The 57,671-nt window shown below is 61.3% G+C and carries 53 protein-coding genes and 3 pseudogenes (2 of these 56 running past the window's edge); 23 read left to right on the top strand and 33 right to left on the bottom strand.

The window, feature by feature from the left end; translation table 11 throughout:
* The 6 genes in view from R3X27_RS10275 to cobM are tightly spaced (each overlapping or abutting the next) and all read left to right on the top strand, a layout consistent with a single transcriptional unit that may run on beyond the window.
* A protein-coding gene (locus R3X27_RS10275) for a sirohydrochlorin chelatase (RefSeq protein ID WP_317708761.1) crosses the window boundary here: on the top strand, positions 1-580 show its 3' portion. Its footprint begins 548 nt before the window's first position; the window shows 580 of its 1,128 coding nt (coding positions 549-1,128); the start codon falls outside the window, past its left edge; the stop codon is at positions 578-580.
* Positions 577-1,218 carry a precorrin-8X methylmutase gene (locus tag R3X27_RS10270; protein ID WP_317708760.1) on the top strand — a complete coding sequence of 214 codons (642 nt, stop codon included), beginning with the start codon at positions 577-579 and terminating at the stop codon, positions 1,216-1,218. The genes R3X27_RS10275 and R3X27_RS10270 overlap by 4 nt, the downstream gene beginning before the upstream one ends.
* Positions 1,215-2,411, top strand: coding sequence for a precorrin-6y C5,15-methyltransferase (decarboxylating) subunit CbiE (gene cbiE, locus R3X27_RS10265; RefSeq protein WP_317708759.1), 1,197 nt, complete (start codon positions 1,215-1,217; stop codon positions 2,409-2,411). Before R3X27_RS10270 ends, cbiE begins: the two co-directional genes overlap by 4 nt.
* Entirely contained in the window at positions 2,408-3,106 is a 699-nt protein-coding gene (gene cobI / locus R3X27_RS10260; protein ID WP_317708758.1) for a precorrin-2 C(20)-methyltransferase, read from the top strand. The genes cbiE and cobI overlap by 4 nt, the downstream gene beginning before the upstream one ends.
* Positions 3,099-4,913, top strand: a complete 1,815-nt coding sequence (cobJ, locus tag R3X27_RS10255; RefSeq protein ID WP_317708757.1) for a precorrin-3B C(17)-methyltransferase — start codon at positions 3,099-3,101, stop codon at positions 4,911-4,913. Before cobI ends, cobJ begins: the two co-directional genes overlap by 8 nt.
* Positions 4,910-5,674, top strand: a complete 765-nt coding sequence (gene cobM, locus R3X27_RS10250) for a precorrin-4 C(11)-methyltransferase (RefSeq protein WP_317708756.1) — start codon at positions 4,910-4,912, stop codon at positions 5,672-5,674. The genes cobJ and cobM overlap by 4 nt, the downstream gene beginning before the upstream one ends.
* A 203-nt stretch (positions 5,675-5,877) precedes the next feature.
* Here the strand turns inward: cobM and R3X27_RS10245 are convergent, their stop codons facing one another.
* From R3X27_RS10245 to R3X27_RS10220, 6 genes are all read right to left on the bottom strand, one after another.
* Positions 5,878-6,705, bottom strand: a complete 828-nt coding sequence (locus R3X27_RS10245) for an inositol monophosphatase (RefSeq protein WP_317708755.1) — start codon at positions 6,703-6,705, stop codon at positions 5,878-5,880.
* Between the two features lie 258 nt (positions 6,706-6,963).
* Positions 6,964-8,301 carry an FAD-binding oxidoreductase gene (locus tag R3X27_RS10240; protein ID WP_317708754.1) on the bottom strand — a complete coding sequence of 446 codons (1,338 nt, stop codon included), beginning with the start codon at positions 8,299-8,301 and terminating at the stop codon, positions 6,964-6,966.
* Positions 8,298-9,113 (bottom strand): ABC transporter permease, encoded by an 816-nt coding sequence (locus R3X27_RS10235; protein WP_317708753.1) that lies wholly within the window; start codon positions 9,111-9,113, stop codon positions 8,298-8,300. The genes R3X27_RS10240 and R3X27_RS10235 overlap by 4 nt, the downstream gene beginning before the upstream one ends.
* Positions 9,110-10,006 carry an ABC transporter permease subunit gene (locus R3X27_RS10230; RefSeq protein ID WP_317708752.1) on the bottom strand — a complete coding sequence of 299 codons (897 nt, stop codon included), beginning with the start codon at positions 10,004-10,006 and terminating at the stop codon, positions 9,110-9,112. The genes R3X27_RS10235 and R3X27_RS10230 overlap by 4 nt, the downstream gene beginning before the upstream one ends.
* Before the next feature lie 10 nt (positions 10,007-10,016).
* A complete protein-coding gene (locus R3X27_RS10225; RefSeq protein ID WP_317708751.1) occupies positions 10,017-11,165 on the bottom strand; it encodes an ABC transporter ATP-binding protein in 1,149 nt (382 codons plus the stop codon).
* A 56-nt stretch (positions 11,166-11,221) separates the two neighbouring features.
* On the bottom strand, positions 11,222-12,307 hold the full coding sequence (locus tag R3X27_RS10220) for a polyamine ABC transporter substrate-binding protein (RefSeq protein ID WP_317708750.1): 1,086 nt from the start codon (positions 12,305-12,307) through the stop codon (positions 11,222-11,224).
* A 153-nt stretch (positions 12,308-12,460) separates the two neighbouring features.
* Between R3X27_RS10220 and R3X27_RS10215 the strand changes: the two genes are divergently transcribed.
* The 3 genes from R3X27_RS10215 to R3X27_RS10205 all read left to right on the top strand — a co-directional run bounded on the left by R3X27_RS10215 (position 12,461) and on the right by R3X27_RS10205 (position 16,020).
* Positions 12,461-13,150: a GntR family transcriptional regulator gene (locus tag R3X27_RS10215; RefSeq protein ID WP_317708749.1), complete on the top strand. Its 690-nt coding sequence runs from the start codon at positions 12,461-12,463 to the stop codon at positions 13,148-13,150.
* Positions 13,151-13,241: 91 nt separating this feature from the next.
* Entirely contained in the window at positions 13,242-14,612 is a 1,371-nt protein-coding gene (locus tag R3X27_RS10210) for a glutamine synthetase family protein (protein ID WP_317708748.1), read from the top strand.
* Positions 14,613-14,628: 16 nt separating this feature from the next.
* On the top strand, positions 14,629-16,020 hold the full coding sequence (locus R3X27_RS10205) for an aspartate aminotransferase family protein (RefSeq protein ID WP_317708747.1): 1,392 nt from the start codon (positions 14,629-14,631) through the stop codon (positions 16,018-16,020).
* Between the two features lie 171 nt (positions 16,021-16,191).
* Here R3X27_RS10205 and R3X27_RS10200 read toward each other — a convergent pair whose 3' ends face one another.
* A complete protein-coding gene (locus R3X27_RS10200) occupies positions 16,192-17,361 on the bottom strand; it encodes an exo-alpha-sialidase (protein ID WP_317708746.1) in 1,170 nt (389 codons plus the stop codon).
* A 90-nt stretch (positions 17,362-17,451) separates the two neighbouring features.
* Here R3X27_RS10200 and R3X27_RS10195 point away from each other — a divergent pair, with 90 nt between their 5' ends.
* The 3 genes and pseudogenes from R3X27_RS10195 (at position 17,452) to R3X27_RS10180 (ending at position 20,667) form a co-directional block, all read left to right on the top strand.
* Positions 17,452-18,765 carry an FAD-binding oxidoreductase gene (locus R3X27_RS10195; RefSeq protein ID WP_317708745.1) on the top strand — a complete coding sequence of 438 codons (1,314 nt, stop codon included), beginning with the start codon at positions 17,452-17,454 and terminating at the stop codon, positions 18,763-18,765.
* An 85-nt stretch (positions 18,766-18,850) separates the two neighbouring features.
* Positions 18,851-19,321: pseudogene (locus R3X27_RS10190) on the top strand (DNA polymerase IV); the annotation flags it as partial.
* Positions 19,322-20,343: 1,022 nt separating this feature from the next.
* Positions 20,344-20,667: a hypothetical protein gene (locus R3X27_RS10180; protein ID WP_317708744.1), complete on the top strand. Its 324-nt coding sequence runs from the start codon at positions 20,344-20,346 to the stop codon at positions 20,665-20,667.
* A gap of 45 nt (positions 20,668-20,712) precedes the next feature.
* Here R3X27_RS10180 and R3X27_RS10175 read toward each other — a convergent pair whose 3' ends face one another.
* The 3 genes from R3X27_RS10175 to R3X27_RS10165 form a co-directional block, all read right to left on the bottom strand.
* The gene (locus R3X27_RS10175) at positions 20,713-21,486 is read right to left on the bottom strand and encodes a transglutaminase-like domain-containing protein (protein ID WP_317708743.1); all 774 of its coding nucleotides are present in this window, start codon (positions 21,484-21,486) and stop codon (positions 20,713-20,715) included.
* Between the two features lie 223 nt (positions 21,487-21,709).
* Positions 21,710-22,096, bottom strand: coding sequence for a DUF302 domain-containing protein (locus R3X27_RS10170; RefSeq protein WP_317708742.1), 387 nt, complete (start codon positions 22,094-22,096; stop codon positions 21,710-21,712).
* Between the two features lie 333 nt (positions 22,097-22,429).
* A complete protein-coding gene (locus R3X27_RS10165) occupies positions 22,430-22,858 on the bottom strand; it encodes a helix-turn-helix domain-containing protein (RefSeq protein ID WP_317708741.1) in 429 nt (142 codons plus the stop codon).
* 172 nt (positions 22,859-23,030) lie between these two features.
* On the opposite strand from R3X27_RS10165, the gene R3X27_RS10160 reads away from it, so the two are divergent.
* From R3X27_RS10160 to R3X27_RS10130, 7 genes are all read left to right on the top strand, one after another.
* Positions 23,031-23,639 carry an SCO family protein gene (locus R3X27_RS10160; RefSeq protein WP_411572482.1) on the top strand — a complete coding sequence of 203 codons (609 nt, stop codon included), beginning with the start codon at positions 23,031-23,033 and terminating at the stop codon, positions 23,637-23,639.
* A complete protein-coding gene (locus R3X27_RS10155; protein WP_317708740.1) occupies positions 23,636-24,055 on the top strand; it encodes a disulfide bond formation protein B in 420 nt (139 codons plus the stop codon). Before R3X27_RS10160 ends, R3X27_RS10155 begins: the two co-directional genes overlap by 4 nt.
* A 1-nt stretch (position 24,056) precedes the next feature.
* Positions 24,057-24,716 carry a DsbA family protein gene (locus R3X27_RS10150; protein WP_317708739.1) on the top strand — a complete coding sequence of 220 codons (660 nt, stop codon included), beginning with the start codon at positions 24,057-24,059 and terminating at the stop codon, positions 24,714-24,716.
* 33 nt (positions 24,717-24,749) lie between these two features.
* Positions 24,750-25,229: a copper chaperone PCu(A)C gene (locus tag R3X27_RS10145; protein ID WP_317708738.1), complete on the top strand. Its 480-nt coding sequence runs from the start codon at positions 24,750-24,752 to the stop codon at positions 25,227-25,229.
* Positions 25,216-25,824 carry an SCO family protein gene (locus tag R3X27_RS10140; protein WP_317708737.1) on the top strand — a complete coding sequence of 203 codons (609 nt, stop codon included), beginning with the start codon at positions 25,216-25,218 and terminating at the stop codon, positions 25,822-25,824. The genes R3X27_RS10145 and R3X27_RS10140 overlap by 14 nt, the downstream gene beginning before the upstream one ends.
* A gap of 84 nt (positions 25,825-25,908) precedes the next feature.
* Positions 25,909-26,364, top strand: coding sequence for a DUF411 domain-containing protein (locus R3X27_RS10135; RefSeq protein WP_317708736.1), 456 nt, complete (start codon positions 25,909-25,911; stop codon positions 26,362-26,364).
* Positions 26,365-26,465: 101 nt separating this feature from the next.
* Positions 26,466-27,248, top strand: a complete 783-nt coding sequence (locus tag R3X27_RS10130; protein ID WP_317708735.1) for a ZIP family metal transporter — start codon at positions 26,466-26,468, stop codon at positions 27,246-27,248.
* A 122-nt stretch (positions 27,249-27,370) separates the two neighbouring features.
* Here R3X27_RS10130 and R3X27_RS10125 read toward each other — a convergent pair whose 3' ends face one another.
* The 9 genes and pseudogenes from R3X27_RS10125 to R3X27_RS10085 form a co-directional block, all read right to left on the bottom strand.
* Entirely contained in the window at positions 27,371-27,880 is a 510-nt protein-coding gene (locus R3X27_RS10125) for a murein L,D-transpeptidase family protein (RefSeq protein ID WP_317708734.1), read from the bottom strand.
* A 71-nt stretch (positions 27,881-27,951) separates the two neighbouring features.
* Positions 27,952-30,306, bottom strand: coding sequence for a heavy metal translocating P-type ATPase (locus tag R3X27_RS10120; RefSeq protein WP_411572480.1), 2,355 nt, complete (start codon positions 30,304-30,306; stop codon positions 27,952-27,954).
* A 413-nt stretch (positions 30,307-30,719) separates the two neighbouring features.
* Positions 30,720-31,460: pseudogene (locus R3X27_RS10115) on the bottom strand (transposase); the annotation flags it as partial.
* A gap of 118 nt (positions 31,461-31,578) precedes the next feature.
* A complete protein-coding gene (locus R3X27_RS10110; protein ID WP_317708733.1) occupies positions 31,579-31,968 on the bottom strand; it encodes a hypothetical protein in 390 nt (129 codons plus the stop codon).
* Positions 31,965-34,064 carry a hypothetical protein gene (locus tag R3X27_RS10105; protein ID WP_317708732.1) on the bottom strand — a complete coding sequence of 700 codons (2,100 nt, stop codon included), beginning with the start codon at positions 34,062-34,064 and terminating at the stop codon, positions 31,965-31,967. Before R3X27_RS10105 ends, R3X27_RS10110 begins: the two co-directional genes overlap by 4 nt.
* Positions 34,048-35,643, bottom strand: a complete 1,596-nt coding sequence (locus R3X27_RS10100) for a hypothetical protein (RefSeq protein ID WP_317708731.1) — start codon at positions 35,641-35,643, stop codon at positions 34,048-34,050. The genes R3X27_RS10105 and R3X27_RS10100 overlap by 17 nt, the downstream gene beginning before the upstream one ends.
* The gene (locus R3X27_RS10095; protein ID WP_317708730.1) at positions 35,640-37,112 is read right to left on the bottom strand and encodes a site-specific integrase; all 1,473 of its coding nucleotides are present in this window, start codon (positions 37,110-37,112) and stop codon (positions 35,640-35,642) included. The genes R3X27_RS10100 and R3X27_RS10095 overlap by 4 nt, the downstream gene beginning before the upstream one ends.
* Positions 37,113-37,177: 65 nt before the next feature.
* Entirely contained in the window at positions 37,178-38,506 is a 1,329-nt protein-coding gene (locus tag R3X27_RS10090) for a transposase (RefSeq protein WP_317708729.1), read from the bottom strand.
* Between the two features lie 670 nt (positions 38,507-39,176).
* Complete coding sequence (locus R3X27_RS10085; RefSeq protein WP_317708728.1) at positions 39,177-39,782, bottom strand: recombinase family protein; 606 nt, start codon at positions 39,780-39,782, stop codon at positions 39,177-39,179.
* A gap of 94 nt (positions 39,783-39,876) precedes the next feature.
* Between R3X27_RS10085 and R3X27_RS10080 the strand changes: the two are divergent.
* Positions 39,877-40,158 (top strand): annotated as a pseudogene (locus R3X27_RS10080) (DUF4158 domain-containing protein); the annotation flags it as partial.
* A gap of 155 nt (positions 40,159-40,313) precedes the next feature.
* Here the strand turns inward: R3X27_RS10080 and R3X27_RS10075 are convergent.
* Positions 40,314-41,804: a hypothetical protein gene (locus R3X27_RS10075; RefSeq protein WP_317708727.1), complete on the bottom strand. Its 1,491-nt coding sequence runs from the start codon at positions 41,802-41,804 to the stop codon at positions 40,314-40,316.
* Between the two features lie 614 nt (positions 41,805-42,418).
* Between R3X27_RS10075 and R3X27_RS10070 the strand changes: the two genes are divergently transcribed.
* Positions 42,419-42,619, top strand: coding sequence for an ATP-binding protein (locus R3X27_RS10070; RefSeq protein ID WP_411572479.1), 201 nt, complete (start codon positions 42,419-42,421; stop codon positions 42,617-42,619).
* An 82-nt stretch (positions 42,620-42,701) separates the two neighbouring features.
* Positions 42,702-43,880: an IS5-like element ISPha2 family transposase gene (locus R3X27_RS10065; RefSeq protein ID WP_317708726.1), complete on the top strand. Its 1,179-nt coding sequence runs from the start codon at positions 42,702-42,704 to the stop codon at positions 43,878-43,880.
* A 162-nt stretch (positions 43,881-44,042) separates the two neighbouring features.
* On the opposite strand, the gene R3X27_RS10060 is transcribed toward R3X27_RS10065, so the two are convergent.
* From R3X27_RS10060 to R3X27_RS10000, 13 genes are all read right to left on the bottom strand, one after another.
* Complete coding sequence (locus tag R3X27_RS10060; protein ID WP_317708725.1) at positions 44,043-44,921, bottom strand: NAD(P)-dependent oxidoreductase; 879 nt, start codon at positions 44,919-44,921, stop codon at positions 44,043-44,045.
* 67 nt (positions 44,922-44,988) lie between these two features.
* Complete coding sequence (locus R3X27_RS10055) at positions 44,989-45,969, bottom strand: aldo/keto reductase (protein WP_317708724.1); 981 nt, start codon at positions 45,967-45,969, stop codon at positions 44,989-44,991.
* Positions 45,970-46,074: 105 nt separating this feature from the next.
* On the bottom strand, positions 46,075-46,893 hold the full coding sequence (locus R3X27_RS10050) for an aldo/keto reductase (protein WP_317708723.1): 819 nt from the start codon (positions 46,891-46,893) through the stop codon (positions 46,075-46,077).
* Positions 46,890-47,798, bottom strand: a complete 909-nt coding sequence (locus R3X27_RS10045) for an NAD(P)-dependent oxidoreductase (RefSeq protein WP_317708722.1) — start codon at positions 47,796-47,798, stop codon at positions 46,890-46,892. The genes R3X27_RS10050 and R3X27_RS10045 overlap by 4 nt, the downstream gene beginning before the upstream one ends.
* Before the next feature lie 2 nt (positions 47,799-47,800).
* Entirely contained in the window at positions 47,801-48,691 is an 891-nt protein-coding gene (locus tag R3X27_RS10040; RefSeq protein ID WP_317708721.1) for an NAD(P)-dependent oxidoreductase, read from the bottom strand.
* A gap of 57 nt (positions 48,692-48,748) precedes the next feature.
* Positions 48,749-51,952, bottom strand: a complete 3,204-nt coding sequence (locus tag R3X27_RS10035) for an efflux RND transporter permease subunit (protein WP_317708720.1) — start codon at positions 51,950-51,952, stop codon at positions 48,749-48,751.
* Positions 51,945-52,925 carry an efflux RND transporter periplasmic adaptor subunit gene (locus tag R3X27_RS10030; protein ID WP_317708719.1) on the bottom strand — a complete coding sequence of 327 codons (981 nt, stop codon included), beginning with the start codon at positions 52,923-52,925 and terminating at the stop codon, positions 51,945-51,947. The genes R3X27_RS10035 and R3X27_RS10030 overlap by 8 nt, the downstream gene beginning before the upstream one ends.
* 322 nt (positions 52,926-53,247) lie before the next feature.
* A complete protein-coding gene (locus R3X27_RS10025; protein WP_317708718.1) occupies positions 53,248-53,637 on the bottom strand; it encodes a hypothetical protein in 390 nt (129 codons plus the stop codon).
* 89 nt (positions 53,638-53,726) lie between these two features.
* Positions 53,727-54,458 (bottom strand): VIT1/CCC1 transporter family protein, encoded by a 732-nt coding sequence (locus R3X27_RS10020; protein WP_317708717.1) that lies wholly within the window; start codon positions 54,456-54,458, stop codon positions 53,727-53,729.
* 122 nt (positions 54,459-54,580) lie between these two features.
* Positions 54,581-55,018, bottom strand: coding sequence for a diheme cytochrome c (locus R3X27_RS10015; RefSeq protein WP_317708716.1), 438 nt, complete (start codon positions 55,016-55,018; stop codon positions 54,581-54,583).
* A 16-nt stretch (positions 55,019-55,034) separates the two neighbouring features.
* Positions 55,035-55,427 (bottom strand): DUF1924 domain-containing protein, encoded by a 393-nt coding sequence (locus tag R3X27_RS10010; protein ID WP_317708715.1) that lies wholly within the window; start codon positions 55,425-55,427, stop codon positions 55,035-55,037.
* Positions 55,424-56,554, bottom strand: a complete 1,131-nt coding sequence (locus R3X27_RS10005; protein ID WP_317708714.1) for a cytochrome b/b6 domain-containing protein — start codon at positions 56,552-56,554, stop codon at positions 55,424-55,426. The genes R3X27_RS10010 and R3X27_RS10005 overlap by 4 nt, the downstream gene beginning before the upstream one ends.
* 197 nt (positions 56,555-56,751) lie before the next feature.
* Positions 56,752-56,970 (bottom strand): GDCCVxC domain-containing (seleno)protein, encoded by a 219-nt coding sequence (locus R3X27_RS10000; protein ID WP_317708713.1) that lies wholly within the window; start codon positions 56,968-56,970, stop codon positions 56,752-56,754.
* Between the two features lie 439 nt (positions 56,971-57,409).
* Between R3X27_RS10000 and R3X27_RS09995 the strand changes: the two genes are divergently transcribed.
* Positions 57,410-57,671 carry the 5' portion of a MerR family transcriptional regulator gene (locus tag R3X27_RS09995; RefSeq protein WP_317708712.1) on the top strand. 125 nt of this gene lie beyond the right edge of the window, so the window shows 262 of its 387 coding nt (coding positions 1-262); the start codon lies at positions 57,410-57,412; its stop codon lies beyond the right edge, outside the window.

Genomic DNA, 57,671 nt, shown 5'->3' with positions numbered 1-57,671 from the left:
CGAGCCGGCGCTGGAACAGGCCGCCAAGCTCGGCTTCAAGCGCTATATCGTCTTTCCCTATTTCCTCTTCACCGGTGTCCTGATCGACCGGATCTACGGCTTCACGGACATGGTCGCCGAGGCCCATCCCGAAGCCCAGTGGATCAAGGCTGACTACCTCAACGACCACCCGTTGGTGCTGGAGACCTTCGCCGAACGGATCACCGAGATCCTCGAGGGCAAGAACGACATGAATTGCGGGCTGTGCAAATACCGCACGCAGGTGCTCGGCTTTGAAGCCGAGGTTGGCGCCCCGCAGGAGAGCCATCACCACCATGTCGAGGGGCAAGGGGCGAGCGCTCCGGGCTCCAATGTCGAGGATTGCCAGCTTTGCGACACGTTCTGCACCGGCGCCTGCCGGCTCGATGCCGGTCATCACCACGATCACGGGCACAGCCATGATCATGACCATGGCCACGGACATCACCACCACCATGATCACGGACATTCGCATGACCACGGCCACAGCCACCCGGCCTATCCCCATGCCGATCACCCGATGGGCCCGGAAAGCGTGCGCAAGCACCTGAAGGACGAATGACCCTGGAGTACGAGCGCGATCCGAAGGCGATCTACGCCCAGAGCTTCGCGACCATCGAGGCCGAGGCCGATCTCTCCGCGTTGCCTCTGACGGCGCGGAAAATGGCCATCCGGCTGATCCATGCCTGCGGCATGGTCGATGTGGTCGAAGACCTGCGCGTCACCCGGGGCGCGGTCGAGGCCGGGCGCGCGGCCCTCGCGGGGGGCGCGCCGATCTTCTGCGACAGCGAGATGGTCGCGCGCGGCATCATCGCGCGCGCCTTGCCGGACGGCACGGCCCCGGTTGTGACACTGAACGACCCCACCGTGCCCGACCTTGCAAAACTGCTGGGCACGACCCGCTCGGCGGCGGCGGTCGAGCTTTGGGGCGAACGCATCGAAGGCAGCATCGTTGCCATCGGCAACGCGCCCACGGCGCTTTTCCACCTGCTGGAGCGTCTCGAAGAGGGCTGGCCGAAACCGGCCGTGATCCTCGGCTTCCCCGTCGGCTTCGTCGGCGCGGCGGAGAGCAAGCAGGCGCTGGCCGAGATCGATCACGGCGTGCCCTTCGCCACGGTCCTGGGCCGGCGCGGCGGCTCCGCCATGGCGGCGGCGGCGGTAAATGCGCTGACCCTCGGTCTGACGGGAGACGGAACATGACTGCGCCCTGGCTCGACGTGATCGGCATAGGCGAGGATGGCTGGGAGGGGCTCGCCCCCTCGGCCCGGGCCCGGCTGGAGGCGGCGGAGATCGTCGTCGGCGGCGCGCGGCACCAGTCGCTGGTCCCGCATCTGGCGGCAGAGCGGCTCGAATGGCCCTCGCCCTTCCGCGAACTGGCCGAAGAACTGGAGCGGCTGTGCGGCCGCAAGGTCGCCGTGCTGGTAACCGGGGACCCGCTCTGGTATTCCGCCGGCGCGCTCTTCCTGCGCCGCTTTGGCCCGGACGCAGTGCTCTTCCACCCGCAGCTTTCCGCTTTTCAGCTCGCCGCCGTGCGGATGAAATGGTCGCTGGCCGATGTCGAGACGCTGACCGTCCACGGACGCCCCGCCGAACAGGCCATCCCGTTCTTCGCCCATGGCCAACGCCTGCTGGTTCTGACCGCCGATGGCGGCACGCCCGCCAGGATCGCCGAACTGCTGACCGAAGCGGGGCTTGGTTCCAGCCGCCTGACCGTGCTCGGCGCGATGGGCGGGCCGCAGGAGAGCCGTTCCGAGGGCATCGCCGCAGAGTGGAGCGGCAGCGCGCCGGACTTCCACGTCCTCGCGATCGAGTGTTTCGGCGCGGACGGCGCGCGCATCGCCCCGCGCACCGGCCTGCCCGATGACGCCTTCGTCAATGACGGCAAGATGACCAAGCGGGAGATCCGCGCCCTGACCCTCTCGGCTCTGGCGCCAAGGCGGGGCCAGATGCTCTGGGATATCGGCACGGGCTGCGGCTCCGTTGCCGTCGAATGGATGCGCGCCGCCCGGGACATGCGCGCCATCGGCATCGATATCTCGCACAAGCATCTCGGCATGGCGGCGGCCAACTCCGTCCGCCTCGGCGCGCCGCGCCTGGATTTGCGCCCCGGTCGCGCGCCTGACGCGCTGGACGGCCTCCCCGAGCCGGATGCGATCTTCATTGGCGGCGGGCTCTCCGAGAAGACGGCCGAGGCCGCGCTCGCCGCGCTGCCCGCGCATGGGCGTCTGGTCGCCAATGCCGTCACGCTCGAATCCGAATCCCTCCTCACCGCCCTGCACATGAAGCATGGCGGCTCCCTCATTCGCATCGCCATCTCCCGCGCCGCCCCTGTCGGCCGCCTGCATGGCTGGAGACCGGCGATGCCCGTAACGCAATGGAGTCTCACCAAATGAGCGGAACCCTCTACGGCCTGGGCGTCGGCCCCGGCGACCCGGAACTGCTGACGCTGAAGGCGCATCGCCTGCTCACATCCGCCAGGGTCATCGCCTACCCGGCCCCCGACAGTGGCGAGAGCTTCGCCCGCGCCATCGTCGCGCGCTACATCCCCGACGGCGCGCGCGAGATCCCCATCGTCATCCCGATGCGCACCGAGCGTTTCCCCGCGCAGGATGTCTATGACGAAGCCGCCGAGACCATCGCCGCCGCACTGGACGCGGGCGAGGATGTCGTCGTGCTCTGCGAGGGCGACCCGTTCTTCTACGGCTCCTTCATGTATCTCTTCTCGCGCCTCTCCGAGCGCTTCCAGGCCGAGATCGTTCCCGGCGTCTCCTCGCTGGGCGCAGTGACGGCGGTCGCCCGCCAGCCGCTCATCGCCCGCGAAGAGGTGCTGACCGTGGTCCCGGCGACACTGGACGAGCCGGAACTGGAGCAGCACCTGAAAGCCGCCAACGCCGCCGCGATCATGAAACTCGGCCGCCACTTTGGCCGCACCCGCGCCGTGCTCGAACGTCTCGGCATGGCCGAGCGCGCTGTCTTCGTGTCCCACGCCTCCCTGCCGCAGCAACATGTTTGCCCGCTCTCGGAAGCCCCCGACACGGCACCCTATTTCTCAATGATCGTCGTGCCGGGAAAGGACGCCCATGTCTGACCTGACCCCGGTCGTCCTCTGCCTGCTGCCCTCCGCCGCGCCGCTCGGAGAGAAGGTCGCCGCCGCGCTCGGCGCCCGTCTCGACATCCGCGGGACGGATTTCAACGAGGTTGCGCCGCATCTGACATCGCTCTTCCTCGCCGGCCACCCGGTGATCGGCATCGCCTCTGCCGGCATCCTCATCCGCATCCTCGCCCCGCATCTGGGCGACAAGCGGTCTGAGCCGCCGGTTCTGGCGCTGGCCGAAGACGGCTCGGCGGTCGTTCCGTTGCTTGGCGGCCATCGCGGCGCCAACGCGCTGGCCCGCCGCATCGCAGAGGTGCTCGGGACCAAGGCTGCCGTCACCACGGCAGGCGATGTCTCGCTCGGCGTGGCGCTGGATGAGCCGCCCGAAGGCTGGCGGCTGGAGAACGCGGAGGAGGCGAAGCCGGTCATGGCCGCCCTCCTCTCCGGCACGAAAGGCCAGCTTTCCGGCCCGGACGCCGCGTGGCTCGCCCCGCTCGAAGCGGCTGGCGCCGTCGACCGTCTTCCCACCGACCCGGAAGCCCCGCTCGTCCTCTCGGTCCCTGGTACAGCACCGCTGATCTACCGCCGCACCGCGCTGGCGCTTGGCGTCGGCTGCGCGCGCGGCTGCGATCCGGATCAGCTCATCGGGCTTGTCGGCAAAACCCTCGCCGAAGCCGGGATCTCCGCCGGCGAGATCGCGGCCATCCATTCCATCGACCTCAAGTCGGACGAAGCCGCCATCCACGCGCTGGCCCGCCATCTCGGCGTGCCTGCCCGCTTCCACCCGGCCGCACGGCTCGAAGAAGAAGCGGCGCGGCTTGCCAACCCGTCCGACGTCGTCTTCGCTGAAGTCGGCTGTCACGGCGTTGCCGAAGGTGCAGCCCTCGCCGCCGCCGGACCGGAGGGCGAACTACTCGTCGAGAAGGTCAAATCAGCAGATGCGACCTGCGCCGTCGCCCGCATCGCCGGAACTGGCGCGGAAGGCACCCCACGCGGCCAACTCTCCGTGATCGGCATCGGCCCCGGCCAGCCGGACTGGCGCACGCCCGAAGCCACCCGCCTGATCTCGGAGGCCGACGAGCTTGTCGGTTACGGCTTCTATATCGACCTGCTCGGCCCGCAAGCACGCGGCCGCATGCGCCGCGACTTCGCGCTTGGCGAGGAGGAGGCCCGTTGCCGCTACGCGCTGGAAGCCGCCGGGGAGGGGCGCAAGGTCGCCCTGATCTGCTCCGGCGATGGCGGCATCTTCGCCATGGGCGCGCTGGTCATGGAATTGCTGGACCGCGAGGCCGAGGCCGGCGGTGTCTCCGATGCCGCCAAGCGGGTCGCCCTGATCCACGCGCCGGGCATCTCCGCGTTGCAGGCCGCCTCGGCCCGCGCCGGCGCGCTGCTCGGACATGATTTCTGCGCCATCTCGCTTTCGGACCTGCTGACCCCGCGCGACACCATCGTCCAGCGGCTCCACGCCGCCGCCCAGGGCGATTTCGTCATCGCCTTCTACAACCCGGTCTCGCGCCGCCGCCGCACGCTGCTGGCCGAGGCCCGCGAGATCCTGCTCCAGCACCGCCCGGCCGACACGCCGGTCCTGCTGGCCACCTCGCTGGGACGCCCCGAGGAGCGGCTCACCCTGCGCCGTCTCGACGCGCTGGAGGTGGATGAGGTCGACATGATGACCATCGTGCTGATCGGCTCCTCCGCGTCCCGCCGCATCACCAGCGGCGATATCTCGGCCGGTGCGGAAGGCGAATGGATCTACACCCCGCGCGGCTATGCGAAACGTATCGACGGAGAAACCCAATGACCGTTCATTTCATCGGCGCCGGTCCGGGCGATCCGGAGCTTCTCACCCTCAAGGCCCAGCGCCTGATCGGCGCCTGCCCGGTCTGCCTCTATGCCGGCTCGCTGGTTCCGGCGGAGGTCGTGGCCGGTGCGCCGGAAGACGCTCGCGTCATCGACACCGCCCCGCTCGACCTCGACGACATCATCGCCGAGATTGCGGCGGCGCATGAACGCGGCGAGGACGTGGCCCGGGTCCATTCCGGCGACCCCTCGCTCTACGGCGCCATCGCCGAACAGGTCCGCCGCCTGCGCGCGCTTGGCATCCCCTATGACATCACCCCCGGCGTGCCGGCCTATTGCGCCGCCGCCGCTGGGATGGGGCAGGAACTGACCGTGCCGGAAGTGGCGCAATCGGTCATCCTGACCCGCACCTCGATGAAGTCGACTGGCATGCCCGAGGGCGAAGACCTCGCCACTCTCGGTGCCTCCGGCGCGACGCTCGCCATCCACCTCTCGGTGCGCAACCTGCTGGAGATCGAACGGCAACTCTCGCCGATTTACGGCCCCGATTGCCCCGTCATCGTCGCCTATCGTGTCGGCTGGCCGGACGAGATGTACGTGCGTGGCACGCTGTCGGATATCCGCGACAAGGTGCGTGCCGAGAAGCTGACCCGCACGGCATTGGTCTTTGTCGGGCGTGTCTTCGAGGATCACGACTTCCCGGATTCTGCGCTGTACGATCCCGAAATCCCGCACGTCCTGCGCCCCAAACCCAAGGCCTGAGCCGGGCCTGCCCGCCGCGCGCCGCAGGCGCGCGGCCACCCCCAACGGGAGGAGCGCATCTTTGATGCGTCGACGACGGGCGGGAGCGCCCCGGGGTTAGGTGACCGCGCTGTGCGACGAACCGGTTGTGGACGTTGCGCCTCAGGCTAGGCATCCCGGCCGCAGACCGCCGCAACCGCCGTCCGTTTCGCCGCGCCACGCCTTCACCCGGCCATCCAGCCAAATCTCTCACGCATCTGGGCAAGCGTCGCCGCATCTCGCGCCGAGACCATGTAGCCGCTGGTCAGCGTCGGAGCGTAATCTCGTCCGTCGAGCAGCCCGACATGACCACCTGCCTCCTGAACCGCAAGCACACCCGCAGCGTGGTCCCAGGGCATCAGCTTGATGGCAAAGGCAAACCGACCGTGGCCGAGGCACATCATGCGATAATCATGGCAGGCACAGCCGAGATCGCGGACCCGCCCAAACGGGATCAGATCCTGAAGAAAACGCGGGCGGATCTCCTCCGGAACGAGCCAGGGACAGCCGAACGCAGTGTTGGGTTCCGGCGTGGCCGAGATGTCGAGCTTCTCGCGGCGCCCGTTCGCATCGCAGAACCAGGTGCCACCACCGCGCCGCGCCAGGATCCAGTCATCGCCCATCGGGTCATAGAGCAGGCTGAAAACGGTCTGGCCCTCATGAGTGACCGCAAGCAGGACGCCAAAGGTGGCCAGGCCCTTGGCGAAATTCCAGGTACCGTCCACGGGATCGATGATGACACAGGTCTCGGCCTCGCCAATGCGGGAAAGCACCGAAGGATCCGCCGCAACCGCCTCCTCGCCAACCACGGCCGCGCCGGGCAGGATATCGGCAACGGCGGCGGTGATCGCCAGTTCCGAGCGGCGATCGGCCTCGGTGACGAGGTCGTCGGCATGGGTCTTGGCATCGGCGCCCTCGGCGCCAAGATTGCGGAAACGCGGCAGGATTTCGGCCTTCGCAGCGGCGCGCACAGCGTCGATCAGGGCCTGTTCCTGGGCTTGGGTGGGAATCATGCGATGTCCTCTCGATCTTTCAGTATCTCGCGGCGCCAGAGCGCCCGGGCCTCGGGCGCGTCGGCCTGAATAGACCCCGCCCCCGGCCGTCTACCACGCTGCCGAGACCGCATAAGGGTCTTCGAGCGCCACCGCGTCCCTATAACCGTCGGGCGCGACCGGGGTAAGTGTGTTGATCCGGCGCACCTCCCCGGACACAGCAGGCGCCCCGCATTCACGCCGTGTCAGCCGGCTTCGACACCGGGGTGATGACGCCCCTCAGCCTTCGTCGCGGCGCGCACGGGCAGCGAGGACGGGGCGCAGCAAAAAGCGCCGGAACCGGCCGAAGGGGAAGCGCTTTAGCGCGCGCGCCATCAACTCGGGCCAGGGGCGGCTCGGCGTCTGGCCGAGGGCAAGTTCGGCGAGGATCGCGCCGGCATGGCTCCCCATGGCGACACCATTTCCGTGAAAGCAGAGCCCGGCGAACACGCCGTCCATTCCGGGGATCGGGCCGACAAACGGGGTCCGGTCGCGGGAGAGGGCGACGAAGCCGGACCAGAAATGCGTGGTCTCGACCCGTTTCCAGGCGGGAAAGAAGCGCTCGAAATCAGTGCGGGTCCGGCCTCGGATCTCGGCCATCGCGTCCGGCGTGGAACGGATTGCGCCACGCATGCCGAAGAGCATGCGATTGTCCGGCAGCAGGCGGAAATAATGCAGCAGGTTGCGGCTGTCGAAGCACATCTGGCGGGTGGTCCAGCCTTGCTCGGCGCGCTCCTCCTCGCTGAGGGGACGTGTGACGATGATGTTGGATTGCAGCGGCATGTAGCGCGCCGCGAGCCAGGGCGGCAGGTCCTCGGCGCTGTAGCCGTTGGTGGCGAGGATCAGCTTGCGCGCTGTAAGCGTGCCGGTAGGGGTTTGGATACGCCAGCCTGAACCGTCCGGACGGATGGATCGGGCCGGGCTCTGGGCGAAGAGGTGGGCACCGGCGGCCTCTGCGGCGGCAGCGAGGCCGAGCGCGTATTTCAGCGGGTTGAGGGCGAAACCGATCGGGGTCGTGACCGCACCGTGGAATTCGGGCGAGGCCATCCCCTGCGCGGCAAGCTCGCCGCGGGAGAGGATTTCGCAGGTGGCGCCGTGATAGGCGCGCATGTGGCGGGCGGCGGCTTTCAACGCCGGAATGGCCTCGGCGCGATGGGCCAGCATGGTTTCGCCCCGCGAATGGGTGTCCGCATCGATGCCGAGCCGCGTGAGCGTGTCCCGGACAAGGGCGACGGCTTCACGCTCGGCATCGTAGTAGAGGCGGGTCTCGGCCTCGCCGTGGCGCTTGAGCAGGTCGGTGGCATCAAGCGCCGAGCCGCCGAGGCAGCAGAAACCGCCATTGCGCCCGGAGGCGCCCCAGCCGGGGCTGTTGGTTTCCAGAAGCGCCACATCCGCACCGGTTTCGGCGAGATGGAGCGCCGCCATGAGGCCGGTATAGCCACCACCGATGATCGCGATATCGGTGCGGGCCTCGCCGTCGAGGCGGGACCATGAGGCGCGCGCGGAAACGGTGCCCGGCCAGTAACTCTCGGCGACCGGACCGTCGCCATAGGCGTAGGGCTCGTAGATCCGCGTCACGCCTGGATTGCTTCCTTTTCCTCGCGGTTGCGCCGGGCAATGGCCTGTTTGGTGACCAGCGAGGCGGCGATGACGCCGATGGCGACGATGGCAATCATGATCGTGGAAAGCGCGTTAATCTCCGGCGAGACGCCGAGCCGCACAGAAGAGAAGATCTTGATCGGCAGGGTTGTCGAGGAGGGGCCGGCGGTGAAGGAGGCGATGACGAGATCGTCCAGCGAGAGGGTGAAGGCCAGCAACCATCCAGATATCACCGCCGGGAAGATGATCGGCAGGGTGACGAGCCGGAAGGCCTCGAAGGGGGTGCAGCCGAGATCGAGCGCGGCCTCCTCGACGGAACGGTCGAACGAGACCAGCCGCGAGGAGACGACGACCGAGACATAGCACATGGAAAAGGTCGTATGCGCGAGCACGATGGTGAAGACGCCGCGATCCAGCCCGATGGCGATGAAGAGCAGCAGCAGCGACAAGCCGGTAATGACTTCGGGCATGACTAGCGGAGCATAGATCATGCCGGAGAAAAGCGTGCGCCCGCCGAAGCGGCCACCACGGACAAGGACATAAGCCGCCATGGTCCCGAGCACGGTTGCGGCAGAGGAGGAGAGCACGGCGACTTTGATCGTGACCCAGGCGGCATCGAGGAAGGCCTCGTTCTGCAGCAACTCGCCATACCACTTGGTCGAGAAGCCGGCCCAGACCGTCACCAGCTTGGAGCTGTTGAAGGAGAAGATGATCAGGATCAGCATCGGGATGTAGAGGAAGGCGAAGCCGAGGGTCAGCGAGACGGCGTTGAACCAGGTGAATTTCCTCACTGTTCCGCCTCCTGCTGCTTCTGCTGGTTGCGCTGGAAGAGCACTATCGGGATTATCAGGATCAGCAGCAACACCACGGCCACCGCAGAGGCCACCGGCCAGTCACGGTTGGAGAAGAATTCCTCCCAGAGCACCTTTCCGATCATCAGGGTCGAGGAACCGCCGAGCAGCGACGGGATGACGAACTCGCCAAGTGCGGGGATGAAGACGAGGAAAGAACCGGCCACCATGCCGGGCCGCGCCAGCGGGAAAGTCACGCGCCAGAAGGCTTCCGTCCGACCGCAGCCGAGATCCTCGGCCGCCTCCAGCAGCGATCCGTCGAGCTTCTCCAGCGTCGCGTAGATCGGCAGGACCATGAAGGGCAGGTAGGTATAAACGATGCCGATATAGACCGCCTTGTTGGTGTTCATGATCTGCAACGGCTCAGCGATGATCCCGGTCCAGAGCAGGAACTGGTTCAGGAACCCCTCGTTGGAGAGGATCCCCATCCAGGCGTAGACGCGGATCAGGAAAGAGGTCCAGAAGGGCAGGATCACCAGCATCATCAGCGCCGGGCGCCAGTGTTCCGGAGCGTTCGCCATGCCATAGGCGATGGGGAAGCCGACGAGTAGCGTCAAAACCGTCGAGGTCAGCGCAATGGAGAGGCTGGAGAGATAGGCTTTCAGATAGAGGTCGTCTTCGGTCAGGAAGACGTAATTCTCGAAATCCAGTTCGGAGAGGAACTCCGTGAAGCCGGACCAGCCCGCGGAGAGGTCCAGCGTCGGCATATAGGGCGGAATGGCGAGTGCTGTGTCCGAGAGCGAGATCTTGAAGACGATCCCGAAGGGCACGAGGAACAGCGCCAGCAGCCAGAGATAGGGAACGAGGATGAGGAGCGTGCGGCCAGGTCTCATGATCCTGCCCTCACGCCGTCAACACGACGCCGGCGGTCTCCGACCACCAGAGCCAGACCTCGTCGTCCCAGGTGTATTTCCGCCGCTCGATCCGCTGGTTGTTCGAGGTCTGGGCCTTGACCACATGACCGTTTGGCAGCTCGACATGATAGGTCGAGATATTGCCGAGATAGGCGATGTCGAGGATCTTGCCATGGACGATATTGGCCTTCCCCTCCGGGTGCTCCTTCGAGATATGGACCTTCTCGGGCCGAATGGCGAAGGTGCAGCGGGTGCCGTCCTGAACCGGCACCATCGGCGTTCCGACAACGGGCGGCTCGCCCTCGCGCCAGTGGATCTCGATCTTGCCATCCTTGTGATGGGAGGCCGCATTGCCCTCGATCAGGTTCACATCACCAATGAAATCGGCCACGTAGACCGAGTTCGGCGTCTCGTAGATCCGGTCCGGCGTGTCCACCTGCACCATGCGTCCGTGATCCATCACGGCGATGCGGGAGGCGACAGTCATCGCCTCTTCCTGGTCATGGGTGACGATGACGAAGGTCGTACCGGTCGTTTCCTGGATCTCCATAAGCTCGAACTGGGTCTCGATGCGCAGCTTCTTGTCGAGCGCGCCGAGCGGTTCGTCCAGCAGCAGCAGCTTCGGCGCCTTGGCAAGGCTGCGCGCGAGCGCCACGCGCTGGCGCTGGCCGCCGGAGATCTGGTGCGGCTTGCGACCGCCGAATTTCTCAAGTTGGACGAGCTTGAGCATCTCGTCGACCCGCGCGCCGACCTTGTCCTTGGGCATCTTCGAGCGCTCCAGCCCGAAGGCGATGTTCTGAGCCACGGTCAGATGCGGGAAAAGTGCGTAAGACTGGAACATCATGTTGACCGGCCGCTTGTTCGGCGGCACCGGGACGATGTTCTTGCCTGCAAGGTTGATCACCCCCTCGCTCGGCGTTTCGAAGCCCGCGAGCATCCGCATCAGCGTGGTCTTGCCGCAACCGGACGGGCCGAGAAGGGCAAAGAACTCCTTCTCGTAGATGTCGATCGTCAGGTCGTCGATCGCTGTAAAATCACCAAACCGCTTGGTGACATTCTGAAAATGGATCAGCGGCGTCTCGGACGGATCGGCCCAAGGGGCGAAGACGGATGGCGTCGCGGAAACGGGATCGGACATGGGCTTCCTTCCGAGAGGGAGAAGCCCCGCGGATGCACCGCGGGGCCGCTATCGCATCAGGCGCCGGACTTGATCTTGGTCCAGAGCCGGGTCACCACGCGCTGCACCTTGGAGGGGTACGGCCGTGTCGTGTAGAGGTTCTCGAGCGTTGCCGCGTCCGGGTAGATTGCCGGATCGCCGCTCACGTCCTCGACCAGGAACTCCTGCGATGCCTCGTTGCCATTGGCGTAGTAGACGTAGTTCGACGCCGCCGCCATGTTCTGGGCATCCATGATGAAGTTAAGGAAGGTATGGGCGGCATCCGGGTTCGGCGCGTCAGCCGGGATGGCCATCTGGTCGAACCACATCTGGGCGCCTTCCTTCGGCGCGTGATAGGCGATCTCGACGCCATTATCGGCCTCGTCGGCACGATCGCGCGCCTGAAGAATATCACCGGACCAGCCAACGGCCACGCAAATATCACCATTGGCCAGCGCGTTGATATATTCGGAGCTGTGGAACTTGGTGATATAGGGACGAACCTCCATGAAGGCCTCTCCGGCCTTGGCAATCAGGTCAGGGTCGAAGCTGTCGGGATCCTCACCGATATATTTCAGCGCGGCCGGGATCATCTCGTCACCCGCGTCCAGGAAATACACGCCGCAATCAGACAGCTTCTCCAGGTTCGCCGGGTCGAAGACCAGTGACCAGGAGTCGATGGGTGCGTCCTCGCCCAGGGCTTCCTTCACCTTGGCAACGTTCACGCCGATGCCGGTGGTGCCCCACATGTAGTTGATGGAATACTCGTTGCCCGGGTCGTACTGGCTGGTCCTTTCGGCGACCACATCCCACATGTTCTCAAGATTGGGCAGTTTGGACTTGTCCAGCTTCTGGAAAACGCCGGCCGTGATCTGCCGTTGCAGGAAAGTGCCGGAGGGAACGACCACATCGTAGCCCGAGCCACCGGCCAGCATCTTGGTCTCCAGCACGTCGTTGGAGTCGAAAACGTCGTAGATCAGCTTGATGCCCGTCTCGCTCTCGAACTTCTCCAGCAGTTCCTCGTCGATGTAATCGGACCAGTTATAGACCCGCACCTCGTCAGCCACCGCGGCACAGGCAAAAGCCGAGACCGTGAGCGACAGGATCGCTATTTTCCGTTTCATTGAGTCATCCCCTGTTGTTTGCCGGGCATTGCCAGCGATTTTATTTGATCAAACCTTGCGTTTGTCAGCATGCTTCCCAAGAATGAAGAAGAATGCAAGCCCTGCGTTTTCCTGAACTCACCGCTTCGGGACACCGCGATCAAGAAAAAGGCAATGACTGTGACCGCGCAAGAGGCAAAGACACCCGAGCATCAGGCAATCTACCGCCGCCTGCGGGACATGATCCTGTTCGGCGAAGTCGAACCCGGCGAGCCGTTGACCATCATGGGGCTGCGCGAACGGCTCGGCGCCGGCATGACGCCAGTGCGCGAGGCGATCCGGCGGTTGACCGCGGAAGGGGCCCTTGACGCCCGCGGCAACCGGCGGCTGACTGTGCCCGCCCTGACGGCCAGCCACTTGGAACAAATCGCTTTTGCAAGGCTCTCCATCGAACCGGAACTGGCCCGCAGGGCGGCAGAAAACGCGGATTCCAGGTTGATTTCGGAGCTGAAGACCATTGACCGGCGTGTCGATGACGCCATCGAAAGAGGCCATGTGCGCGGCTATCTCGAACAGAATTATCGTTTTCATTTTTGCCTCTATGCGCGGGCCGATGCAGAGGTTCTGGAGACGCTCGCCAAGGGGCTCTGGCTCCGGGTCGGCCCCTCGCTGCGCATTGTCTGCGGACGTTACGGCACCTCGAATCTTCCCGATCAACACCATGTCGCTCTGGATGCACTCGTGGCAGGCGATGCGCTCAAAACTCAGGCAGCTATCGAACAGGATATCGCCCAAGGGCTCGATCAGATTCGCGAATCCATGCAGGAAACGGAGAAAACCGCGACCCTGCCCGGCGCCGATTGACAGCCCTCAGAATTTGATCATAACTTTCGAGCAACAGTCCGGCGACGAGACCTCGCCCGCCAAAACTCCGCAAATTCGCAGGAACACAGCCATGTCGCGCCACCGCAAAAGCTGGATCACCGAACTGCCCGAGGCGTTTCTCGACTATCTGGGCGAACGGCGGCTGGAAGAGGTCGAGGCGATTATCCCGGATACGGTCGGCATGTCGCGCGGCAAGGCGATGCCCAGCCACAAGTTCGACCCGCAAGAGACATTCTTCCTGCCGGTCTCGCTCTTCTACCAGACGATCTCGGGCGAATATGTTGATATGGAGATCGAGGACCAGTGGCTGGAGCGCGACGTTGTCCTGCGCCCGGACATGGCCACGGCTTCGGCCGCGCCCTGGGCCGATGACGCGACGCTTCAGGTGATCTGCGATATGGAGACCCGCGAGGGCGAGCCGTTGCCGATTTCGCCGCGCAATGTGCTCAAGCGTGTGCTCGGGCTCTATGCCGAGAAGGGCTGGAAGCCGGTCGTTGCGCCGGAGTTGGAGTTCTACCTCACCAAGCCGAACACCGACCCCAACGAGGCCATCGAGCCGCCGCTGGGGCGGACCGGGCGCAAGGGCGCCTCGCGGCAGGCCTATTCCATGGTCGCGGTGGATGAGTATGGCGAGGTGATCGACACGATCTACGACTATGCCGAGGCGCAGGGGCTGGAGATCGACACCGTGATCCAGGAAGGCGGCGCCGGCCAGATCGAGATCAACCTGCTGCATGGCGACCCGCTGAAACAGGCCGACCAGGTCTTCTATTTCAAGCGGTCGATCCGCGAGGCGGCGCTGAAGAACGGTGTCTTCGCCACTTTCATGGCCAAGCCGATGCGGGACGAACCCGGCTCGGCGATGCATATTCACCAATCCATCGTCGATCTGGACGGCAACAATATCTTCTCCGATGCGGCAGGCGAGGCGACCGACGCCTTCCACCATTTCATCGGCGGCAGCCAGAAATACATGATCTCCGTGGTGCCGCTGCTGGCGCCCTATGTGAATTCCTTCCGGCGCTTCAACGCCGAAGGCATGAGCGCACCGACCAATCTCGAATGGGGCAGCGACAACCGGACAACCGGCCTGCGCATTCCCATTTCGAAACCGATCGCGCGGCGGGTCGAGAACCGGGTGATCGGGATCGATTCCAACCCCTATCTCGCCATCGCGGCAAGCCTCGCCTGCGGCTATCTCGGCATGGTGAACAAGGTCGCCCCCCGTCCCATCGCGCGGCATGAGGTCTATGAGAGCGATACGAACCTGCCGGCTGGTTTGGCTGATGCGCTGGCGCTTTTCGACGAGGACCACGAGGTCCGCGAGGTACTCGGCGCCGAGTTCTGCCAGCTCTACTCGGACATCAAACACGCTGAACATGATGAATATAAACGTGAAATTTCGCCCTGGGAGCGTCAGCACCTGTTGCTGAACGCCTGACAGAGAGGACTGCCCCATGAACATGCTCACCAACCATCCGCCCACCGCCGAGCTGCAAGCGCTGGATTCGGCCCACCACATGCACCCCTTCACCGCGGGCGCCGAGCTGGCAGAGACCGGCGCGCGGATCATCAAATCCGCCAAGGGCGTGACGCTGACCGATACCGAGGGCAACCAGATCCTCGATGCGATGGCGGGGCTGTGGTGCGTCAATATCGGCTACGGCTGGGACAGCATTGCCGATGTCGCCGCCCGTCAGATGCGCGAGCTGCCCTATTACAACACCTTCTTCCAGACCTCTCATGTGCCGGTCATCGCGCTGAGCCAGAAACTCGCGGAGATGGCGCCGGGCGACTTGAACCACGTCTTCTATGCCTCCGGCGGCTCGGACGCGAACGACACCAATGTCCGCCTCGTGCGCCATTACTGGGCCGCGAAGGGCAAGCCCACGAAGAAGGTGATCATCAGCCGCGAGAATGCCTATCACGGCTCGACCATGGCCGGGGCCTCGCTTGGCGGCATGCAGCCGATGCACGCGCAGGGCGGGCTGCCGATTGCCGATATCGTCCATATCGGCCAGCCGAACTGGTATGCCGAAGGCGGCGAGATGAGCCCGGAGGAATTCGGCCTGATGCGCGCCCGCGAGCTGGAGGCGAAGATCGCCGAGTTGGGCGAGGACAACGTTGCAGCCTTCATCGCCGAGCCGATCCAGGGTGCGGGTGGCGTGATCATCCCGCCCGCGAGCTATTGGCCGGAAATCCAGAAAATCTGCGACGCCCACGAGATCCTGCTCATCGCCGACGAGGTGATCTGCGGTTTCGGACGGACGGGCCAGATGTTCGGCTCGCAGACCTACGAGATCCGCCCCGACATCATGACCGTCGCCAAGGGGCTATCCTCCGGCTATGCGCCAATCGGCGCCTCCATCGTCTGCGACGAGGTGGCGAATACGGTCGCCGGGGCGGGCGATTTCAACCATGGCTACACCTATTCAGGCCACCCGGTCTCCTGCGCCGTCGCGCTGGAAAACCTGCGCATCATCGAAGAGGAGAAGATGGTGGAGAACGTGGCCTCGGTCACCGGCCCCTATCTGAAGGAGAAATGGGAGGCGCTGGCCGATCATCCGCTGGTTGGCGAGGCGAAGATCAAGGGTTTCATGGCCTCGCTCGCGATGACCCCGGACAAGGCGGCGCGCGCGCCCTTTGAAGCCCCCAAAGGCACGGTCGGCCTGATCGCGCGCGGACACAGCTTCGGCAACAACCTGATCATGCGCCATGTCGGCGACCGGATGATCATCGCGCCACCGCTGGTTCTCGACAAATCGGACGTGGACATGCTGATCGAGCGCGCGGTGAAAGCGCTCGACCTGACGCTGGCTGAGATCAAGGAGACGGGGCTCTACAAGTAACCCCGTTTGAACCGGCATCGCCCGTCCTCTGGCCGGGCGGCGCCCGACCCTCCCCCGGGAAGGACTCATGTTCAACGGTCGCCCCAAGACAACGGCATGAAAACTCCAGCCGCCATGATCCAGTCAAAGGCCGTTTGCGCCCCCCCGGGATCGGGCGTTGTCCTCCTCAGTTCACGTCGACCGGTCAAGCACTTCAACGCAGAGCACGGTCGGAAGGTGCTCTGCGATGGTGTTCCAACTGTCCCCCTCGTCGAACGAAGCGAAGACGGAACCGGAATTGGTGCCGAAATAGACCCCGGCAGGCGTGCCGCGATCCGTCGCCATCGCCTGCCGCAAAACGGTGAAGAAGCAATCTTTCTTCGGCAAACCATGCTGGCATTTCTCCCAGCTTTCGCCGCCATCGCGCGAGCGCCAGACCGCCGCAGACGCCTCCGGCGGGTAACGCCCGATGGAATCGCCATTGAGCGGCAGGGTCCAGATGGTCTGCGGATCGCGCGGATGCACGGCAATCGGAAAACCGAAGGTGGAGGGCAGACCCGCTGTCACGTCGCGCCAGCTGCGCCCGCCATCGGCACTTCGAAACACGCCGTGATGGTTCTGCTGATAGAGCGTGCCGTCCGTGGCGCGCCCCATATTGTGGACGCAAAAGCCGATCGTGCCCTCCTCAGCCAGCGGATCATGGGAATGGCCGGGATGGGAGGCGAGATCCGCCCCGCCGCCCTCGTTGGAGAGCCGCACCCGACGCTCCCAGCTTGCCCCGCCATCCTCGGTGGCAAAGACACCGGCCGCAGAGATGCCGACCCAGAGCCGCTCGGCCGCCTCGGGGTCGCTGACAATCGTGTGCAGAACGAGCCCTGCGGCGCCGGGTTGCCAACTCTCCCGCGTCTCATGCGCGCAGAGACCCGACACCTCTTCCCAGCTTTCGCCGCCATCCCGGCTGGCCAGAAGCGTGGCCGGCTTGGCGCCGGCATAGAGCACACCATGCGCCTGCCCGAGCGACCAGAGCGCCTCGACCTGTCCGTCAAAGGGCGCCGGCGGGGCGGGCTCCATGCCGAACTGTGCCGCCTCTTCGGGATGCGCCGCGATCCAGTCATTCGCCCCGCCATTGGCAAGTTGGCTGACCTCCCAGCTCGCACCGTGATCTTCAGAGCGCCAGACCCCGGCACCGGTCCATTGGCCACCGCCAGCCGCCCAGATCCGGCCGCTCTCCGGGTCGCCGATCACATGGTTGATGCCCCAGCCATCGCAGAACGGGCCACGCAGCGACCAGCTCTCCCGCTCCGGCCCCGATTCGAGAAGAAAGACCCCCTTGGTGGTCCCGACAAGCACCGTGATATCCATACTCTCCCCTTCGCACGCACTCCCCCAAGAGTATCACGGCGAAAGCGATAGCGCCTAACCCCCTTCCTTCCTCCTGCAAAGGCTTCCAACTTGGCACACCCGCTCGACCTGCTCACCGTGAATGACCGTCCCGGCGAATATCCCGCCTCCTGGCATGCCGAGACCGCCACGCCGCTCGCCCCTTTTGCTCCGGCAGAGGGCGCGCTTCGGGCGGATGTCTGCGTCATCGGGGCCGGCTATACCGGTCTCTCGGCGGCGCTGCACCTGCGGCAGCGGGGCTATGATGTCATCGTCCTGGAGGCGCAGCGCGTGGGGTTTGGGGCCTCGGGGCGCAATGGCGGGCACGCGACCATGGGCCAGCGCATCGAGCAGGATGATCTCGAGGCGATGATGGGCAAAGAGGACGCGCGGCGGCTCTGGGAGATCGGCAATGAGGCGGTCGGGCTGGTGCGGGAGCTGTCGCGGGCCCCGGAGGTCGAAGCGACGTTTCATGACGGGATAGTCCATGCCGATCACCGCGCCCGTTATGTCCCGCATTCCCAGGCCTATGCGCGCAAACTGCAGGAAGAATATGGCTACGACCTGATCCGCACGCTGGATCGTGAAGAGATGCGCCACATGGTCGGCTCGCCGGCCTATCACGGCGGCACGTTGGATATGGGCTCGGGCCATATCGATCCGCTGCAATTCGCCCTCGGGCTGGCGCGCATGGCCGTGGCGGAGGGCGCGCGTATCCACGAAGGCTCCAAGGTGGTGGAGATCATCGAGGGGAGCCCGGCGAAGATCAGGACCGAGCGGGCCGAGATCATCGCCGATCACGTCATCCTCGCCTGCAACGGCTATCTCGGCGGGCTGGAGCCGCGGGTTGCCGCCCGCGTCATGCCGATCAACAATTTCATCGCAACCACGGAGCCGATGTCGCCGGAGGAACAGGAGAGCCTCATCCGCAACAACCACGCCGTGGCCGACAGCAAGTTCGTGGTGAACTATTTCCGCTTCTCCGACGATCACCGGCTGATCTTCGGCGGCGGCGAGAGCTATGGCTACCGCTTCCCCTCCGATATTCGCGCCAAGGTGATGAAACCGCTGCTGGAGATCTACCCGCAGCTCAAAGGCGTGAAGCTCAGCCATGCCTGGGGCGGCACGCTGGCGATCACCATGAACCGGATGCCGCATTTCGAGCGGCTCGCCGGCAATATCCTCAGCTTCTCCGGCTATTCCGGCCACGGGCTCGCACTTGCCACGCTGGCCGGACAGATTGCCGCCGAGACCCTCGCCGGACAGGCCGAGCGTTTCGACGCCATGGCTGCCGTGCCAACGCAACGCTTCCCCGGCGGACCAGCGCTGCGTTCGCCCCTGCTCGTGCTGGCCATGCTCTGGTACTCCATGCGCGACAAGCTGTAAGGCTCCGCCTTTCCCCCCCCCGAGGCACCGCGCAGCGGCGCGGTTCGCTCTCGTAGCATCGGCCGCGAAGCGCTACTGTAGTGCCATGTCCGCGCTTTGCCGAGATTGCCTTGAGAGTTTCGAGACCGGCCGTCGTTGTCCGGCCTGTGGCTCTCCGCGCGTGCTGTCTCACCCGGAGTTGTTCGAGCTGTCCATTGCCCATATGGATTGCGATGCCTTCTTCGCCTCTGTCCACAAGGCGATGGAGCCGGAGCTGGCCGACAAGCCGGTGATCGTCGGCGGCGGGCAGCGCGGAGTGGTCTCGACCTGCTGCTATATCGCGCGGCTCTACGGGGTGCGCTCGGCCATGCCGGCCTTTCAGGCGAAGAAACTCTGCCCGGAGGCGGTCTGGGTGAAACCGCGCCACGACATCTACACGAAAGTGTCCCGGCAGATCCGGGCGTTGATGGAGGAGATGACGCCCACCATCGAACCGCTCTCCCTTGACGAGGCCTTCCTCGATTATACCTACCATCTCAGTGTTAGGGATGCTTTCTCCCCTATCTGTTTGAAAAGGAATAACTATTCCTGAAGCATTAGAAATTCGACCCTTGCTTACCTGAGCGGCCTCCAAGCATTCCGATTTAGCATCGGAAAAGGTGGAACCTCTCTCAACACTCCGGAGGCTCGTCGGCATCACCGCGCCTCCAAGGTTGATAAACCCTCGATGTAATTATGCGAGTCATTGTGCGACTAAGCGGTTCGAAAACTATCTCGCTTTGGATCATAGAACTCAACGCGCAGAGCTACCGCATTGTATGGGAAGATTTTTGGCCTCTCGATGAGCATTCGTCTCGACAATGTGTGCCCACTTGGATTCTCGCCAACTTGATCCAACCAATGAAATACTCCGCCTATCTGCATGGGCACGCATCAATTCCTAAAGAGACTCGACACATTTGAACCGGGCGGCATCCCGGGCGCGTGGAGACGTCAAGGATCGGAGCGTGACCGGGATGCTCGGCCGCTTGCGGCCGATTTTTTTAGGAGGGGTGATCCGCCACGCGATATTTCCAGCGCGTTGTTGTTGAGCTCGCACCTGATGATGGCACTCGGTCTTCTCCGTGGATGTTGTGCCATACGAACGATCTCGGCGCCGCAGAGTGCGTTTCAGTGGCTCAAGGGTGCGAGCCCCATGTGGATTTCGGCGGTTCGGCGGTTGAGGAACTCGCACCAATATGCGCTCGCCGAAAGCTTTTAGGAAGCGCACCATTGCCTCGATGTGGCTTCGGGCGACTTGTCCTGTCCGGCGTTTCCAGAACGCCCTTCCGTAGTGGCGGGAGCAGCGCAGGGTTTATTTCGGCTCGTACAGCCAGGCTGTCATCATTCCAAGCCGACCCTTTCTTGCGGATAAGAGCGTTCGGCGTCGTGCTTGAGAATGGCATCAGTGTAGGTTCGAGTGAAAAGTTGCACTCCGATCACCGGAAAGGTTGAAGAATTTCGCCACTTGGTGAGGGAGATGTGCACTCTCCTTCGAGCAAAAGTTTGCACTGCCGTTGCTGACGTTCAACCGGCGTGAGCGGCCCACAGTCGCCGTTCGTGGACACCGCGGAAAACGGCATTAGTGAGCCCACTCAATTCAATGCTTCGAGTTTCATCAGCGGCGGCATTGCCGACCTTGCAGGTCTTCGCTGCGACTGCGAAGTTCCAGGCTTCGAATCGCAGCGATCGACAACAAAGGGTGGACGTCGGACAATCTCTCCAAGGGCAAACGCGCTGAATTGTTTTGTCGAGAACCGAACTAAGAAGAAGTTGGCGCTCTTCCCGCGGCTTTCCAGAAAAGACCGCAGATCGGCGGTCGGATTTATGCAGGTGCAGATGCGCGACGTTGATTTTGAAGGCGAGGCAATGGTCAAAGGATGATCTGGAAATACGCCACACCGCTTGGATGGCCGATCTTCCAGTCCCTCAAGAACATGAACCTTTGGCAGCTTGCGGCCGATCGTGACCATGGTCGGTTTTTCCCCGGAAGGTTGGCACTCGTCCCTTCCGAATTGCCTGCACCCGCACGTTCATCCAATTGCGCACGACTTGCCGATAGAGCACTCCACGCATCGGGCCGAAGTTCTGCTTGTGCGCCTCGTAGAACCTGTCGGGGCTGTCGAAGGTTCCAAGGTCCGCAACGATTCCGCTTTTCTGGATATACGTGTCGTTGCCGTTCCATTGAACGGGGGGCGCACTCAGGCATTCGGTTCCCACGCCATAACCACAGAGGCTTTCGGTGTCTGCAAATCGCGCCTGAAGGCTCCCAAGAAACCCTTGGTCAAGAATGAACCCTTCGAGGTTTTTCCAACCTCGGGCCGTGTCGACCTCGATCCAGGAGTGCAGGATTTCGTCCGGAGCGATCGGGTACAGCAATTCGGGAACGACGCCGCGTTGCAGGGCTTTGTGAATCGTGAAGCCGTGGATCCGGCACCTGACCCCGACTGAACGAAGCAGCGCCATGAGAAGAGTTCCCTTGGTGTTGCATTGCCCATAGCCATCGGCCAGGACTTTGCTGGCGGAGATGCTGTCTGACCGATTGTAGCCGAACAGGATCTCGTTGCGAACGAAGTCATATACGGCCCCAATCCGGTCACCCTGTGGCAAGTCTCGCCACCCACGGGCATCAACAAGGTCCCTGATGGTTGAGCCGTTGAAATCCAGTATCCTTGTCGGCTTCAAGAGAATGTCGTTGGTCATCGATTCTATCCTCTGGCTATCTCCAATCAACGTAATTGCTACAGTGACTGTAGCTTCAAGGGCTTTCTGGAACCTTCTTGATGCCCATGAGGTTTCGTCCGCCAGCGACAGAGAGTGTTGTTCCTGACGTCCGGCCATCAGTCGTACCCGGGAATAAACATGACCAATCGGCCCACGGTAGCCGGGGTCTGAGAAAGATCGGAACTTCAGTTTCTGGTGTCGCTCAGATCGCTTCCAGAGCCCCTTTCAGGAGCTCTCGCACCTCTCCGGCAACCCGCTTGAGATCGGCATTGTCGATGGCCTGCATGGAGGCTTCCGGGTCAATGGCGCTGACCTCAACGCCGCCATCGACAGCCCGAAGGATAACGTTGCATGGCAGCATGGCGCCCACGCGCGGCTCCATCCCGATGGCCTTGTAGGCCATTTGAGGATTGCAGGCGCCGAGGATCCTGTAAGGATCGAGATCGGCGTCGATCTTCTTCTTCATCGTCGCCTTGACGTCGATTTCGGTCAGGACACCGAAGCCCTTGTCGGCCAGCGCAGAACGAACCTTCTCATCAACGTCCTCGAAATCCGCATCCGCGAAGAATCTGTTCACAGTATAGCTCATCGGTACCTCTCCTATCGATCTGGCGACGACGCTTTGTCACCAAGGGAAATTCACAATCGAAGATAGAGAGAAGCATGACGATTGGAACATGAAATCCGAAGAACATGACGAACCGCAACGGCCGTTCTGTCGGAAACTGGTCCGCTATCTGATCAATCCACCCTCATTCCTGCATCAACCTCGCCGATCAACCACATGACGGTCGATCCAGAGTTGAGCGGTGTTGATCCGGATGACACAGATCTCGACGGAGCGGGCTTCGAGGCAATTGGCCAGGCGGGTGCGTATTGTTCTGCATCCTCGAGGCGCAATTCCGAACCTGTTGGAGCTGTCTCACGCCCCGATCTCGTCGTGGTTGGTCAGGCATTCCGAGTGGTCCCGCAGCACCCCCAGAATTCGACAGTCGGCGGCATTGCCGCCGCTGCATTCATGGATCATGCGTTTGAGTTCGGTACGCAGGGCCTGCAATCGGTCGATCCGTTGCTCAACCAGTTTCAGCTGGCGGGTGGCAATGGTATCCGCTTCCTCGCAGGACTGGGTCGGCGAATCTGACAGGGCCAGAAGCTCCCGGATCGCGTCGAGAGGGAAGCCCAGTTGCCGTGCGTGACGAATGAAGGAGAGCCTGTCCAGCTCGGCATCACTATACCGCCGCTGACCACCTGCGGTCCTGCCCGGTTCGGGCATCAATCCGATCTCCTCGTAGTACCGGATTGTCTGGACCTTGGTCCCGGTCCTCTTTGCCAATGTGCCAATTGAGAGCATGTGCGCCTCCGTAAAACCTATAGTCTTGGTAGGTTCTCGAACACGGCAAGTCAAAGGGTCCTGGATGTTCACATCGCTGTGACGCGGGCCATTGTTTTTCGGAATTGGCTTGAACCTACAGTGGGTGGAGGTTGTACCGGTTCGTTCAATCAACAACGGACCACACGTTTCCATGAACCTGACCACAATTCGAAAAGGCCTCTGGGGGCTCGTGGCACTTGCGGCGATCGGCTGGCTGGTTCTTTTCCTTTGGGATGCCGGACAGGACGACCACAATGAAATGTCAGCCGGCAACGCGTTCAAAGCCAGGTTCGAACTGACCGACCATCAGGGAATGGTGCGCACGGAGCGGGACTTTGCAGGCCGATGGATGCTCGTATTCTTTGGATACGCCAATTGTCCGGACGTCTGCCCGACGACGCTGTCCGAAGTCGCCGCGGTGATGGATGGCCTTGGCGATGCGGCGGCATCGGTTCAGCCTCTCTTCGTTTCAATCGATCCTGAACGTGACACGCCGATGGAATTGGCGGAATATGTTCCGCTCTTCGGAGTGGGCATCGTCGGCCTGACCGGCACGCCGGAACAGATATCCAGCACGGCGAACAGCTTTCACGTTTTCTACGAGCGGAGCGGGGACCCGAAGGCGCCAGAGGACTATGCGATGAGCCATTCCTCCCAACTGTTCCTGTTCGGGCCTGATGCGGGCTATGTGACATCCTGGCAATACGGAACACCGGCCGAGAACATTCTGGCTGACCTTCGGAGGCACATCGCACAATGACCGCACGATTGACCGGTGAAACGGCTCTTTATCTCGCCTGGGCGCTGGCGCTTTTTTCGTCGCTCCTCGTCCTGTTCATCGGCGAGGTTCTGGAGCAGGCGCCATGCGCCCTGTGTTGGTACCAGCGCGCGTTCATGTTTCCACTGGCCGTGGTTCTGGGGATGGCCGCCTGGAGGGCCGATTTCGGTATCCGCCCCTACGCCCTGTCCCTCGCGCTGATCGGGGGCGCCATCTCCCTTTGGCACCTCGGCCTCTTTGTCGGCCTCATTCCCGAGGCGATCCAGCCCTGTACTGCCTCCGGCCCATCCTGCACCGGTGAGAGCCAGCTCTTTCTCGGGGTGCCGATCCCTCTATTATCATTCGCCGCTTTCGCAGCCATCACAGGGTTGCTGTTCGCGGCCAGACCGGAGACATGACATGAACAGACGAACTCTCATTCTTTCGACCGGGGCCGTGCTTGTCGCGGGTTTCGGCGGTGCCGCCTGGTGGGCGCAGCGTTCTACGGGCAATGGCGGTGGCGCCACGGTGGATCCGGCAATCCTGGAGAAACTGGAGCGCCCATATTCGCCCACCTTTGGCCCAGCGGAAGCACCGGTAACGATCGTCGAATTCCTCGACCCCGCCTGCGAGGCATGCCGGGCCTTCCACCCGATCGTCAAAGACATTCTGGCCCAATATCCCGAGGACGTTCGCCTGGTCCTGCGATACACGCCGTTTCACGGCTATCCGTCCGAGGTCGCGATCAAGATTCTGGAGGCGGCCCGTATGCAGGATGTCTTCGAACCGGTGCTCGAGGCTCTCTTCGTCAATCAGAATGTCTGGGCTGCACATGGCGCACCGTCAGTCGAAAAGATTGGCGCCATCGCCGGGGCGGCCGGCCTCGATGTCGAAGCGGCTGTATCGCAAATGAAGGCGCCGGACGTGGTGGCTGTATTCAACCAGGACAAGGCGGATGTAGAGGCAGTTGGCATCCGGCAGACGCCGACATTCTTCGTCAATGGCCAACCGCTCGATCCGTTCGGCGAAGCAGAGCTACGTGCGCTGGTCGCAGCTGAAGTTGACCGAACAGGGTCCTGAATGCTGCAGGCGCAATCCCGGAAAGAGGAACACATGAACAACCGCCCCCTATTCGCTGCGCTGGCCGCACTGGCCATCGGGTCGATATCGCCACTCATCGTTTTTGCCGGATCGGACGAAGTCGTGATCGAAAACGCCTGGTCGCGGGCGTCGATCGGCACAGGCCGTCCGGGCGTTGCCTATATGGAAATCCGCAATGCAGGGTCCGAGCCGGTCACGCTGACCGGCCTTCGGGCCGAGATTGCCATGATGCCGGAAATCCACCGCACAAGCACCGATAGCGCAGGCGTGAGTTCGATGGAGCCGGCTGGCGAGATCACGATTGGTCCCGGCGCGACCGTCGCGCTGGAACCCGGCGGGTTGCACGCCATGCTGATGCGGCTCCAGGCGCCGATGAAGAAGGGCGAGAGTTATCCGTTGCAGCTTCTGTTCTCGGACGGTGGTGACGTAACGGTCGACGTGCCGATCCTTGGTGTTGGCGCGCGTGGCCCAGAGGGTGATGAGGCCTCATAGGGCGCTTGTCGCGGGCGCCGCGGCCATATGCGTTCTCGCCCTTACCCTGTTCGTCGGGTGGTGGCAGAAGGATGGACCAAGTGCCAGACAAGAACCAGGCCAACGCCCGGACTCGCTTACAGCGATGGCGTTTCGGCTGATCGACCACGAGGGCCAGAATGTGGGGCCGGAGACATTGATCGGGCAGCCAAGCCTGGTCTTTTTCGGGTTCACCTTCTGTCCGGACGTCTGCCCGACAACACTTTCGGATATCTCCGATTGGCTCGACGCTCTTGGAGAAGATGCGGACCGGTTGAACGTGGTGTTCATAACCGTCGATCCGGAACGCGACACGACCGAGGCAATGGCGGAATATGTTGGGTACTTCCACCCGGTGATCCGTGGCTGGACTGGTGCTCCCGAAAAGATCGCCGAGGCCGCCAGCGGGTTTCGCGTCAGATACGAGAAGGTTGCGCCCGATGGGGGCGACTACACCATGAACCACACAGCGAGCGTCTTCCTGTTCAATGCCAATGGACGTTTCGTGAGTACGGTCGACTATCACGAGCCACGGGAGTTCGCAGTGCCAAAAATACGCCGGGCAATGCAGGAATAGGCGGGCATGCCGGGCCACCCCGGATCCCCATATCAACCTGAAAGACACGAAACCAGGACACCACAAGCGGAAAGGAACCGACATATGTCCCGCCTGGCCAAACCACTCGCCTTCGCGTTCTTGCTCGCCACAGCAACTCAGGCCGCGGCCGAGGCGACAGAGATCGAAGTCTTCAAGACCAATGGGTGTGGCTGTTGCCTTGCCTGGATGGAACACTTGCAGGAGAACGGGTTCTCACCCACCGGCGAGGACATGTTTGGCGGGGCATTGGTCCGCTTCAAGCTCGACAAGGGCGTCCCTCAGAAAATGGTGTCGTGCCATACCGCTCTTGTCGATGGCTATGTCATCGAGGGCCATGTGCCCGCACGCGAGATCCAGCGCCTGCTCACGGATCGCCCGGAAGCCGTCGGTCTGGCTGTGCCGGATATGCCGCTTGGCTCTCCGGGGATGGATTTTGGCAAACGGCGCGATGCCTATGACGTGTTCCTGATACGACAGGATGGATCGACCGAGGTCTTCGCTTCCTATCCGGGGAATTGATCCAGTGTTTCCCAAGAAACCAAGTGGTGCGGAACTATTGTAGTTGCGAGTCATTCTCAAAGACGATAGGCCCAGAGTGGAATTAGGGGACCCATCAAGTCATGGATACACTTTCTCCCGTTATGCTGGGGTTTCTTGGAAGCCTCGCAGCCGGTTCGTTGACGGCCGTCGGCGCGGTTCCCGTGCTGTTCGGGCGGGTTCCGTCTCGCGCCACCCGCGACATGTCTCTCGGCTTTGCAGCCGGTGTCATGTTGGCGGCGTCCTTCTTCTCACTGATCATTCCCGCACTTGATGCGGCCGAACTGCAATTCGAGAACGGAGCCGCTCCTGCCGCGATCGTCTGTGTTTCTATCCTCCTGGGCATGGGCGCCGTTGCGTTCATGAACGAACATTTGCCTCATGAGCATTTCAAGGTGGGACGGGAGGGCCCGGAGGCGGCTTCGCTTCGCCGCGTCTGGCTCTTCATCATCGCCATCACCATCCACAATTTCCCCGAAGGCCTCGCTGTCGGGGTCGGCTTCGGTTCGGGCGGCGTCGAAGGCGGAATGCCTCTGGCCATCGGGATTGGCCTGCAGAACGCCCCGGAAGGGCTCGCCGTCGCGGTCTCTCTACTGGGGGAGGGATACTCGAAGTTCCGGGCCTGGGGCATTGCGGCCCTGACCGGTCTCGTGGAACCGTTGGGCGGTATTCTTGGCGCTGGTATCATCACACTGTCGGAACCCCTGCTTCCCTGGGGGCTGGCATTTGCAGCTGGTGCGATGCTCTACGTCATCAGTCACGAGATCATTCCCGAGACGCACCGAAGCGGCCATCAGAACAAGGCGACGCTGGGTCTCGCCATCGGTCTGGTCATCATGCTGTTCCTCGATGTCTGGTTGGGGTGAACGCCTGAGCAACCGAGACTGGCAACAAAGGATGGTCCCAATCGACCCGTTGCCCCCGTCGAATGGACGACTACCCGGGTGTCCTCGAACCAGCTGCCGTCAAAGCAGGTTCAACGACCTGCTCAGGCATAGATATTGATCGGTGTTCCATTTTGTACCATGGCATACACCTCCTCGATCTGGCGATCGGTGACGGAGATGCAGCCTGCAGTCCAGTCGCGTTTGTTCATCGGATCGATTCCGCGCCTTGGCCCACCGTGAATGAAGATGTCGCCGCCCGGGGACTTCCCTTGTGCTTCGGCCAACGCGATATCTGTCTCGTTGGGATAGGATATCCCCACGGAGAGGTGGAACAGGCTGTCAGGATTTCGCTTGTCGACAACATAGGACCCTTCAGGTGTCCGCCCATCGCCTTCGAACTGCTTGTGACCCGTCGGAGCGAATCCCAGCCCGACCGGATAGGTACGCAAGACGCCCTCAGCGCCATCAAGAGCGAGCAGGCGCTGTGACTTGTAGAGCCGAACTCGGGTTACCTCCGGGCCGTTGTAGGAATGGAACTTGCTTGCACAGCCCGACAGAGAAGCGGCAATGCCGCCCAACATGAACAGGCGTCTCGGAAGTCTGTTTTTCATCACTGCTCGATACCGTTTTTTGCGGCTTGTTTGATCCACGCTATTGAAGTCCGGAGCTCAGATCAATGACCTTACGTCAGCTCGGCTTCGGCCATGGGCGTGCCCACAACCTTGCTGCTTTCATGTTGCGAAACATCAGGGTTCGTCTGCAGCAACCGCAACGCATTCGCGACGACCAGCAGCGATACGCCAACGTCCGCGGCAATCGCCCCCCACATGGACGCCATTCCGAAGGCTGTCAGGCCGACGAAGACGGCCTTGGTTGCCAGGGACAGGCCGATGTTCTGCCGGATGATCCCCATCGTGCGGCGGGAATGATCCACAAGCCACGGAACCTTGCCGATATCGTCGGTCATCAGCGCGATGTCGGCCGTCTCGATGGCCGCGTCGGATCCGACGGCTCCCATGGCAATGGCGAAGTGGGCACGCGCCATCGCCGGCGCGTCGTTTACGCCGTCGCCGATCATTGCGACGACATCGTGCTCGGCAGTCAGCTTGTCGATGGCAAAGACCTTCTCGTCCGGCAGGAGATCTGCATGGACCTCGTCGATCCCGACCTCGTTCGCAACGGCGCGCGCGGCACGCTCATTGTCTCCGGTCAGCATGACAATGGATTTGACCCCCTGCGCGTGGAGCTTCTCCACGATGCCCCTGGCTTCCGGCCGGATGCGGTCGCGCAGAGCGATCAGACCCTTGAGGCCATCATTGGTTCCAACAACAACCATCGTGCTGCCATCGCCCTTGATCTGGTCGACCAGATCGCGCGGGATCATGTCTCCCAGTCCCTTCCTTGCGGCGAAGCCGTCTGAGCCAAGCCAGATCTTTTCGCCTTGCCACACGCCCTCGACGCCGCGGCCCGGAACTGTTCGGGTCTCCTCTGCGGCGATGCGTGACATTCCCTCGCTTTCGCCATGCGCCAGGATCGCGCGGGCAAGCGGATGTGAGGACCGAGCCTCAAGAGCGACGGCCGCTTCCAGAAGGTCCTGCGTGGATGAATTGCCGAGCGGATGGAGGCCCGACACTTCCGGTTCGCCCATTGTCAACGTCCCGGTCTTGTCCATCGCGAGCGCCGTCAGCCGGGAGGGCGCTTCCACATAAGCGCCGCCCTTGATCAACACGCCATTGCGGGCAGACGATGCCAGTGCCGCCACAATGGAGACCGGCGTCGAAATGACCAGTGCGCAGGGACAGGCTATCACAAGCAGAACCAGCGCATTGTAGAACCAGAAGTCCCACGCGCCGCCCGCAACCAGTGGCGGCACAACGGCGATCAGAACCGCAAGAGCCATCACGACGGGCGTGTAGATCCGGGCGAATTTGGTCACCCATTGTTCGACATTGGCCCGCTTGGAATGGGCGTCGCCGACCATCCGAATGATCTTGGACAGGACAGTGTCGCCAGCCGCCTTTGTGGATCGTACCAGCAATGTGCCGTCACCGTTGATCGTGCCGGCATAGACTTCATCGCCTGTTTCTTTTGCCACGAGGGCGCTTTCGCCCGTGATGGGCGCCTGATCGACATCTCCGCGCCCCTCTAAGACGTCGCCGTCGAGAGGGATCCGGTCACCGCCACGCACAACGAATGCCGCTCCCACGGATACCGTCGCGGCCGGAACGTCTGCTTCCGAACCGTCTTCATAACGGATGCGGGCCGTTGGAGGTGCGAGGTCCAGAAGCGCCGAAACGGCATTTCGGGCCCGGCCGACACTCCAGCTCTCAAGCGTCAGTGACAGCGCGAAGAACACCGCGACCGTCGCAGCTTCGAAGTACTCCCCGAGGCCGATCGCCCCGGCAACGGCCACGACCATCAGGAGATTCATGTCCGGTGCCATCCGTCGCACGGCGGACCAGGCCTTTGGGGCCACGAGCCAGACGCCGAAAACGACCGAAATCAGGAAAGCGATGATCTCGACCGCAGGCATCGGCGTTTCGCCGTGGCCGGAAAAGAGCCCGACAGCCCCGATCGCACCAGATTCGATGATGTGATAGACAAACCCGGCGGCCCAGAAGCCACCGCTCAACCCGGTGAAAAGGCGCAACCGCCGGAAATGGGCGGCCTGATCGGCTTCTGCCGAGTTGGCGTCCCAGGGTTTGGCGCTCATGCCTGTCGTGGCGACGGCCTTTTCGATCTGCGCATCGCTGAAGGCGCCAGCGCTGTCGAGCACGATCATCCGCCCGTTGATGACGTCGAAGGCAAGATGCTCCTCCCCCCCGACCAGCGGACCCACAACCCGGTTCAGGATCGCCACCTCTTCGGCGCAGTCGAGCCCATTGACGCGATAGCTTCGACCCGATCCGCCAACATCACCAACCGGCGCAACATCCCCACAAGACGACCCGCAGCATCCGCCCTGAGCGGGTGGCTCTTGCGATTGCTGATGCTGTCCGTGTTCGTCGTGACTACGCGAGTGCTCTTCCAGCGACATTGACGTCTCCATGTCCGATTCTGCTGACAAACCGGAATATAGGATCTACAGCAACTGTAGCTTCAAGCGAAATCTTTCGCGGTTACCTCTGGGGAAAGAACCGAGTGCAGATGTTAAAAAGGTGCCGTCTTCCGGGCAACGCCGCCGAAGGTATACCCAATGGCAAATGAACGGTTTGGACCATTCATTTCGCCCTATTGATTGCTGCAATAGCGAAGTGTCTGGATCTCATGGACGGGAGGAATGCTCAGCCTACGATCATCGGAGCGGGATAGGCGAACGGCAGGTCATTCTGCATCCTCGACCTTGGTTCTCAATGCCGCGAACGACGGCTCACCGCCGATTCTGTGGAAAAACATCGCGTTGCTTACGCAGAAAGTGGGCGCTGGCGGTTTGCGCAAGCGCCTTTCCTGTCAGGCCGCTTGCGGTTTCTGCGGTGCAGGAAAGATCTTTGCCAGTTTGCGGAGGTTCTGGGCGGTTGCGGCGAGGAGAAATTCGTCATTTGCGCCGTTTGGGCCGCGTAATCGGAGCCGGTTGAGACCGAGTATCCGCTTCAGGTGCGCGAACAGCATCTCGACCTTCTTCCGCAGCTTCATCGCGATCTCGTACTGATCGGTTTTCGCGAGATCGCGGGCTGTCTGGCGGGCGTCTTCGTGTTCTTCACGCGTGATGGATCGGAAGTCCGCATTTGGGCAGCAACGCGCCTTTGAAGGACAACTCTGGCAAGTGAGTTTGAGCGCCCGATACTTGGCCACGCCATTGCCGGTCGGGCCGCGGTTCGGGTCCGAGTAGTTTCGACGGAATTGTTTCAGCGCATGCCCCTCGGGGCAGATGTACTGGTCGTTGTCGGCATCCCATTCGAAGTCGATGCGGGTCCAGGTGCCATCCGGGCGACCGGCCTTATCGATGACCGGGATGTAGGGATCGATCTTGCGATCAACGAGCCAACCCAGCATCGGCCCGGACCCGTAGGCAGTGTCTGCGATCAGCCAGTCCGGATCGATGTCGAACTTGTCCTTCACCCGGTCCAGCATCGTCCGTGTCGACCCGACCTCCGCCTGCCGGATCGACCGTGTTCCCTCGACATCCACGATCACCCCGCGATCCGTATCGATCAGGTAGTTGTCGGAATCGGAGAAGAATGCCGGCCTTCTCGGTTCTCCAAATGTTCACGCCTGAGCGCACGCTTTTGCTCGAACCTACAATCATGGTGTCATCAGCGTTGGGAACATCTTAGCAGCCCGTCCAGATCTACCGGACCACTTCTCCTCGTTACGAGGCAGGGCGCTTGTAAGTGTTTCCGAAGTCGATGGGGTCCAACTGTTTTTCCAGCTTTGCAGGATTCACTCCATTGGCCTCCGCATTGCGGAGGAGCGCCGAAATTCGGTTTTCAAGTTCCTCAAGCTTAATCCGCTGCGCGTGGATGACTTCAGCGGCGTTGGCAGGGGCCTTTTCTATGTGCCGTGTTTTTTCCTTCGCCTTCGATGCGGCCTGCTTTTTTTTGTATGCTGATTTCACCAAATGGTGGGCAAAGAGCTGACGCGCTGAGATCTTCACGACGTTCGCTTCGACCCGTTTGTGAATTCTTCCGCGTGTTATCTTTCCCTTCATACTCCAGATGATCCTGACAATCTCATCCACATTTGGGCTTGTTAGCTTCATTGCAGTTCTCCCGCAGGGCGATCCTCCGAGACAATCTCCTTACGTTTTTTCTCTATAATCCGGCCCGCGTGGGAGAAATCGAGTAGTGGACCGAACTCGCAATTTCTAATGACTAACCCCGAATTTTTCGGATCCATTATAGCCTCGGCCATAGCGCGGCTTCGCGCAGAACTTTGCTCTACGGCCTCAACGGTTTTTTGGTTGACGGTTCGACCCTCTAACTGTCGCGATCTCAGGTTCTCAAGTGATCGCTCATCTCGCGCGGCCTCGCGCAGGAGTTGATCTGCAGCGCGCTTTGAGCCGCCGAGACAAACAAGACGAGTGCAGGTCCGACAAGCTCCAGCCCGGTCACAAGGCTCCTCCATGAAGCGCCGATTGCAATAACCGTAGGCGGTCGAATGCAGCTGCATTTTCCTATCGCCGCGGAGGTAGTCGAGGGTTTCGAAGTCAGAATCGTCGACGATCCCTGCGATGGCAGGCAGTTCTTGCGATTCCTCGCCGCGTAGGATCTGCTCGACCTCAAACAGCATATCGGTATGGTCGTAGTCTTCGTTCTCCATAACGTGCCTACGCCCCGACCAGTGCGCGATATGTGCTTGGGGAACACGAGCGCGTTGCGCTATCGTGTTCAGGTAGTGGCGAATCTGATGCGTAGTGATCTTTGGAATGGAACCGTCAGGCAGCCTGATGGCCATGCGCTCGAAGATCGATGGCACTGCCGGACGGATTTTTCCGTTTTCTCGAACACCCTCGGGCTGGCCAGACAGCACGTCATCTATGATACCCGTGTCGATCGGCTTCACCATCCAGGATCGCGTCGCGTTTCTCTCATCGAACTGGTTGAGAAAAGAAACACAAAGGGCATCCGAATATTTGACCTCCGAGACCCGACTAAGCACAGGCCAGCCACGCGGTGTTTCTTTGAGCATGGCTTGCTGGACTTCATCCCAACTGTAGAGGTTTGGTGCGCCGAAACCCTCTTTCGTATTTCGACGAACCTTTGCCTTGATACCTCGCTTTGAAAGCCAACTCCGTGGGCCAAGAAGCATTTGGCTGAGTTCAGAAATCGTGATCAACCTCGCTTCTGGGACGTGCTCAAGTCCACTCGGCAGTCGAATTTGGCCGGGGTTTTCCATCATCCAGGAAGCGAGGTTACGTGCTTCTCGCGTGAGTTCTCGAATGGTTTCGAGAGCTTCCACCGCGACGGGCATCATTTCTTTCGGAACGAACTTGACCTGAGCAGGACCGCCCTTTAACGGCCACCATCGCAGGCCGCATTTGTACGTGCTACGCAAATGGAACGGTATGTCTTCGTCCGACCGATCAGCTCCAGGATTCTTCACTATTTCGGCTTGCGCCGGAAGGAGGAACGGCTCCTCTTTCCGACTCGGTGTGCACATGAGGAGCGCCACGATTGACATAGCGAAACGGTCTTTGTCGCTCACGGCACTTCGGTAAGCGCGTGCGAGGCAGGAAACCTCTGCTTTGGAAATTTTTTTTCGGCTCTTCTTCGGATTTACGCGGCTTCTGTTGGCCCTACTATGGCTTCGTTCCAAAAGTGCTGGGTGATGCCAGCTATCCAGGTCTTTCGTGATACCGGCATTGTCGAGTTGACGAGCGAACTTGCGCAATGCCTGCGCTGCAGCCTGCTTTTGGGTTTTCCCAGCATGCTCCAGCGCAGCGGTTAAATCCTCCTTTGCAATACGGTCAACGCGCCCTGGCTTGCCGCGATCCCGAAGCACAACGTCCAAATAGCGTATAGGCCGCGCATATTCCGTGTAGACGTTGGTTTTACGGCTCTTCCAAGGTTTTCTGCTGTTCTCATCAAGCTCGTATGCGATGAATGCCTTCACAACATCACCGAACGGTTCCGCCATCGCATCATTTGACGTCGGAGTTCTTGATCGTGCGTGATGGAAAGGAATAGTTTCGTTAGAACTTTCCCGCGCGCGTTTCACCAGCGCGGTGACATTCCACGTGAGTTGGGGCCAATCAATCGCATCCGGAACGTCTGGAGCAAAGATAGGGAGGGCCTTTGCCCCCGCGATGTATTGGTTGATCGCACGTTGGGACTTGGTTTCAAAGGGATGTCTCACGGGGCGTCTTCCTGGCTGATTCCCACTCTCGCTGCCTCCTTTCGGCGGCGAGAACGGCTGCGATGTGACGGTTCAAAGTACGACCGTATTCGTCGTCGCCCCAGCGGTTAGCTTCTTTCTTTCGCTCAACAAGCAAGGAAACTAACGGGCCGAGATCGGCATTTATCGAAAGATGAAAGTTCCTGCAGAGGAAGCATGCATATGGCGCTGCAAGCACCTCCAGAGCCTCACAACCGCCATCCGCGCATGCGCCGATGTTCGGTGCGGTATCGATCTCTGACGCCGATATAACCGCATGCGAGGGATAGCTTTCTGGATCGCCCTCGATGACGTCACCGAGGAACAACCCTGCCTCATGGACGAATTTTCCGTCCAGGAAACTTGACATCAGCTGATGATGCTGCCACGCCAACTCGATATACGCTTGACAGCTGTGAACGTCCGAATGGTGAAGCCATGCGGCGATCTCTTCGGCCGAACACCCGCGCATCGCCATGATCGTCGCAATGGTATGCCGATCCCTGGCCGGGTTAAACACCATGGGCTTTCCAGTGCGCGGACTGACAATCTTTAGACTCGTCAGAATGGCCTTGTAACGGTCTGACAGGGTATTCCTTGTTGCGTGACCGTGAAAGCCGTCTGCCCTCTGCCCTTCGGAGTTCAGTGCCTTGACCCGGTCTCCCTTTTTCTTTGATATTGAGAAAGAATCTGTTTTCGCGGGAAATAATGGGGAATCCAGATCCCACTCTGTGGCCGAAGCTCCCATGTTGAGTTCGTCGAGGTACTCTTCCAGCGCATGGGTGAATAGCATGGGTGCCGGCCGCCTTGGCCCGTACCGTAGGGCTTCACCCTTTGGTTGTTTCAAGAGCGGAAATCGAATGGAGGTATCCTCATTGTGATGACGTGGCGTGCGGACGTCCCCGAGTTTCAGGTTTGAGACCATGGACGGGCGCTGTCCGTAGAGCCGAAAAATCTGCACCAAGACGTATTGGGCGGCGGATATTCCCTCGTCTTTCTTGTCATATTCGGCCTGAAGCACCAGATCGACCATTGCGAGCTCGTCCTCGAGGTGCGGCCCCTTGTTGGGGTCGAGCGTTAGAATGTGCAATTGGTCAGCCTTAACCTGCGGGATCTCCTCCAGCACAAACTGCGCGCCAAGTTCGAAACCCGGCTGTTCCAACTCTTGCCATGCCTCGACAACGTATTTGATGTTGCAGTCTGTCGAGCAAGGAAAGCTGAGCCGGTATTGGGACACATCAGCTTGCATAACCATATTGATGGGTCTTCGGTGTTTGGCGCTTATCCACTCGAGCAGACGCCTTATTGCACTTAGGTTGCCTGTCTCAGTCCCGACAGAGCAACGCTGCAACCGAAGCGCAACGGCTTCTTTTAGGTACGCCTTCATGTTGGGTGTTAGTGCGTCATTGCACCATGAAAAATCGAACCTGGCATTCTTGCCGGTCGTCGTCAGCGGCCAAGAGTCGCTCGCGATGTCGAAGGTCTCGCCATTGGCGGCCCGACGGATACTGAGCGGTCGGAGGACTGGTGTGTTCTTGGCGCTTCCCGACTGCCGGTTCATCGTCTTGCCTTCGCCTGCGCGTCAAGTAGCTTCAACTTTTTCTCGAGGAGTTCGACATGCTCGGGCCGGTCCGCGTCTTGCGTCGAAATGAATAGTTCGTCGAGTTTGTCTGAGATCACCTCGCGCTCCGCCCAAATCGTCCGCATGGACTTGACTGCCCCGAGTTCCGAAGCGCTACCAAGATACCTTTGGATCATCTCGCTATTGTCAGACCAACCAAACAGAAAGACGAGGGCCTTACGGCGTTCTTCGTGTGAAGCGCCACGCTCCTTCAAGAGCTTTACCTTTTCCTGCACTTGTCGGTGGCGCAACGGGTGCGCGGTCATCTTCTCAATGCCAGCAGCGTTTGCTGCCTTCCTCAAAATATAGTCCAGCCCGGACTTGGTCAGCGGTTTGCCGCGGTATCCCGGGTTTCGGTTAAGGCTCGGAAAAAGAAACGGATTTCGAAGTTCTTTCGGGGTTTCAGCATCGATGTCCTCTCGGTGGTCGAGCCAGTCATGGACCAGTTCGACAAGGAAGTCGCTGAGCTTGACAGGACGGTCGAGGGTCTTTCCAACCGGCTCGCGCAGGCGCGGACAATCTGGATCGTTGTGGCGACGAACCACGTCCAATCTCGCATACTGGGACTTATAATCCTCCACCTTCATCTGAAGAAGCTCACCGGCTCTTGCTCCAAGTTCGACAAGAACGTTGAGGATCACATAATTGCGACGCGCGACCCATGGATCTTTGCCGAGTTCGGTGGGATCGCAGGCTACCAACCAGCGGAAGAAGCGATGCACATCGTCTGTCTTGATGCCGGCTTTAATGTTGCTCTTCTTTTGGGGCACACGGCTTTTTGAAAAGAGATGCGCGTAGCTACCAGGAACGGTCCTCGATCTACCGCGTCTCCCCCCAAGCGGCACTGAGGGTTCCAACAGTCTTGATCGCCGAACAATAATTTCGTCAATCTCAGCGGAAGATAATTGGGTGAGTTCCGAGTTCCCGGTTCGCCTCAACTTAATGAGCCTGTTGCCAAACTCCCCAAGCCAGGAGAGGTACGCCAGAATGGTGACTTTCCTCTGAACAATAGTGCCATTTTCTACGGCCCGCTCTTTCAGACACCGCTCAAGAAACGCTTCCTTGCCGCATGGCAGCATCTCGCATACCTCGCGAAGATCGACCAAACGGTAGGAGAGAAAAGGTTCGAAGTCCCTTATTTCCGCCAGAGACAAGCATTCACCCAAGATCATCACGGGGTAGAGATCGATCTTTCTATGGATTGCCCACAACTCAAGCACCTTGATGTGGGTCAACATCGTCGCGATTCCATCCGGTGTATAGCGACGACTCCGAGCCTCAGAGACCGTCCACATCCAGGGGAAGATTGCAGGAGAGTTGTCGGAACGATAGATGGCGAAAGCCGTCTCCCCTTTGAGCTGGGGCGGCGAAGTGCGGCGCCTACGCACCACTTGATTGATTGGATGCATTCTTCGGACTCCTCTGCTGACCGGACAGAAATGGCGGCCAATTTAACTGAGGTAATAATCTCCAATTATTTCGCTACTGCCCTCTCAGAACTTTTCTTGAGATATCCGTTGCCGCCGAACCACTTTTCCGCTTCGAGTCTATGGCAGTTGGGACATAGTCTTAGCCTGTTATCGGCTTCCTCGCCGCCGCCTTCGCTCAACGGAACGATGTGATGAGTCGAAACGATCCGCTGATCAAAAAGCCTTTCACAGCATTCGCATTGCTCCATCATACCTAATTTTTGAGATTTACGGCGCACAGCCACCTCTGGCTTGCGTCCACGCTTTTTGTCGATTAGCGCTTTCTGACGGATGGTATCGAAAGAAAGTCCGGTATTGATGTAGGTTTTAAATCTCGCGGTTTGCTTCCAAGTCTCCTTTGAAGCATGCGCAAGGCGCCTGAACTCGAAATAATTCAGAATCTCAACTTCAAGCTTCTTCGTCGCTGAAATCGCCGGTTGAAACAGACGATACAAATCTTCGGGAACACTTCCTCGCCAGTCGCCAAGCGCGTCCTTCGCCGTCTTGGCAGTGCGAAGTTTCCAGATACCCTTGAAAGCTTCTGCAATATCAAGCGCAACCTCTACATTGAAAGTGCTGTTGTTGTTCGAAAGCTCCGCGCGACAGCTTTTGCCGGTCGCAACAAGGTCGTCGACGAATCTAATGGCGTGGCCCTTGTCGACAACGACGGCAGCCTGCGGCATCGCGACATTTACGGCGTCGCGGTGCGGCTTAAACATCTCGATGATGACAAATTCTGTCTTTTCCCGCCCGGGCAGCTGGCGCAAGAATTGACCCAGGCTATTGCCACTTCGGCTCGACAAGACTTCAATTGGCTCACTGGCCTCAACGTCAGTCAAAATGGCTCTGAGCCTTGGACCAATCTGTAGTGTACCAATCCCGAGAATGCGGGGCGCGCGTAGGTCGCGAAGGTGATCTGCCTCAAAATTTCCACTGTGTTTCTGAAATACCTGGCGCACCACTTTCTCGTCGACGCCGATGGTATCGGCGACGTGGGTGTTTGGTCTTATGAGGCTTTGCTCGGCTATGTAATCTCGACATCTGACCGTCATTCTGTGGGCATCGTCCATGTCGGGCAACGGCTGCATAAAGGTCCCACCGCAGCGTCGGCACCTAAAACGCCCTCGCTTCACTTGAATGAATGTTTTTCGACGGTGCACCGGGGCATCCATGTATATCTGTCGCCTCGTGCCGTGCCGGTAGAGGCGCTCGCCGCAACCACAGCTCGTGCAGTGCTCGGGCTGCTCGTCGTAGGTCGCTGCGACGTGATAGGCGCCACCCATGACTTCGCATTCATGCACGGTCCACTTGGGGAGATAGGCGATGGCCTCCATGGCGCAAACGTCTCACAAACCGGATTGGGGTGCAGAATTTAGGGCTCCCCCACACGGATTGATTTCGGAGTGGGCACCAAAAACGTTCGGGTTGCCGCTCTCATTTCGTAGCGCCGCACTGCCTTCAACAGCTGATCCACTCATGAAACATCCCTCCCAGCGACTCACCCAAGGCAAGCGTATCAATCGTGCCTCACATGTCCACCATATAATCCGATTTAGATCATTTAATGAAATTTGACTGGGTCACATCCGATCTGCACACAAGTCCAGAACCAGTTTGCTCCATGAGCCTAACATAATGAAATTATTTGGTTTTCTGAGCCCTCACCCTGCACTCAACCGACTGCATCACGCAACCGACAAATGCGCGCAACTTCTGCGGCGACATGCCCGGCTTGGCTCGGCGACGGCTGGGCCGGACGACGACGAAGGTGAAAGATCCAGATCTCGCACGGGACGCCGGCCCAGGATTTTGCTCGCTGGGCTCTGTTCCGGTTCGGGGCAGAACGACACCCTATCAGGCTGCTGAAGATGGCTTTTCGACAAGCGCTAATGCCGGGCTGATCCGTGGTTGCCACGGGCGGAATGAATCCTCTCGCCGTGAGATCCGCCGCAGATACGGATTCGGTGCGGTTGGGCATCGCGAATGGATTTTTTCATCAACCCTCTAAGGCTTTTCTCGGTGCCGCTTCATGATGTCGAGAACGGTGTTTTTGCTAATGCCGAGATCGCGTGCGATCCATCGGTATGACCGGCCCTCGGCCACAGCTTGGATGACCTTTGGTGCGAGCTTGTCGGATTTCGGGCGTTGGCCGAGTTGACGTCCGAGCTTCTTGCCGCGCGCCCTGGCGGCTGCGAGACCCGATTTGACACGCTCGCTGAGCAGATCGCGTTCGAATTGGGCGATTCCTGCCAGCATTGTCACCATCATCGGGCCATGCGGCGTATCCAACTCAAAGGTCATGCCGCTCATGGCAACGACCGAAACTTTCCAGCCAGCCAACCTATTCAAGGTGTCCAACAGGTCCTGGGTGGAGCGCCCCCAACGGGACAATTCGCTGACAAGGATGGCGTCTATCTGCCTTGCTTGAGCCAGATTGAGAATTTGGTTCCTGACGGCACGGTTGGCAGAGGCTCCGGAGGCTGTCTCCTTGAATACCCCGATCACTTCATAGCCACCTCTTTCTGCGAAGGCGGTCAGTTCTTTCACCTGGCGGTCGCAGGATTGGTCCGAAGTGGAAACCCTGGCGTAAATCGCAGCGCTTTGTCCCAATTGAACCCCCTCGAGTTTCTGGCCTGCAAGCTGTTGATTTTGCTGATGCGGAATCTGTCCCGAACAGACTAATGACTAACAAGGACGATCCCACATGCCAAGACGCTCTATTCTGACCGCGCGCCAACGCGCAGCGCTGATCGACCTCCCGCAAGACGAAGCCATCATTCTCCACCACTACACGCTGTCAGATCATGACATCGAAGTCATTCGGACTCGTCGTCATGCACGCAATCGCCTCGGCTTTGCCCTTCAGCTCTGTGCGTTCCGGTATCCTGGCCGACTGTTGGTGTCGGGGGAGGTCATTCCAGAGGCCATCAGTCGCTTCATCGCCGCACAGCTTGGCGAAGAGATGGATGAGCTTTCCCATTACGCCGAGACCGTTCGGGTCCAGCAGACCGACTTTTCCTCCGCTGTTGAAAGCCGGACTGCTTTCTCCCCCCAAAAGAGCATACCGGTCACAAACATGTGGCCGGCACGCATGCGGTTGGGTGGAGGCAAGCCTGGAAACGGCCTACCTCCGCCGAGTGATCAATGCGAGACACTCTCGAGATCTTCGGCAGGGATTTCGTACTCGTGCACGAAGTTCACGACCATCCGCGCATCTTCCGCGGCCGTGGTATATGCATCGAGCGATCCCCCAACGGTCATGGCTTCATCGCCGAACACCGCTTCAAAGACGTTCACGTTCTCCGGAACCCAGACACCACCTTGGAGAACCAGAACATCCGTATAGACCTCGCCATAGACGCTTTCGCGGTCATAGGTGAACTCGGAATAATCGATATCCGAGTAGGTCACCTTTTCGACGGTCTCCGTTTCGATTCCGAGGAAAGCGTTGATATAGGCGATTTCATCGGTGGTGAACTCACCTGTCTTGTCCGTGGCCGCAGCAAGGAAAACCGTCGACGCCTGCAGATCTTCGACCGTGAACACGCCATCGACCATGAAGTCGAAATCGGCCCCCGGCAGATCATCGATTCCGTCGATGGTTCCCGTGGTCATCAACGCGACATAGATCGCAAGGTTCTCCAGCGGGGAGTCGATCGTCTTCCACACCCCGTCGACTTCGAACATCAAACGACCAGCGGCATCCGTATCCAGAGCCGTCGCCGTCTCCATCAATGTGATGACCTCGTCCGCACGACGATCGAGGACCTGCGGCGGAGCCCGGCCAACATTGAGACGACCCATTTCCACTTCGAGCGTCAGGCTCTCGTCGACAGGGTGGCCCTCGTCATCGAGGTCGATCAGTTCCCCAAACTCGTCAAGCGGTTGGACCCAGCCCTCGGGAGAAAGCAGCGGAACGCCGTTGTCATCACGCAGGATGACCCAAAGATCCCCGAAGAGATCGCCCTTTGTTGATCCCGAAGTGTCAGGCGCACCGCCACCGGAACCATCCTTGCCACCCGGAACTCCAGCCCAGCTCGGACGATCCGAGTCGTCATCCTCTGCGACCGAAACCACGGGCTTTACCGTTTTTTTTCCGCTCGAAACCGTTTTGGGCGCGACGCGCACCGATGGTTTCACGACAGTCGCACCTGGACTCACCTTGGTAGAAGAGCCCGACTTTTTGGCCGAAGTATTTTGGCCTCTACGCTCGGATGAAGGGGCGTTTCTATCCCTGTCGTCCCCATCTGATCCGGAGTCGCCACCGTCGGATCCGCCACCGCCAGATCCGCCACTTCCAGACCCGGAGCCGCCGCCGTCAGATCCGCTACCGCCAGATCCGGAGCCGCCACCTCCAGACCCGGAAGAACTGCCGCCTCCGCCACCATTGCCCTGTCCTCCGGCGGCCTCCGCGTATGAGTAGTCGAACTCGGTTAGTTCGATCGGCGCCACCGCCAGAACAAATGTTGCGGCACTGCCAAGCAGCAGCGCCTTGACCACGCCTTTTCCTCTTCCAGCAATTTCCATGACCTCCTCCTTCACGCAGCGTGCGCCTTCATCCAAGCCTAAAAAGGCCGAAGTGGAAGCGCACAGCGCTCTACTTCTTGACAGATTGCAACTTGCAAACGTCAATCAAACAGCTCCCGAAAAAAAGAAACCGTCCCAGCTCCTTTTTCGAAGGCATAGCTGCGTCCTAACTATACATTAAAATCATGAAATCTGAATGATCCTTGTCAGGTAGCCAAGAAGTTGACCTTAATTTCTCTCATCAAAGATACGAAATATAGAGTCTTGAAGCATTCAACGCTGGGCTCCAGCATCGAAGCCCTTCACGATTGGGTAACGAGAGGCGCTCCCAAATTGAATAACTCGCGGTCGTTTTCGTCACCGTGAAATCTCTGGCAAGCCGCCGGAGTGAGGCCGAACCGCATACAGGGCCGGCCGATATCTCTATGTGTCAGACCAGATGCAAGCACAATGGAGACAAGAAGCCAGATCATCGGGTTTCGAAATCATGTCGAGGATCTCAAGCGACCAGTTTCCGGATTGAACGAATAGAGGCATCAACATCTTGGACGAATACAATGTCCGCCCTCCTCGGTATGAGCGTCCTGCCGCGAGGCGTTCGATTTTCGTCCAACGCAACAGGGCAGTGGCAAGTGATGCCGAGGACGCTACCTGCCTAACGTGCAGGTCGGTGCCAAGCTTCCTTTCAACTCGGCAACGCCCACGACGAAAAGCGTGACATGATCATGACCTCGAACCGTGGCTTCGCCGAATGGGGCGATATTTTTGACGATCCCTTCATCGCCACCGCGCTGCTGGACCGGTTGCTCCACCTCCTCCTGCGCCGGACAACCCGCTTTCGGCTCCCCCGATCTTCACCTTATTTTTCCCGCGAATTGGGGAGACACAGAGACGCGAAGGGAATGCATCAAGATTCTTAACAGGCTGCTGAAGAAGGCCGGTCTCGACGCGGTTTTGAGAACATGATTCACTTCCGGCACGGCAGCGGTGGTGAGGGTGACGATGCGTGGGACGGACGAAGCGAGCGAGTCGCTGTTCAGCTATGTTGACCTTGAGGAGCGGATCCCTGCGGGTCATCCGCTTCACAAGATCCGGCAGATCGTGAACGATGCACTGACGAGCCTCGATGCCGAGTTTGACGCGCTCTATACCGACTTTGGCCGCCCCTCCATTGCGCCGGAGCGCCTGATTCGGGCGAGCCTTCTCCAGATCCTGTTCTCGATCCGCTCGGAACGGCAGTTGATGGAGCAGATGGACTATAACCTGCTGTTCCGATGGTTCGTCGGGCTGGGAATCGACGACCCGGTCTGGGTTCCCACGGTGTTCAGCAAGAACCGCGACCGGCTGCTGACAACCGACATGTCGCGCAAGGTAATGGCCGCGATCCTCGCGCACCCTCAGGTCAAGCCGCTGCTGTCGGACGAGCACTTCTCGGTCGACGGCACCTTGGTCAAGGCGTGGGCGTCCATGAAGAGTTTCCAGCCGAAGGAAGGTACAGCGCCGCCGCAGAATGATGATCCCAGTGGGCCGCCATCACCACCAGCCGACGAGACCTCCCCGGACACCGACCAGGCCCAGCAAACCGAGACCCAGCCGATGACCAACACGCCCCGCCAGACCCGCAACCCCGAGGTGAACTTCCGGGGCCAGAAGCGCTCGAACGCAACCCATGCGTCCGTAACGGACCCCGATGCGCGCCTTTACAAGAAGGCGCCGGGCGCGGCGGCGATGCTCTGCTTCATGGGGCATACGCTGATGGAAAACCGGAACGGCCTCGTGGTGCAGGCAGAGCTGACCCACGCTGAAGGGTATGGCGAGCGGAAGGCGGCACTTGAGATGATCAACCGGCACTCACCGGGCTCGACCCGACGCCTGACACTCGGGGCGGACAAGGGATACGACAGCGCCGACTTCGTCGCCGACCTCAGGCGCATGGTCGTGACACCGCACGTCGCGCAGAAAGCCCGGCATTCCGCCATCGACGGACGGACAACCCGGCACCTCGGCTACGCCCTGTCCCAGCGGCGCCGGAAGAAGATAGAGGAACCGTTCGGCTGGGCCAAGACCGTCGGCGGCATGTCCCAGACCGTTCACCGCGGGCTCGATAGGGTCTGCGCCCAGTTCACGATGACGATGGCGGCCTGCAACCTCGCGAGGCTGCCGAAACTCCTGGCGGCCTGACGGAGAAGGAAACTCAGACCCCGCGACCGCCGCCGATGCCGATGCCGATGCCGAAGCCGAAGAAAACCGCCTTCAAATCGTGGCAGCAGGAATAACGTCCTTCAAGCCCGACTTCTTCAGCAGCCTGTTAAATGTATCTGCCCTTTCGTAGGCCCAACCGCGTCAGGTCTTCTTGGCGGACCTGGCAACGGTCTCCAGCAGGAGCGAGTCATCCTGGTCACCGAAAGCCTCGGCTGATTTCGCATACCAGGCATGGGCACTTGCCCCGACAGGCATCTCCACCCCGCCGGCCTCCGCCATGGCGATGCAATATCGTGCGTCCTTCTCGCGGAGACCTATGGAGAGCGCGAAACTGTCGGCGGGGCGCCCCTCCAGCATCGGGCGGGACATGCGCATGGTGTGAGGGCTGGCGATGGGCCCGGTGCGGATTGCCTCGACCATTGTCTCCACGTCGATCCCGTATTTCCCGGCGAGGACCGCGGCCTCGGCCATGGCCGAGATGTGGACAGCCCCAAGCAGGTTATTGATGAGCTTGTAGGCGGTGCCTGTGCCAACACCGCCGAAATGCAGGATGGATTGCGAAATGGCCTCCAGCAGCGGTCGGGCGCGTTCAATGTCTTCTGAAGCCGCCCCGAGCAGCAGCACAAGTTCCCCCTTTCGGGCTCCGGAGGGTGGGCCGTTGACCGGACAGTCGAGATAGGTCAGGTGGCGGGCGCGCGCTTCTTCGGCCAGCCGTGCGGATTGCTCGTGCGAAATCGTCGAGCATTCGATCAGGAACGCACCCTTCGGCATGACGGCAGCGGCCCCGTCTTCGGCCAACCAGGCCCGGTTTGATGCCGCGTCGTCAGCCACCATGCAAAAGACGGCCTCCGCGCCAGCGGCCGCCTCGGCCGGGCTGGCAGCTTCCCGTGCACCAAGCTCGAGCAACGCACCAGCCTTGCCCGGGCTGCGGTTCCAGACGGTCACCTCGTGGCCAGCTTCCGCCAACCGTGCAGCCATGCCGCTGCCCATCTTGCCAAGCCCCAGAAATCCGATCTTCATGTTGTTCCTCGCTTCCGGACCGACCGCATGTCGGCCATGTATCATCACCACATTCGCGGCGTTCGGCCTATAGTGTTCTGCCCTTGCCCCACATGTCGATATCGGACCCCAGCTCGTCCTTCAGAGGATCGGACAAGTCGGTCAGGGATGCCAGGATCGACTCGTCGAGCGATACGTCCAGCAGTTTTTTCAGACCGCGGCTCTGCGCGCCATTTCGCGTTCCAACGATGACGCCGCCAACCGCCGGACGGGACTTGAGCCAGCCGATCGCCAGCTCTTCCATGGACAGGCCAGTTTCTTCGACGAGCGTCCAGAGGCCGTCCAGAAGCTGCTGCCCGGTCTCTTCCGCTCCGTCTTCGCCGTGGACGGCGTCCGGCCATTTGCGGTGATCGAACATCCGGGTGCGGGCGCGGTCGACCGGGAAATCCTGCAGGGACCGGTATTTCCCGGCCAGCAGGCCCTGCATCAGGGACGAATAACACATGATGGGCACGCCGGCGGCTTCGCACTTCGGCTGGACCTCGAATTCGATCGCCCGGCAGAACAGGTGATAAGGGAGCTGGTTCACGGAGATGTCGCTAAGTCCCAACGCGTCGTCGAGGTCGAGATTGCCGAAGTTGGACACGCCATACCAGCGGATCTTTCCGGCTTCCTTCAGCGTCTTCAGTGCACCGATGCTGTCTGCGAACGGCACATTCCAGTTGGGCCAATGCAGCATGTAGAGGTCGAAATAGTCGGAGCCGAGGTTCTTCAGGCTCCGCTCGCAGGCCGCGATCAGGTCATCGGGCGCCATGTTTGCCCGGCCGACCTTGGAAGAAATGACGATCTCGGACCGCTTGTCGCCCAATGCCCGGCCAAGAAGCTGCTCCGAATAGCCGTTGCCGTAGAGTTCGGCCGTGTCAAAGAAGTTGATCCCGACATTGAAGGCTTCCTGCAGCGCCTCAATGGAATCCTTCTCCTCCTGCGGACCAAAGGCGCCGGCGCCGCCCATGCAGCCATAGATTATCGAACTTGTCGTCAGATCTGTCTTGCCAAAGGTCTGGTTCACTTGCGCTTTCCTCATGTCTTTGGCCGTCCGCCTCCAACAGGCAAACGGTTTCATTTCGTTGTTGCGCCCCGACGCCGGATTGGTCGGATGACCGAGGCCCAGGCGCTACTCCGTATCCCAGGCCGGACACCAAGGCCCATCCACCAGCCTGCGGCCTTCATCGAGGCTCCGGATCGTTGAGATGTCCGCCTCCGTCAGGACGATGTCCTTCGCGGCGAAGTTCTCGGCTATCCGGCTCGGGTTGCCCGAGGAGGGGATGATGATAAATCCCTCGGCCATGAGAAATGCCAGCGAGACTTGCGCCGCGGTGGCATCGTGCGCCGCGGCGATCTCCTTGAGCCCGGCGCTGTCGTTCACGCAACCGCGCCCAAGCGGCGAGTAGGCTGTCATCGGGATGCCCCTGTCGCGGCAGTATTCCACGATGGGGCGGTTCTGCATCAGCGGATGGATCTCCACTTGATTGGTGGCGATGGGCCGGTCGCCCAGTAGATCCAGTGCACTGTCGATATAGCGTTTGGTGAAGTTGGACACGCCGATCTGGTCGGTCAGGCCCGCATCGATGACGTCCGCGAGTTGCGCCATGTAATCCGTAATGTCGTACTCGTCCTTGATGGACGGGTAGTGGAGCAGGAGCAGGTCGACCTTTTCCACCCGGAGCTTGTCCAGCGAGGTGCGCACATGGGACATGATCTGGCCGGGGCCGAAGCTCTCCGGGGACACTTTGGTGGTCAGGAAGATGTCCGGCCGCGGGATGCCACTGTCAGAAATCGCGGCGCCCACATACTCCTCGTTGTTGTACCCTTCGGCCGTATCGATGTGCCGATAGCCGACATCCAAAGCGCAGCGAACGCCGTCATAGGCCACCTGCCCATCACGGTTCCAGGTCCCGTAGCCGACCTGAGGAATGCTTCCGACCTTCTTCATTCCTGTTCCCCCTCTGGTGCCAAGCCATTCATGGCAGCGATGAAATCCGCCATCATCGGCACGTATCTTTCGCCCTGTCCCGCAGCCTCCATGGCGCCGAAATTGTTGCGGATTGCCGACTGTACCGGGTTCACCGCGCCGACGCTCACGGCAAGGTTGGAGAGATACCGCATATCCTTGTGGGCGTTGGTGATGGAAAACCGATGCGCGTTTTCGTCCCGCTCAAGGGTCCACTTCATGAAGGTGTCGTAGAAGCCGTTGCGCATGCGGCTGGTGCCGATCACCTCGTGAAACTGCGCCGTGCTCAGGCCCGACTTGCGCGCGAGCGCCATGGCCTCCGACAACAGCGCGGCGTTGCCCATGGCCAGGAAGTTGTTGATCAGCTTCATCTTGTGGCCCATGCCGACCGGCCCGAGATGCATGATGTTGTTGGCCCAACAGCCTATGACCGGCTCGATCCGGGCAAAGGTCTCCGCATCCGTGCCCACCATCGCGCCGAGTGTGCCGTCCACCGCATTCGCAGGGGTGCCGCCAAGCGGGGAATCGGCCATCGCGATGCCCTTTCCTGCGAACAGTTCCGCCAGATGCAGAGTGGAGACCGGGTCGGAGGTCGAGCAGTCGATGACGACGCTGCCGGGAGCCGCGTTGGCCGCGATCCCGTCTTCACCGCCGACAACAGACTCGACCTGTGGGGAGCCGGAAACGCAGATATGGATGATCTCGCATTGCGCGGCCAGTTCCGCGATGGACCCGGCCTCCGTGGCCCCCTGTACAACCAGATCATCCACCGGTTGGCGATTGCGATGCGCCACGACGACAAGCGGGTATCCGGCCTTCAGGATGTTCGCCGCCATCCCATGGCCCATGTAGCCCACTCCGATGAAGCCGACGGTAGGTTTGGTCATGTTCACTCCTCGGCGACGTAGTTGCGCCAGTCATGTTTTTCTTCGAAGCCCAGCATGGTCCGGATCTTCAGGTTGGAATACAGCGCTTCGTCCTCGTGCAACTCGCGCTTCACCGGTACACCCGGATAAAAGCGCGCGATGATCTCGCTGTTGGGGAGATTCACTGAGTTCGTGTCGTTCCCGGCGTTGAAGACCTGGAAGCCGAGCCCGTCTGTCTTGAGGCACAGATCGACGATCTGGCCGAGGTCGCGCGCGTCGATATAGCAAAAGATATTGCGCAGGCGGCAGGCCGGATCGGAAAAGAATTCCGGGAAGCGGTCGTAGTCGTGCGGTTCCATCACGTTGCCGATGCGCAGCCCGTAGATGTCTGCGCCCGAGCGGCGCTGGAAGGCACGGGCTGTCTTCTCGTTGACCACCTTTGACAGGCCGTAGCTGTCCATAGGGTTGGTGTCGTGCTCTTCGTCCACCGGCAGATAATCCGGCAGCGCCTCGCCATCGGCGAAACAAACGCCGTATGTCGTCTCCGAAGAGGCGAAAACGATCTTCCGAATGCCCAGCTTTACCGCCGCCTCGATCACGTTATAGGTGCCGATGGTGTTGACCCGGAAGGTCTCGTGATCCGGATTGATGAGGATGCGCGGAACGGCGGCAAAGTGGACGATCGCGTCGAACGCCGGCACGCCGGTGCCCGGCTCAAGTTCGTCGAAATCGGCATAGCTTGTCATCACATTGAACATCGAGCCGCTATCGGTGATGTCGGCGATCAGATTGTCGATCCCCGGTTCATCCAGTGGTGTAAGATCAACATTGACCACGCGATGCCCTTTGTCGCGCAGGTAACGGCATACGTGCTTTCCGGCCTTGCCGGAGCCGCCAGTGAACAGAATTCGCATGTTTGTCCTCCCTAATTGTCTTTGTGGCAGAGCGCTGCGTGGCGCTCTGCCAAGGTGTCATGTCCTGAACACGCGGTAGATGGCCGGGATGACGAGCACCGTCAGCAGGGTCGAGCTGAGCAACCCGAAGAGTAGCGACAGCGCGAGGCCCTGGAAGATCGGGTCGGCCAGGATCACGGCCGCGCCGATCATCGCCGCCACGGCGGTCAGCAGGATCGGCTTGAACCGGATCGCGCCGGCTTCGATCAGGGTTTCGATCTTGTCCTTTTCCGGGTCCGCATGGCGGATGAAGTCCACCAGCAGGATCGAGTTGCGCACGATGATCCCCGCCAGCGCGATGAAGCCGATCATCGAGGGCGCGGAGAAGGGGGCCTCGAAGAGCCAGTGCCCGCCCATGATACCGACAAAGGTCAGCGGGATCGGGGTCAGGATCACCAGCGGCAGCTTGAAGGAGCCGAACTGCGCCACGACGAGGATGTAGATCGCCAGCAGCGCCACCGCAAAGGCCGCGCCCATGTCGCGGAACGTGACCCAGGTCACCTCCCATTCGCCGTCCCAAAGCAGGGTGACGGTGGATTCGTCCTCCGGCTGGCCGTTCAGGCGGATCTCGGGCTTTGTGCCTTCCTCCCACTCCATCGCGTCCAGCGCGTCTGCGACGGCGATCATGCCATAGATCGGCGCCTCGAACGCCCCGGCCATCTCGGCCGTGACCATCTCGGCGGCGCGGCCATTATGGCGGAAGATCGGGAAGGAGGCGCGCTCCTCCGAGATCTCCACGACGTCGCCAAGCTCCACCACGCCGCGGGCGCCGGGCAGGACATTGGCCGGGATCGGGGTCGAGAGGAAACGCTCGTCGACGACCCGGTCGGCGCGGTCCCGCTCGATGGTGATCGGGATCGGACGGCGGCCCTCGCCGCGATGGGAGTAGCCGACGGTCGAGCCGTGGTTGAGCAGCGCCAGCGTGGTGAAGACATCCGCTTCCTCGACGCCGAAAAACTCCAGCTGGTCGGCAGAGATCGTCGCCCGCAACCGGCGGGGCTGCGTGCCGAAGCTGTCATCCACATCGACCACGTAGGGGATCTCCTCGAAGGCGGCGCGGATCTTCTCGGCGGACGCCCTGCGGGTCTCCGGATCGGGGCCATAAACCTCGGCGAGCAGCGTCGCCATGACCGGCGGGCCGGGGGGCGGTTCGACCGTCTTCAGCCGCGTGCCTTCCGGCAGGTCCAGCCCGTTCAGCCGTTCGCGGATTTCCAGCGCGATCTCGTGGCTGGTGCGCTCGCGGTGTTCCTTGTGGTCGAGATTGATCTGCACATCACCCAGATTGGGCTGCGCGCGCAGGTAGTAATGCCGCACGAGGCCGTTGAAGTTGAAGGGGGCTGCTGCGCCGGCATGGGTCTGGACGGAGAGCACCTCATCGAGCTGCAACACCTCGCGGGCGACGTCCTGCGCCACGGCGTCGGTCGCCTCGACGGAGGCACCTTCCGGCAGGTCGATCACCACCGAGAGCTCCGATTTGTTGTCGAAGGGCAGAAGCTTGACCGTCACGTCCTGTGTGTAGATCAGCGCCAGCGAACCGAAGGAGATGACCACGGCGGCGAGCAGGAAGAGCAGGCTGCCGGATTTCGTCTTCAGCAGCGGCCGGGCGACGGCGGTATAGATCCGGCCGAGCGCGCCGCCATGATGGCCGCCCTCGTCATGCGCATGGGCCGGCGCGCGGCCGGCGATCTTGACCATCAGCCAGGGCGTGATGATCACCGCCACGAAGAAGGAGAAGATCATCGCGGCGGAGGCATTGGCCGGGATCGGGGACATGTAGGGGCCCATCAGCCCGGAGACGAAGAGCATCGGCAGGAGTGCCGCGACGACCGTGAGCGTCGCCACGATGGTCGGGTTGCCAACCTCGGCCACGGCGCGGATTGCCTTCTGCGTGCGGCTCTCCTTGTCGGGCATTGCCCAGTGGCGGGCGATGTTCTCGATCACCACGATGGCGTCGTCGACCAGGATACCGATGGAGAAGATCAGCGCGAAGAGCGAGACGCGGTTGAGCGTGTAGCCCATGATCCAGGCGGCGAAGAGCGTCAGCAGGATGGTCACCGGGATCACCACGGCAACGACGATGCTCTCGCGCCAGCCGATGGCGAAGAGCACCAGCGCGACGATGGAAACCGTCGCCAATCCGAGATGGAACAACAGCTCGTTGGCCTTCTCGTTGGCGGTCTCGCCATAGTCGCGGGTCACGTCGATCTGGACGCTGTGCGGGATCAGGTCCTCTTCGAGCAGGTGGACCCGGTGGAGGATTTCCTCGGCCACGACAACAGCGTTGGAGCCGGCGCGCTTGGCAATCGCCAGCGTCACCGCGGGTGTGCGGGTGATCTCGCCCCCCTCTCCACGGGTGACATTGGCGACGATCTTGTCGGATGTGTCGGGCACGAAGCTCACATCGGCCACGTCGCGGACATAGACCGGCCGGTTGTCCCGCGTGGTCAACAGAAGGTTGGCGACATCGGCGGGCGCTTTCAGCGTTTCGCCGGCGACCAGCGCGATCTGTTCGCCTCCATCGCGGACATAGCCGGTGTTGAAAGCGCGGTTCGCCCCTTCGACCTTGCCGGCAAGCTGTTGAAGCGTCACGCCGTAAAGCGCCAGCCGCTCCGGGTCCGGCGCGATGCGGATCGCCTCCGGACTCTCGCCGACGAGATAGGTCAGCCCGACATCGGGGATCTTGGCCAGCTCGACCTGCAGCTCGCGGGCGATCCGCGTCAGGTCATTGGCAGAGACGCCGGTCTCGGGTTTCGGGCTCAGGGTCAGCGAGACGATGGCCACGTCGTCGATGCCACGCCCGACGATCAGGGGCTCGTCGATCCCGATCGGAATCCGGTCCATATTGGCGCGCACCTTGTCATGCACGCGCAGGATCGCGGTGTCCGCCGGGGTGCCGACGAGGAAACGGGCCATGACCAGCGCATAATCGTCGCTGGTCTGGGAATAGACATGTTCGACCTCGTTGATGCCCTGCACGATGGTCTCCATCGGCTCGGTCACCAGCTTGGCGGCGTCCTCGGCGCGCAGGCCGGGCGCCTGGATGTGGATATCCACCATCGGCACGGAGATCTGCGGCTCCTCCTCGCGCGGCAGGCTCACCAGGGCGACAAGCCCGACGGCCAGCGAGGCCAGGATCATCAGCGGCGTCAGCGCCGAGCCGATGAAGGCACGGGTCAGCCCGCCGGCAATGCCGAGCGGGGTCTCCTTGACGGGGTCACTCATGGCCGGCCACCAGTTCCTCGCCCTCGGCAAGGCCAGAGAGGATCTCGACCATCTCTACGCCCTCGACCTTGTCGACCGCGCCGATCACCACCGCGCGCTGCACCGGCGCATCGCCAGTCCCGGCGACAGAGACGAAATCCAGCCCCATTCGGGTTTCGACCGCCTCGGCGGGCACGACCAGCGCCTGCCGTGTGCCGATGGGTAGGCGCACCAGAACGCGGGCATCGACAAAATCGGTCGCCATGTCCGCGATCTCGACATCGGCGATCACGCGCCCATTCTCGATCAGCGGATAGATCTTGGCGAGTTTGCCTGCGCGCTCATTCTCCGCGCCCCCAACCCGGATCTCGGCTCCCTCTTCGAGGAAACCCGCATGCCGCTCCGGTACCGCCATGCGCAGGAAGAAGCCGCCGCCCCCGATCTCGGCAATCGCCTCGCCGGCCATCACGACCGAGCCTTCCGTCACCGGGACCGCAAGCACCGTCCCCGAGATCGGCGCCAGCACAGCGCCTTCCGCCTCACGCTGTTCCAGCACGTTGCGCTCGGCCTGCGTCGTGCCGATCCGCCCCTCGATCACGGCCACCTCCGTGCGCAGTTGGTCCAGCCGCTGCGCAGTGGTCACGCCCCGCTCCAACAGGCTCTCGCCGCGCTTGAGCTCCGCCTGTGCGTTCTCAAGCTGCGATTGCAGGGAGGAGAGTGTCGCGTCGATGGCTCCGAGCTGAAGCTCCAGCTTCTCGTCGCGGACCGATGCGATCTGCTGGCCCTCGGCCACCTCGGAGCCTTCGGACACGTCCACGGCGATCATCGTCCCGCCCAGCCGTGCCCGCGCCGGCACACGGTCCCGCGCCTCGATGCGTCCGAAAACGGCTTTCCACTCGGTCAGTTCGACGGATTGCACACGGCCGGTCTCGGCCAAACCGAGCGTGGGGACCAGGGAAAGGATGAACGCAACAAGCAATCTCAAAGGCATCATACGAGCCCTCCATATTGGGACGACCGACCGTATATTCGATTTCTGGAATATGTTGCAACGTGACCTACCGTTGCCTCCATTCCAAGGCCCAGTCGAAGTCGCGCGCTATCTACACTGATTGCCCTTGGCACTGCGCCGTCAAGTGTCTGAAATTCTGGAACTTGCCAGGGTCGGCGGCATCTGAGGCAACCATGGGTCAGGCTGAATGATCGGACTACGAAACGGCCCTGGCCTTCGCCGAGCCCACCCAAGGGGTTTCGACCCACATGGCGTATTTTTGAAACAGAATGCGTTGGGGTTGTGCCCATTATCCACTGGGAGGTCATGCGACAGCGCCTTTTTGCAAAGAGCGTGCCACCGCGATCCAGAATACCAATCGAATCCCCATGGCAACCAATGTGCGCGGCTCAAACGGAGCTCCTGTCAGGATCAAACCAACCAAGACGACGATCATTGCTGCAATCGCGACGGCAATTGCCCACGAAAGAGGCCGTGCCCAGGCACGACGAAGCAGAATTCCGCCCCCCGCAACGACATAGGCCACTCCCGACAGAACGTTGAACCACAGAACTGGGTAGACGATGTCTCCTGCGATCTCGCGCGCCGCCTGCGGACCGAAGAGCACTGTTCCTCCTGAAAGAACGGTCAAAGCTCCGAAAACGATTGCAGCCGCACCGATGACTATGTGCTTGCGCATGTTGCGGGCTTTCATTGTCCTGCCTTTCTACGGGGCTCCACCTTGTCCCGCCTTTCGATTGTCGAACCCGGCCCCCGGCATTGCGGTCCTTTCCGGCGCACCCTCTACGCCCCGACGATTGCACCAACCCCATAGGCAACAACGGCACAGGCAAGGCCGACCAGAACGGTCTCGCCGACACAACGCAGCACGCTTTCCCGGGTAGACCACCAACGAAGAAGGCCAAGCAGGACGAGCGCCGCGAAGGTCGCGGCGACGGATGCGTAGAAGGTCGCATCCGTCGGCTCGAACAGGAAATACGGTGTCAGCGGAATGGCCCCGAAGATCACGAAGGACAGGAAGGTCATCAGCCCGTCGAGAGCGGGCGAGCCGTTGCGCATGTCCGGCATCTCCAACTCGTAGCTCATCATCATGTCGACGACGAGTTCCGGGCATTGGATCAATTCGTGCGACATGCGCTCTGCGGTCGCGTGATCCAGGCCTCGCTCCGCCAGCATCTGCACGATTTCCTGCCGTTCCTGCTCCGGGTTGTTTTCCAACTCCTCGAACTCGACGCGGCGCTGCGACACGTAGAGGTCGCGCTGTGAACGGGTCGACAGAAACTCTCCCAGGCCCATCGAGACGGCATCGGCAAACAGGTTGGCCAAGCCGAAGACGAGGACCGCCAGTGCCCCGATCTGCACCGCGCCATCGGCAGAGGCCCCCGCGAACCCCGCGACAATCGCGAATGTGGTGACGATCCCGTCATTGCCGCCATAGACAATCTGTTTCAGGAATTCCTGAATCTGCCCCAAGCCATGCTCTTCGCGGCGATGGTCGCCCCAATCGATGTCCACCCGTGGTTCCTCTGCCAGTCCGGTCGTTGATTGCATGGTATTGCCCAGCCCCTGACACCTCGCTGACAGTGGGTTTCACGGCAAAAGGCAACCATACGGCACCTCACCCGAGTTGCGGGCCCTCAATCGTCCTCGAATATCCCCTGTTCCGCCTGTTTGTGGCATGCGTTGCAATTGGCCCAGGATTTCGCCTTCTCGAATTGACGGTTCGAGACCTCTTCCTCGTGTTCATGCCGGAACCACGGAAGGTCGGAGATACGGAGCGGCACCGCATTGCTCCGGGACCGGTCGCGACCGGCATTGGCAACAAGATAGGCTTCGATCTCGGCGCGGGTTTCTTCGTCCAACCCGGCATTCTCGCCGAAATGATCATCGAGCCCGGTCATCATGACCTTCCAGGATTGTGGCGGCAGGAAACCCGCCGGATAGGCCATGTGACAGGCACTGCATTCCTCGAGCGTGGCCGCATGGGTCACGGGGGGCATGTATTCCATCTCGTCGGCGTTGATCGCTCCGGCGAACACAACGGCAGCGACGGCAAATGTCAGGGTCTTGATCATGGTCGAATTCCTTTTCTCAGAGGCTCGAAAGCCAGGCGACGACGTCGGCCTTCTCGGCCGCGGTACAGTCCCGGCCGAACACGGAGTTGCAGTTCCGGCCGAACCATTTCTCGACGAATTTCAAGTCGGTGAAGCGCTCCGAATTGGCCGATGGGGCGAGCGGGTCGATCGGTTTGCCGGTCCTTGCCTGTCCCATGGCCTTCGGGTCGGGTGAGTGACAGGTCGTACAGGAAGGCGTGTCGGGCTTTCCGCCGGTATGGGTGGCCAGGAACAGGTCCCGCCCCCGATCGGCAGACGCCTCCGTTCCGGCCTCGGCTGAATACTGCGCCACCAGATCGGCGGGTGTTGTGGATTGGGCGGCAAGAGGCGCGGCCAACAGGCAGAGTGGAAGAACAAACAGGTATTTCACTTTGAGGTCTCCTTGGGAATTCGGATGTGGAAGGGGCTGAACCATCCGGCCTCGGCATCTTTGTGACAGGCCGAACAATTCGCTTGCGAATAGACGGGGGCCCGCAGGAAACGCTCGTTCGATACATCCTCGTGCAGGTGGTTCCAGGCGCGGGTCTCGGTCATGGAGCCGTTCGACGGCCGCAGGTTTCCCGCAAACAGGTGCGCCGGGCGGGTCTGGACGTTCGAGGCGTCATGGGCCAGCAGCCAGTCGGTGATCTGCTTCGTCGTTTCCGTGTCGAAGCTCGCATCCTCGCCGTAATGCTCCTCGAGGTCCGCCATGATGGATCGCCATTCGGTCCCGGACAGCAGGCTGGGGTGATAGGCGAGGTGGCAGGCGGTGCATTCATCCATGAAGGTCTCATCCAGTTCCGCAACTGGCACGCCCATCGGCGTTTGGGTGTCTGCCTCAGTGAGCAACACCGCGGTTCCCGCCAGAATTGCGATCAGGAGGATGGCGATCCGTGGATGTGCCTGAACGGGGTAGCTTGTGTGATCGCCGGGGCGGCTCTCCTTGGTTCCGGTCACCATCGAGCGAACAAGGTTCTCCCGGCTGCGGCGGCTCTCGAAGATCGCAGCAGCGACATGGGCCAGAACCATCACGAGGAGTAGAACCGCGAGGGTTTCGTGGAGCTCCAGCCCGACTTCGCCTGTTGCGTAGGGTAGCGACAGCAGAGGCCCGGTCCTCAGGGCACCACCAAGCCCGACAAGGCCGGACATCCCAAGCATCAAAATGACAGCCATCAGAGCCAGCATCATCAGGCCGCCCGCCGGATTGTGACCGAGGTGTCTGCCCGCATCCTTTCCTTTCAGATGGGACAGGATCTCCGATGGCGTGCGCAGGAAGTCGGCAAAACGAGCATGGGTTGGCCCGAAGAAGCCCCAGACGATGCGGGCGAGCACAAGCGCGACGGCCGCGAGACCGGCGGCAATGTGGAGGGCGATCCAGGATGCGCCGAGCAGGAACCCGGTCACGGCCGCTGCACTGATGCAGGCTACCAGCGACCAATGGAACAACCTGACCCAGATGTCCCAGACACGGACCTGCTCTTTCTGTTCGGGAATGTCTGGGGCTGTGGCGTCCGTCATGTTCTGTCTCCAACGCCCGAAATGAGGCTGTTGGACACAGAGTGTCACGGAGGTGCTGACGCCGGCCTGACCGGCAATGTCAGCGAATTGTCAGTTTCTTGCCCGAGTGGATTGAAGCGCCTTTGTCCGGACGATGCCGCCGCAAGCCCGCATTCCTTCAGCCCTCCAACGCGTCCTGGTTCCGGCTCAATATGACGTCAGCCGCAACAGCTATCGCCTTGCTGGATCGGTGGGCATGGAACGGTTCCATAGGAACAATACACGCAGCAATCTCCCGGCAAAGGTTTGAGAACCTCACCGCAAGAGGTGCATTCATAGAACCATTGGCAACTGTCGGTCGGCATTGTCTCGGTTTCTGCGTGCCCACATTTTGGACAGGTGATCGTGCTGGTCAGTTCTACTGTTTGGGTCTTCACGTTCTGCTACTCCGCAACAGGGAAAACATGGTTCTGGCGGCGTCGTCTTCCCATAGCGGCGATGATGCCGCCAACAGAAAGGAGATGGTCGCAAAACCGAGGATATAGAGCGTCGAACGACGTTTCGAAGCGCAGGACCACCGACGCCACAGGCGAACCCAGGACCACGCCAGGATCAAGCCTACGACGACAAGAATCTCGATCCTGTAGGTGACAAACGGGCCAAGCATCAGCAACCACGACCCACCCAGTCCAATGATCGACAACCCGATCGGAAGAACGCAGCAGGACGCCGACAGAAGCGCCAGAAACCCGGCAGAGCCAAGTAACAGTCGGTTTGGACCTGGTTCGGAAGCATCGGTCAGGTGATCTGTGTTCGACAACATGGGATTCACCATGCATCCTGTAGTCGCTATAGGTTCAAGCGAAAGTTCATCACATGCACGCGATTGGCGAAGCCTCACGACTGAGCGGAGTGTCGGTTGAAACGATCCGCTACTACGAGCGCGAAGGCGTCATCGGCACGGCAGAAAGAACCGCCTCCGGTCGCAGGGTCTATACCGACGCTGCGGTGGGAGAACTGCGGTTCATTCGGCGATGCCGCGATCTGGGGTTTCCACTTCAAGTCGCGCGAAAACTCTATTCACTGTCCAGCGAAAACACGGCTGACTGCGGCGAAGTCCGCGCCTTTGGAGTGTCGC

Source organism: Tropicimonas sp. TH_r6 (genome assembly GCF_033101155.1).
In the GTDB taxonomy this organism is placed as follows: domain Bacteria; phylum Pseudomonadota; class Alphaproteobacteria; order Rhodobacterales; family Rhodobacteraceae; genus Tropicimonas.
Note: the sequence above shows the minus strand (reverse complement) of the source record. Positions and strands in the feature narration are given on the sequence as shown.

Coding starts and splice junctions, on each gene's coding strand:
- R3X27_RS10270 (WP_317708760.1), top strand. CDS start 577: ATGACCCTGGAGTACGAGCGCGATCCGAAGGCGATCTACGCCCAGAGC.
- cbiE (WP_317708759.1), top strand. CDS start 1,215: ATGACTGCGCCCTGGCTCGACGTGATCGGCATAGGCGAGGATGGCTGG.
- cobI (WP_317708758.1), top strand. CDS start 2,408: ATGAGCGGAACCCTCTACGGCCTGGGCGTCGGCCCCGGCGACCCGGAA.
- cobJ (WP_317708757.1), top strand. CDS start 3,099: ATGTCTGACCTGACCCCGGTCGTCCTCTGCCTGCTGCCCTCCGCCGCG.
- cobM (WP_317708756.1), top strand. CDS start 4,910: ATGACCGTTCATTTCATCGGCGCCGGTCCGGGCGATCCGGAGCTTCTC.
- R3X27_RS10245 (WP_317708755.1), bottom strand. CDS start 6,705: ATGATTCCCACCCAAGCCCAGGAACAGGCCCTGATCGACGCTGTGCGC.
- R3X27_RS10230 (WP_317708752.1), bottom strand. CDS start 10,006: ATGAGACCTGGCCGCACGCTCCTCATCCTCGTTCCCTATCTCTGGCTG.
- R3X27_RS10225 (WP_317708751.1), bottom strand. CDS start 11,165: ATGTCCGATCCCGTTTCCGCGACGCCATCCGTCTTCGCCCCTTGGGCC.
- R3X27_RS10220 (WP_317708750.1), bottom strand. CDS start 12,307: ATGAAACGGAAAATAGCGATCCTGTCGCTCACGGTCTCGGCTTTTGCC.
- R3X27_RS10215 (WP_317708749.1), top strand. CDS start 12,461: ATGACTGTGACCGCGCAAGAGGCAAAGACACCCGAGCATCAGGCAATC.
- R3X27_RS10210 (WP_317708748.1), top strand. CDS start 13,242: ATGTCGCGCCACCGCAAAAGCTGGATCACCGAACTGCCCGAGGCGTTT.
- R3X27_RS10205 (WP_317708747.1), top strand. CDS start 14,629: ATGAACATGCTCACCAACCATCCGCCCACCGCCGAGCTGCAAGCGCTG.
- R3X27_RS10200 (WP_317708746.1), bottom strand. CDS start 17,361: ATGGATATCACGGTGCTTGTCGGGACCACCAAGGGGGTCTTTCTTCTC.
- R3X27_RS10175 (WP_317708743.1), bottom strand. CDS start 21,486: ATGACCAACGACATTCTCTTGAAGCCGACAAGGATACTGGATTTCAAC.
- R3X27_RS10170 (WP_317708742.1), bottom strand. CDS start 22,096: ATGAGCTATACTGTGAACAGATTCTTCGCGGATGCGGATTTCGAGGAC.
- R3X27_RS10165 (WP_317708741.1), bottom strand. CDS start 22,858: ATGCTCTCAATTGGCACATTGGCAAAGAGGACCGGGACCAAGGTCCAG.
- R3X27_RS10160 (WP_411572482.1), top strand. CDS start 23,031: ATGAACCTGACCACAATTCGAAAAGGCCTCTGGGGGCTCGTGGCACTT.
- R3X27_RS10155 (WP_317708740.1), top strand. CDS start 23,636: ATGACCGCACGATTGACCGGTGAAACGGCTCTTTATCTCGCCTGGGCG.
- R3X27_RS10150 (WP_317708739.1), top strand. CDS start 24,057: ATGAACAGACGAACTCTCATTCTTTCGACCGGGGCCGTGCTTGTCGCG.
- R3X27_RS10145 (WP_317708738.1), top strand. CDS start 24,750: ATGAACAACCGCCCCCTATTCGCTGCGCTGGCCGCACTGGCCATCGGG.
- R3X27_RS10140 (WP_317708737.1), top strand. CDS start 25,216: ATGAGGCCTCATAGGGCGCTTGTCGCGGGCGCCGCGGCCATATGCGTT.
- R3X27_RS10135 (WP_317708736.1), top strand. CDS start 25,909: ATGTCCCGCCTGGCCAAACCACTCGCCTTCGCGTTCTTGCTCGCCACA.
- R3X27_RS10130 (WP_317708735.1), top strand. CDS start 26,466: ATGGATACACTTTCTCCCGTTATGCTGGGGTTTCTTGGAAGCCTCGCA.
- R3X27_RS10125 (WP_317708734.1), bottom strand. CDS start 27,880: ATGAAAAACAGACTTCCGAGACGCCTGTTCATGTTGGGCGGCATTGCC.
- R3X27_RS10120 (WP_411572480.1), bottom strand. CDS start 30,306: ATGTCGCTGGAAGAGCACTCGCGTAGTCACGACGAACACGGACAGCAT.
- R3X27_RS10110 (WP_317708733.1), bottom strand. CDS start 31,968: ATGAAGCTAACAAGCCCAAATGTGGATGAGATTGTCAGGATCATCTGG.
- R3X27_RS10100 (WP_317708731.1), bottom strand. CDS start 35,643: ATGAACCGGCAGTCGGGAAGCGCCAAGAACACACCAGTCCTCCGACCG.
- R3X27_RS10095 (WP_317708730.1), bottom strand. CDS start 37,112: ATGCATCCAATCAATCAAGTGGTGCGTAGGCGCCGCACTTCGCCGCCC.
- R3X27_RS10090 (WP_317708729.1), bottom strand. CDS start 38,506: ATGGAGGCCATCGCCTATCTCCCCAAGTGGACCGTGCATGAATGCGAA.
- R3X27_RS10070 (WP_411572479.1), top strand. CDS start 42,419: ATGATCATGACCTCGAACCGTGGCTTCGCCGAATGGGGCGATATTTTT.
- R3X27_RS10065 (WP_317708726.1), top strand. CDS start 42,702: ATGCGTGGGACGGACGAAGCGAGCGAGTCGCTGTTCAGCTATGTTGAC.
- R3X27_RS10060 (WP_317708725.1), bottom strand. CDS start 44,921: ATGAAGATCGGATTTCTGGGGCTTGGCAAGATGGGCAGCGGCATGGCT.
- R3X27_RS10050 (WP_317708723.1), bottom strand. CDS start 46,893: ATGAAGAAGGTCGGAAGCATTCCTCAGGTCGGCTACGGGACCTGGAAC.
- R3X27_RS10045 (WP_317708722.1), bottom strand. CDS start 47,798: ATGACCAAACCTACCGTCGGCTTCATCGGAGTGGGCTACATGGGCCAT.
- R3X27_RS10040 (WP_317708721.1), bottom strand. CDS start 48,691: ATGCGAATTCTGTTCACTGGCGGCTCCGGCAAGGCCGGAAAGCACGTA.
- R3X27_RS10035 (WP_317708720.1), bottom strand. CDS start 51,952: ATGAGTGACCCCGTCAAGGAGACCCCGCTCGGCATTGCCGGCGGGCTG.
- R3X27_RS10030 (WP_317708719.1), bottom strand. CDS start 52,925: ATGATGCCTTTGAGATTGCTTGTTGCGTTCATCCTTTCCCTGGTCCCC.
- R3X27_RS10025 (WP_317708718.1), bottom strand. CDS start 53,637: ATGAAAGCCCGCAACATGCGCAAGCACATAGTCATCGGTGCGGCTGCA.
- R3X27_RS10015 (WP_317708716.1), bottom strand. CDS start 55,018: ATGATCAAGACCCTGACATTTGCCGTCGCTGCCGTTGTGTTCGCCGGA.
- R3X27_RS10005 (WP_317708714.1), bottom strand. CDS start 56,554: ATGACGGACGCCACAGCCCCAGACATTCCCGAACAGAAAGAGCAGGTC.